The organism is Bacteroides sp. MSK.20.82, assembly GCF_019052485.1.
GTDB lineage: Bacteria > Bacteroidota > Bacteroidia > Bacteroidales > Bacteroidaceae > Bacteroides > Bacteroides thetaiotaomicron.
In genome coordinates this window covers 1-57,671 of sequence record NZ_JAHQUN010000021.1, presented here as the reverse complement: position 1 = coordinate 57,671, position 57,671 = coordinate 1, and the positions used below count along the sequence as shown (strand labels likewise).

The 57,671-nt window shown below is 41.6% G+C and carries 45 protein-coding genes, 3 tRNA genes and 1 riboswitch (1 of these 49 running past the window's edge); of the genes, 29 read left to right on the top strand and 19 right to left on the bottom strand.

Annotation, left to right across the window (positions count from 1 at the left end; all coding sequences use genetic code 11):
• The 5 genes from lepA to KTR07_RS16835 form a co-directional block, all read left to right on the top strand.
• Window positions 1-264, top strand: the final stretch of a protein-coding gene (lepA, locus tag KTR07_RS16855; protein WP_008765513.1) for a translation elongation factor 4. Its footprint begins 1,518 nt before the window's first position; the window shows 264 of its 1,782 coding nt (coding positions 1,519-1,782); its start codon lies beyond the left edge, outside the window; its stop codon occupies window positions 262-264.
• A gap of 141 nt (window positions 265-405) precedes the next feature.
• Window positions 406-1,584, top strand: a complete 1,179-nt coding sequence (locus tag KTR07_RS16850) for a sodium:proton antiporter (protein ID WP_113748454.1) — start codon at window positions 406-408, stop codon at window positions 1,582-1,584.
• Window positions 1,585-1,629: 45 nt separating this feature from the next.
• On the top strand, window positions 1,630-2,949 hold the full coding sequence (nhaA, locus tag KTR07_RS16845; protein WP_008765514.1) for a Na+/H+ antiporter NhaA: 1,320 nt from the start codon (window positions 1,630-1,632) through the stop codon (window positions 2,947-2,949).
• A 218-nt stretch (window positions 2,950-3,167) separates the two neighbouring features.
• On the top strand, window positions 3,168-3,536 hold the full coding sequence (locus tag KTR07_RS16840; protein WP_032813773.1) for a BlaI/MecI/CopY family transcriptional regulator: 369 nt from the start codon (window positions 3,168-3,170) through the stop codon (window positions 3,534-3,536).
• Window positions 3,537-3,606: 70 nt separating this feature from the next.
• Window positions 3,607-5,250 (top strand): M56 family metallopeptidase, encoded by a 1,644-nt coding sequence (locus tag KTR07_RS16835; RefSeq protein WP_008765516.1) that lies wholly within the window; start codon window positions 3,607-3,609, stop codon window positions 5,248-5,250.
• Between the two features lie 114 nt (window positions 5,251-5,364).
• On the opposite strand, the gene KTR07_RS16830 is transcribed toward KTR07_RS16835, so the two are convergent.
• From KTR07_RS16830 to KTR07_RS16815, 4 genes are all read right to left on the bottom strand, one after another.
• On the bottom strand, window positions 5,365-6,594 hold the full coding sequence (locus KTR07_RS16830; protein WP_008765517.1) for a DNA recombination protein RmuC: 1,230 nt from the start codon (window positions 6,592-6,594) through the stop codon (window positions 5,365-5,367).
• Complete coding sequence (gene map / locus KTR07_RS16825) at window positions 6,594-7,448, bottom strand: type I methionyl aminopeptidase (protein ID WP_008761263.1); 855 nt, start codon at window positions 7,446-7,448, stop codon at window positions 6,594-6,596. Before map ends, KTR07_RS16830 begins: the two co-directional genes overlap by 1 nt.
• A gap of 81 nt (window positions 7,449-7,529) precedes the next feature.
• Window positions 7,530-8,156 carry a DUF4858 domain-containing protein gene (locus tag KTR07_RS16820; RefSeq protein WP_008765519.1) on the bottom strand — a complete coding sequence of 209 codons (627 nt, stop codon included), beginning with the start codon at window positions 8,154-8,156 and terminating at the stop codon, window positions 7,530-7,532.
• A 356-nt stretch (window positions 8,157-8,512) separates the two neighbouring features.
• On the bottom strand, window positions 8,513-10,156 hold the full coding sequence (locus KTR07_RS16815) for a B12-binding domain-containing radical SAM protein (protein WP_008765520.1): 1,644 nt from the start codon (window positions 10,154-10,156) through the stop codon (window positions 8,513-8,515).
• Between the two features lie 111 nt (window positions 10,157-10,267).
• Between KTR07_RS16815 and KTR07_RS16810 the strand changes: the two genes are divergently transcribed.
• A complete protein-coding gene (locus KTR07_RS16810) occupies window positions 10,268-10,669 on the top strand; it encodes a hypothetical protein (RefSeq protein ID WP_008761266.1) in 402 nt (133 codons plus the stop codon).
• A 119-nt stretch (window positions 10,670-10,788) separates the two neighbouring features.
• Here KTR07_RS16810 and KTR07_RS16805 read toward each other — a convergent pair whose 3' ends face one another.
• Together KTR07_RS16805 and rlmD are read right to left on the bottom strand one after the other, a co-directional pair.
• On the bottom strand, window positions 10,789-11,709 hold the full coding sequence (locus KTR07_RS16805) for an RluA family pseudouridine synthase (protein WP_008765521.1): 921 nt from the start codon (window positions 11,707-11,709) through the stop codon (window positions 10,789-10,791).
• A gap of 35 nt (window positions 11,710-11,744) precedes the next feature.
• Complete coding sequence (rlmD, locus tag KTR07_RS16800) at window positions 11,745-13,163, bottom strand: 23S rRNA (uracil(1939)-C(5))-methyltransferase RlmD (protein WP_008765522.1); 1,419 nt, start codon at window positions 13,161-13,163, stop codon at window positions 11,745-11,747.
• A gap of 199 nt (window positions 13,164-13,362) precedes the next feature.
• Here rlmD and ppdK point away from each other — a divergent pair, with 199 nt between their 5' ends.
• The 3 genes from ppdK to KTR07_RS16785 all read left to right on the top strand — a co-directional run bounded on the left by ppdK (window position 13,363) and on the right by KTR07_RS16785 (window position 17,619).
• Window positions 13,363-16,083, top strand: coding sequence for a pyruvate, phosphate dikinase (gene ppdK / locus KTR07_RS16795; RefSeq protein WP_113748455.1), 2,721 nt, complete (start codon window positions 13,363-13,365; stop codon window positions 16,081-16,083).
• 258 nt (window positions 16,084-16,341) lie between these two features.
• A complete protein-coding gene (locus tag KTR07_RS16790) occupies window positions 16,342-16,857 on the top strand; it encodes an outer membrane beta-barrel protein (protein ID WP_008761320.1) in 516 nt (171 codons plus the stop codon).
• 189 nt (window positions 16,858-17,046) lie between these two features.
• Window positions 17,047-17,619 carry a porin family protein gene (locus tag KTR07_RS16785; RefSeq protein ID WP_008765529.1) on the top strand — a complete coding sequence of 191 codons (573 nt, stop codon included), beginning with the start codon at window positions 17,047-17,049 and terminating at the stop codon, window positions 17,617-17,619.
• 92 nt (window positions 17,620-17,711) lie between these two features.
• On the opposite strand, the gene KTR07_RS16780 is transcribed toward KTR07_RS16785, so the two are convergent.
• The 10 genes from KTR07_RS16780 to KTR07_RS16735 form a co-directional block, all read right to left on the bottom strand.
• Entirely contained in the window at window positions 17,712-18,320 is a 609-nt protein-coding gene (locus tag KTR07_RS16780) for a thiamine phosphate synthase (RefSeq protein ID WP_008765530.1), read from the bottom strand.
• A 61-nt stretch (window positions 18,321-18,381) separates the two neighbouring features.
• On the bottom strand, window positions 18,382-19,074 hold the full coding sequence (locus tag KTR07_RS16775) for a HesA/MoeB/ThiF family protein (protein ID WP_022470238.1): 693 nt from the start codon (window positions 19,072-19,074) through the stop codon (window positions 18,382-18,384).
• A 4-nt stretch (window positions 19,075-19,078) separates the two neighbouring features.
• On the bottom strand, window positions 19,079-20,203 hold the full coding sequence (thiH, locus tag KTR07_RS16770) for a 2-iminoacetate synthase ThiH (protein WP_008761323.1): 1,125 nt from the start codon (window positions 20,201-20,203) through the stop codon (window positions 19,079-19,081).
• Between the two features lie 71 nt (window positions 20,204-20,274).
• Window positions 20,275-21,972, bottom strand: coding sequence for a phosphomethylpyrimidine synthase ThiC (gene thiC, locus KTR07_RS16765; RefSeq protein ID WP_055229807.1), 1,698 nt, complete (start codon window positions 21,970-21,972; stop codon window positions 20,275-20,277).
• A gap of 80 nt (window positions 21,973-22,052) precedes the next feature.
• Entirely contained in the window at window positions 22,053-22,826 is a 774-nt protein-coding gene (locus tag KTR07_RS16760) for a thiazole synthase (protein ID WP_008765535.1), read from the bottom strand.
• Window positions 22,827-22,838: 12 nt separating this feature from the next.
• On the bottom strand, window positions 22,839-23,468 hold the full coding sequence (locus KTR07_RS16755; RefSeq protein ID WP_022470236.1) for a thiamine phosphate synthase: 630 nt from the start codon (window positions 23,466-23,468) through the stop codon (window positions 22,839-22,841).
• A gap of 4 nt (window positions 23,469-23,472) precedes the next feature.
• Entirely contained in the window at window positions 23,473-23,673 is a 201-nt protein-coding gene (gene thiS, locus KTR07_RS16750; RefSeq protein WP_016267381.1) for a sulfur carrier protein ThiS, read from the bottom strand.
• A gap of 61 nt (window positions 23,674-23,734) precedes the next feature.
• Window positions 23,735-23,829, bottom strand: a riboswitch (TPP riboswitch).
• Between the two features lie 55 nt (window positions 23,830-23,884).
• Window positions 23,885-25,867, bottom strand: coding sequence for a HAMP domain-containing sensor histidine kinase (locus tag KTR07_RS16745; protein WP_149192785.1), 1,983 nt, complete (start codon window positions 25,865-25,867; stop codon window positions 23,885-23,887).
• 156 nt (window positions 25,868-26,023) lie between these two features.
• Window positions 26,024-26,641, bottom strand: coding sequence for a superoxide dismutase (locus KTR07_RS16740; RefSeq protein WP_055218172.1), 618 nt, complete (start codon window positions 26,639-26,641; stop codon window positions 26,024-26,026).
• 76 nt (window positions 26,642-26,717) lie between these two features.
• The gene (locus KTR07_RS16735; RefSeq protein WP_217315463.1) at window positions 26,718-28,460 is read right to left on the bottom strand and encodes an RHS repeat protein; all 1,743 of its coding nucleotides are present in this window, start codon (window positions 28,458-28,460) and stop codon (window positions 26,718-26,720) included.
• Window positions 28,461-28,607: 147 nt separating this feature from the next.
• On the opposite strand from KTR07_RS16735, the gene KTR07_RS16730 reads away from it, so the two are divergent.
• Both KTR07_RS16730 and KTR07_RS16725 read left to right on the top strand, forming a co-directional pair.
• A complete protein-coding gene (locus KTR07_RS16730) occupies window positions 28,608-30,974 on the top strand; it encodes an ATP-dependent helicase (RefSeq protein ID WP_074855483.1) in 2,367 nt (788 codons plus the stop codon).
• Window positions 30,975-30,997: 23 nt separating this feature from the next.
• Entirely contained in the window at window positions 30,998-31,693 is a 696-nt protein-coding gene (locus KTR07_RS16725; protein WP_008765541.1) for a hypothetical protein, read from the top strand.
• A gap of 89 nt (window positions 31,694-31,782) precedes the next feature.
• Here KTR07_RS16725 and KTR07_RS16720 read toward each other — a convergent pair whose 3' ends face one another.
• Both KTR07_RS16720 and KTR07_RS16715 read right to left on the bottom strand, forming a co-directional pair.
• Window positions 31,783-32,820: a TolB-like 6-bladed beta-propeller domain-containing protein gene (locus KTR07_RS16720; RefSeq protein ID WP_008765542.1), complete on the bottom strand. Its 1,038-nt coding sequence runs from the start codon at window positions 32,818-32,820 to the stop codon at window positions 31,783-31,785.
• Between the two features lie 188 nt (window positions 32,821-33,008).
• A complete protein-coding gene (locus KTR07_RS16715) occupies window positions 33,009-34,160 on the bottom strand; it encodes an ATP-binding protein (protein WP_008765544.1) in 1,152 nt (383 codons plus the stop codon).
• A gap of 482 nt (window positions 34,161-34,642) precedes the next feature.
• Here KTR07_RS16715 and KTR07_RS16710 point away from each other — a divergent pair, with 482 nt between their 5' ends.
• The 14 genes from KTR07_RS16710 (at window position 34,643) to KTR07_RS16645 (ending at window position 55,225) form a co-directional block, all read left to right on the top strand.
• Window positions 34,643-35,794, top strand: coding sequence for a helix-turn-helix domain-containing protein (locus KTR07_RS16710; protein WP_008765545.1), 1,152 nt, complete (start codon window positions 34,643-34,645; stop codon window positions 35,792-35,794).
• A gap of 152 nt (window positions 35,795-35,946) precedes the next feature.
• Window positions 35,947-36,183: an NVEALA domain-containing protein gene (locus tag KTR07_RS16705; RefSeq protein ID WP_008765546.1), complete on the top strand. Its 237-nt coding sequence runs from the start codon at window positions 35,947-35,949 to the stop codon at window positions 36,181-36,183.
• 43 nt (window positions 36,184-36,226) lie between these two features.
• Window positions 36,227-37,222 carry a BF3164 family lipoprotein gene (locus KTR07_RS16700; RefSeq protein ID WP_008765547.1) on the top strand — a complete coding sequence of 332 codons (996 nt, stop codon included), beginning with the start codon at window positions 36,227-36,229 and terminating at the stop codon, window positions 37,220-37,222.
• A 213-nt stretch (window positions 37,223-37,435) separates the two neighbouring features.
• Window positions 37,436-37,696, top strand: a complete 261-nt coding sequence (locus KTR07_RS16695) for an NVEALA domain-containing protein (protein ID WP_022470228.1) — start codon at window positions 37,436-37,438, stop codon at window positions 37,694-37,696.
• Between the two features lie 63 nt (window positions 37,697-37,759).
• Window positions 37,760-38,827: a BF3164 family lipoprotein gene (locus KTR07_RS16690; protein WP_008765549.1), complete on the top strand. Its 1,068-nt coding sequence runs from the start codon at window positions 37,760-37,762 to the stop codon at window positions 38,825-38,827.
• Between the two features lie 10 nt (window positions 38,828-38,837).
• The gene (locus KTR07_RS16685) at window positions 38,838-39,701 is read left to right on the top strand and encodes a DUF1573 domain-containing protein (RefSeq protein ID WP_032840891.1); all 864 of its coding nucleotides are present in this window, start codon (window positions 38,838-38,840) and stop codon (window positions 39,699-39,701) included.
• A gap of 9 nt (window positions 39,702-39,710) precedes the next feature.
• Window positions 39,711-41,723 (top strand): hypothetical protein, encoded by a 2,013-nt coding sequence (locus KTR07_RS16680; RefSeq protein WP_008765551.1) that lies wholly within the window; start codon window positions 39,711-39,713, stop codon window positions 41,721-41,723.
• A complete protein-coding gene (locus KTR07_RS16675) occupies window positions 41,714-43,594 on the top strand; it encodes a DUF5127 domain-containing protein (RefSeq protein WP_008765552.1) in 1,881 nt (626 codons plus the stop codon). The genes KTR07_RS16680 and KTR07_RS16675 overlap by 10 nt, the downstream gene beginning before the upstream one ends.
• Complete coding sequence (gene lepB, locus KTR07_RS16670; protein ID WP_008765553.1) at window positions 43,587-44,462, top strand: signal peptidase I; 876 nt, start codon at window positions 43,587-43,589, stop codon at window positions 44,460-44,462. Before KTR07_RS16675 ends, lepB begins: the two co-directional genes overlap by 8 nt.
• A 9-nt stretch (window positions 44,463-44,471) precedes the next feature.
• A complete protein-coding gene (locus KTR07_RS16665) occupies window positions 44,472-46,088 on the top strand; it encodes an O-antigen ligase family protein (RefSeq protein WP_008765554.1) in 1,617 nt (538 codons plus the stop codon).
• Between the two features lie 141 nt (window positions 46,089-46,229).
• A complete protein-coding gene (locus KTR07_RS16660; RefSeq protein WP_048693286.1) occupies window positions 46,230-47,318 on the top strand; it encodes an efflux RND transporter periplasmic adaptor subunit in 1,089 nt (362 codons plus the stop codon).
• A gap of 26 nt (window positions 47,319-47,344) precedes the next feature.
• The gene (locus KTR07_RS16655; RefSeq protein ID WP_217315462.1) at window positions 47,345-50,452 is read left to right on the top strand and encodes an efflux RND transporter permease subunit; all 3,108 of its coding nucleotides are present in this window, start codon (window positions 47,345-47,347) and stop codon (window positions 50,450-50,452) included.
• Window positions 50,449-51,948: a TolC family protein gene (locus tag KTR07_RS16650; RefSeq protein ID WP_008761349.1), complete on the top strand. Its 1,500-nt coding sequence runs from the start codon at window positions 50,449-50,451 to the stop codon at window positions 51,946-51,948. The genes KTR07_RS16655 and KTR07_RS16650 overlap by 4 nt, the downstream gene beginning before the upstream one ends.
• A 31-nt stretch (window positions 51,949-51,979) precedes the next feature.
• Window positions 51,980-55,225, top strand: a complete 3,246-nt coding sequence (locus KTR07_RS16645) for an efflux RND transporter permease subunit (protein WP_048693278.1) — start codon at window positions 51,980-51,982, stop codon at window positions 55,223-55,225.
• A gap of 90 nt (window positions 55,226-55,315) precedes the next feature.
• On the opposite strand, the gene KTR07_RS16640 is transcribed toward KTR07_RS16645, so the two are convergent.
• Window positions 55,316-55,870 (bottom strand): NAD(P)H-dependent oxidoreductase, encoded by a 555-nt coding sequence (locus KTR07_RS16640; protein WP_008761351.1) that lies wholly within the window; start codon window positions 55,868-55,870, stop codon window positions 55,316-55,318.
• A 176-nt stretch (window positions 55,871-56,046) separates the two neighbouring features.
• Between KTR07_RS16640 and nspC the strand changes: the two genes are divergently transcribed.
• The 4 genes from nspC to KTR07_RS16620 all read left to right on the top strand — a co-directional run bounded on the left by nspC (window position 56,047) and on the right by KTR07_RS16620 (window position 57,599).
• On the top strand, window positions 56,047-57,186 hold the full coding sequence (gene nspC, locus KTR07_RS16635; protein WP_008761352.1) for a carboxynorspermidine decarboxylase: 1,140 nt from the start codon (window positions 56,047-56,049) through the stop codon (window positions 57,184-57,186).
• A gap of 118 nt (window positions 57,187-57,304) precedes the next feature.
• Window positions 57,305-57,377: transfer RNA gene (locus tag KTR07_RS16630), tRNA-Gly, on the top strand.
• Window positions 57,378-57,409: 32 nt separating this feature from the next.
• A tRNA-Leu gene (locus tag KTR07_RS16625) sits at window positions 57,410-57,491 on the top strand.
• Window positions 57,492-57,515: 24 nt separating this feature from the next.
• A tRNA-Leu gene (locus tag KTR07_RS16620) sits at window positions 57,516-57,599 on the top strand.
• The last annotated feature ends 72 nt before the right edge of the window (window positions 57,600-57,671 follow it).

The following is a 57,671-nucleotide window of genomic DNA, read 5'->3' as shown; positions in this document are numbered from 1 at the left end:
CGCCGGATGTGTGAGAAACTGAAAGAATTAATCCCTCGCCAGCAGTTTGAAATCGCTATTCAGGCAGCTATCGGGGCTAAGATTATAGCTCGTGAAACTATTAAGGCAGTTCGCAAGGATGTAACTGCGAAGTGTTATGGTGGTGACGTAAGCCGTAAACGTAAACTGCTTGAAAAGCAGAAAAAGGGTAAAAAACGAATGAAACAAATCGGTAATGTGGAAGTGCCGCAGAAAGCCTTCCTCGCCGTACTGAAGCTGGATTAAAAAATGAACCGCAAGCGATTTTTCAGAGAGTTATTCTGAACAAATCGGCTTGCGGTTAGTTTTTTAATACACCAGGTGATTGTCTTCTGTCTGCAGAGCTTTCCTTGGCAATCACCTTTTTTGAAACAAACAACTATAAATATGAGAAAAGTTCTGTCTTTTTCGGGCTTCCTGATGTTGGGGCTCGTCATTTCACAATTCCTCCCGATGATAGCGGGAGAAGGATATGGAACTGTTAAGGTCCTGTCGAATATACTACTTTATGTATGTCTTAGTTTTATAATGATTAATGTGGGTCGGGAGTTTGTGCTCGACAAAGTCCGCTGGAAAAGTTATGCCGAGGATTATCTTATAGCGATGGCTACAGCTGCCCTGCCTTGGTTCATAATTGCTATCTATTATGTATTCGTGCTTCTTCCGCCTGATTACTGGAATAGTTGGGAGGCTTGGAAAGAGAATCTGTTACTAAGTCGTTTTGCCGCACCTACGTCGGCCGGCATCTTGTTTACGATGCTGGCGGCTATCGGGTTAAAGTCCAGCTGGATATATAAGAAGATTCAGGTCCTGGCTATTTTTGATGATCTGGATACCATTCTTTTGATGATCCCTCTTCAGATCATGATGATTGGTTTGCGTTGGCAGCTGATTATTGTGGTGGTTATTGTATTTATGCTGTTGTCCATTGGATGGAAACAACTGAATAAGTATAACTGGCGGCAGGATTGGAAAGCTATTCTCTTCTATTCCGTTATCATATTTCTGGCTACGCAGATACTTTATCTCGGCAGTAAAGAGCTGTATGGAGAAGAAGGAAGTATCCATATCGAAGTTCTGTTGCCGGCATTTGTATTGGGTATGATCATGAAGCATAAAGAGCACGATACTCCTGTAGAACGAAAAGTCTCTACTGGAATCTCCTTCCTGTTTATGTTCCTGGTAGGTATGAGTATGCCTCATTTTATCGGAGTTAACTTTGCGGAAACTCATACAGGAACGCATTCGGTGACAGGTTCGCAGGAGATGATGTCCTGGGGAATGATTTTGTTCCATGTTGTCATAGTCTCTTTCTTATCGAATATAGGCAAACTTTGTCCGATGTTCTTCTATCGTGACCGGAAGTTGAGTGAGCGACTGGCCCTTTCCATTGGTATGTTTACCCGCGGTGAGGTAGGTGCCGGAATTATATTTATTGCATTGGGTTATAATCTCGGCGGTCCGGCACTGGTCATTTCCGTACTTACATTGGTGTTGAATCTTATTCTGACAGGAATATTTGTCCTTTGGGTGAAAAACTTGGCTTTAAGGAGCTATAATGATTAAAAAAATCCATATATTGCGGATCAAATACTATAAACACCTTTCATTATGACAATTTTGCGTACAATGCGAAATTTCTCGTCAATGAATATTGCGGCGAGTATCCTTTTGTTTGTAGCGGCAATAGCGGCTGCTATCATAGCCAATTCTCCGGTTGCTCCGGTTTATCAGGAGTTCCTTTTGCATGAACTTCATTTGCAGATCGGTAATTTTAATCTGCTTTCGCATGGCGGAGAGAATCTGCGGATGATCGAGTTCATCAATGACGGGTTGATGACCATCTTTTTCTTGCTGGTAGGATTGGAAATCAAACGGGAGTTGTTGGTTGGTGAGCTTTCTTCCTTCCGCAAGGCGGCGCTTCCCTTTATTGCTGCCTGTGGCGGTATGCTGTTTCCGGTGATTGTTTACATGTCAATCTGTCCTCCGGGCAGTGCGGGAAGTCAGGGATTGGCCATTCCAATGGCAACGGATATTGCTTTTTCGTTAGGGGTATTAAGTCTGTTGGGAAGCCGTGTGCCGTTGAGCCTGAAGATATTTCTGACGGCTTTTGCGGTAGTTGATGATATCGGAGGTATCCTTGTAATTGCTCTTTTTTATAGTTCGCATGTGTCGTATGGGTATATTCTGATAGCCGCATTGCTTTACGTTTTACTTTATTTTATAGGGAAGCGTGGGACTACCAATAAGATTTTCTTTTTAGTGATCGGTGTCGTTATATGGTATTTATTTTTGCAATCCGGTATTCATAGTACCATTTCGGGAGTTATTCTGGCGTTTGTTATTCCGGCGAAACCCCGTCTATATGTTGGAAAATATATCGAGCATATTCGTCATACAATTGCAGGTTTCCCGGTGGTGGAATCGGGAAGTATCGTATTGACTAATGAGCAGATTGCCAAACTGAAAGAGGTCGAATCTGCTTCCGACCGTGTTATCAGTCCTCTGCAGTCTTTGGAGGATAATTTGCATGGAGCTGTCAATTATCTGATTCTTCCGTTGTTTGCCTTTGTCAATGCAGGCGTTGTCTTTAGTGGCGGCGGTGAGTTGGTGGGAAGTGTAGGGATGGCAGTGGCAGCAGGGTTGCTGTTTGGTAAATTTGCGGGAATTTATTTCTTTACCTGGTTGGCTATAAAGATAAAACTTACTCCAATGCCGCCGGGCATGACTTGGAAGAATCTTTCCGGTATAGCTCTGTTGGGAGGGATCGGTTTTACGGTGTCGCTTTTCATTGCCAATCTTTCTTTTGGTGCAAACTACCCTGTTCTGTTGAATCAGGCTAAGTTCGGAGTGCTATCGGGGACTATTCTTTCCGGATTATTAGGATACATTGTACTCAGGATAGTATTACCTGTCCGAAAGCGGAAATAATAACTAGAGATCAGTCGTTCAGGCATATCGGATATTCATCAGGCGATATGCCTTTTTTATTGTATATATAATATAAGGTGAAAATGATATCTACTAATAATATTAGTTAAACAACTGCTTTATTTAGTAGATTAACTAATAGTGTTAGTTGTTTGTTTGAAAAATAGTATTATATTTGTGCCATTGGAAGAACAATAAATATGTAGACTATGAAACAGATGAAACGATTGACCGTCAAAGAGGAAGAAATTATGCGTATATTTTGGGAACATGGACCTATGTTTGTTCGTGAACTTCTATCATTCTATGATGAACCAAAACCGCATTATAACACAGTTTCTACCCTTGTTCGAGGGCTGGAGGAGAAAGGTTTTGTGGGGTATAAAGCCTACGGAAATACTTATCAATATTATGCTCTTGTTTCGGAAAAGGAGTATAAGAGTTCGGCACTCAAAGAAGTGGTTTCCCAGTATTATAATAATTCCTATATCAATGTAGTGTCTTCTTTTATTGAAGAAGAAGGGATGTCTGTTGATGAACTAAAATCGCTGATAGAGTATATAGAGCAAAGTAAAAAGAAGAAGTAATCTCTCTCTGGTCTATCGGACAGATACGATTTTTATTCTATGGACAAACAACTTTTAATCTGAAAACACAATGGGAGCTTTTTTATTCTATCTGCTGAAATCCGGATGTTGCTTAGTGGTCTTTTATATTTTCTTTAAGCTGCTGATGAGCCGGAGTACTTTTTTCCGTTTTAACCGCATCACTTTGTTGGTTGGGTTGTTAGGATGTACTTTGCTTCCACTTATTGAGCTGACAACTACCGAGGAGACTTTTTTGCATACTCCGTTGTATGCCATTCACGAGATATTGCAAAGTACGGAGTCTGTCATTCTAAATCCGGAACAGATGGAAGATCCTATTCTTATATCTGAAAAGAATCCGGAAATAAACTCTTTGAATTGGATTCCTGTGACTTTAGCTTTTATATATGGAGTGGGGGCTTTGGTGACACTGATCTGGTTGTCTTTGTCCACTTGTCGTTTGATTCAGTTGATTCGTACGTCAGAGAAAAAACAGTTTGGAAACTATGTATTAGTGATTCCTCAGCAGCCAACTGCTTCATTTAGCTGGGGTAAATATATTGTTATTTCAGCAGCTGACTACTCTCAACAGTCCGAAGAAATACTCCTCCACGAAACGATGCATTTACGAAATCATCATACTTTGGACTTATTGTTTATGCAGATATTCCTGCTTGTTTATTGGTTTAATCCTGTCGTTTGGCTACTAAAACGGGAGTTGCAGGAAGTACATGAATTTGAAGCCGATAATGGCGTAATTAATACAGGCATCGATGCAACTAAATATCAATTATTACTGGTGAAAAAAGCTGTTGGTACAAGGCTCTACTCTATGGCTAATGGCTTTAATCACTCTAAACTTAAAAAACGTATCACTATGATGTTAAAAGAAAGAACCAATCGTTGGGCACGATTAAAGCTGTTGCTTGCCGTGCCTGTGATGGCTGGAGCGCTTTATGTGTTTGCACAGCCGGAAGTGAAAGAAGTTCCGCGACAGATTCAGTCTGAACTTCAGCAGAAAGAAGCGGATGATTATTCATCTTTGATGTTTTTTTTCAAAGAAGGGGGAGAGAGATACAGCAAGCTGGTTAATGGAGCGTATCCACCCTCTAAGATTAAAGCAAGACAGGTTCACTCCCTTTTTGTTAATAAACAAAATAGGGTGATGTTCGATAATGATGTATGTTCAGTGGATGAGTTGAAGTCTACTATTGTGAAGAATTTGATGAAATCCTGGGAAGAAAGTAAGAGGAAAGAATACCAAGTTATTTCTTTTCAGGTTGATCGCGGAAGTGAAATTGCTGCACTCACTACTATACTCAAAGAAGTAAAAGGAGCATTTGAGCAAATTCGTGCTGATTTGTCTATTACATTGACAGATAAAAGTGAAGAAGCGTTGGACCGATTGTTTCCCGTTCTACTGTCGGAAGGTGCTGCGAGAAATTATGGATTGAAAGAGCTGTCAATGGAGGAGAAAATCAGTGGGATTGTGGTAACAATTCACACTTCGGAAGGGAAGGAAGTAATGAAAGATTTTACTTTAACGGAATTGAAACAGAAAGTCACTGCTGCACGTGCAAAGCAAGCTGATCCGGAAAGTTTGGTTATTGGCCTCAAGATAGAGAAAGGGTGTAAGATGGGATACGTGACGGATACCAAGCAGGTGCTGAGGGAATGTAGTGCATTGAAGATTAATTATTCAACTGATAACTAATTAGTTTATAAATAGTGTCACTATATAGCCAGCATAGTGACACTATCCAATCAGCATAGTGACACTATCCCAACCGGATAGCGACACCATCTTAAAAGGTCTATAATTTTTGTTTTATTCATCATCCCCGTCATCCGCTATCGGCAGAATTCTCTGACTTTCCTCATGGGGCAATTGTTCTACTTGGCGTAGTTTCCGTTCAATAGCGCGGGTTCTTTTTCCCATCACTTCTTCCAGTTGGTCACCGGCACTTTGCAGGTTCTTCTGTACCTTTTCGAGTAGGCCTCCGAATTTGCTGAATTCAGTTTTAACTGCTCCCAAAACTGTCCACACTTCTCCGGTACGCTTTTGAATAGCCAGCGTGCGGAACCCCATCTGAAGACTGTTCAATATAGCACCAAGGGTAGTTGGTCCCGTCACTACAATTTTATATTCTTTTTGTAGCGTCTCTACCAAGCTTGTTCTTCGGATCACCTCTGCATAGATGCTTTCAAAAGGCAGGAACATGATGGCAAAGTCTGTGGTGAAAGGCGGGTCTACATATTTATCGTGAATATCTTTCGCCATTTTCTTGATGGTTGTTTCCAGCTGCTTGCCGGATGATTCCATCAATGCAGTATCTCCTGCCTCGAAAGCGTCGTAGTATTGCTCATATACATCTTTCGGGAATTTTGCATCGATAGGCAGGTATACAGTGCTGTTCGCATCATCCTTACCCGGTAACTTAATGGCAAATTCCACAAATTCAGTTCCGCTTTTCTTGGTTTTCACATTGGCGTCATATTGTTCCGGACTCATCATCTGTTCCAGCAATGCTCCTAACTGAACTTCACCGAATGTACCGCGCATTTTTACGTTACTCAATACTTTTTTCAGTCCACCGACGTCTTGTGCGAGAGATTTCATTTCTCCCAGTCCCTTCTGTACATTTTCCAGTTGTGAGCGGACGATTTCAAAGGACTGTCCAATGCGTTCATTCAATGTCTTCTGCAATTTTTCTTCCACCATCAGTCGCATATCATCCAGCCGCTTTTCAGTCGATTTTATCAAGACCTCTTGCTGGCGTGCCATTGTGTCGAACTTTTGGCGTTGCAGTTCCCCGTTTGTCATCATGTTCTTATGCAGTACGTCTTGCAATTGTTGCATATTCTGATTCAGCGTTTGGGTCATTTCCATGCGAAGTTCCCGGATACTGCGGTTTAGTTCTTCGCGGTTCTCTTGCATTTGCTGGCGCAAGGCTGCCTGTAATTGTTCCGCTTGCGCATGATTATTTCCTTTTGCCAGTGATAGTACAATCGAGATTACTGCTAATGCGGCAATAACAATAAGTAGAATCAGTTCCATCAATAAGTCAGAATTTCGTTTCCGGTTTCAGTAATCAGAATCATATTCTCCCATTGGGCAGAAGGCAGTCCGTCATCCGTGCATACCGTCCATCCGTCAGCTTCGTCAACAAATACTTCATAAGTACCCATATTTATCATCGGTTCAATGGTGAAGGTCATGCCCGGAACGATCATCATTCCTGTTCCCCGGCGTCCGAAATGTTCCACATCCGGTGCTTCATGAAACTGCATTCCTACACCATGCCCGCAAAGATCGCGTACCACGTTGAATCCGTTCTTTTCTGCGTGTTCCTGAATAGCGGCGCCTACATCTCCTAATTGTTTCCAAGGCTGTGCGGCGGCTATACCTATTTCCATACACTCTTTAGTCACTTGAACCAGTTTGCGCATTTCGGGACTTACGTCACCGATCATAAACATACGGGATGCGTCGGAGAAATATCCTTTGTAAATGGTAGAAACATCTACATTGATGATATCTCCGCTTTGCAGTATTTCTGTTTTGCTGGGAATACCGTGGCATACCACATCATTGATACTGGTGCAGACGCTTTTAGGAAATCCTTCGTAGTTGAGAGGAGCAGGGATGGCACCGTGCTTTGTGGTGAAGTCATATACCATGACATCGATTTCTTCAGTCGACATTCCTTCACGGATATTCTCCGAAATATAATCCAACAGGGCAGTATTGATTTTGGCACTCTCACGGATTCCTTCCAGTTGTTCGGGAGTACGCAGTACTTTGCGCGGTGGGAGTTTGTAACCTTGTTTTCTGTATTTCTGTATTTTCGCTTCTACTTCAGCCGGATAATTGGAGGGAGTAAACCGGAATCCCTTGATAAAGTTCTTCATTATTATAGGATGTTTTTTAATCGTACTACAAAGGTACGAGAATAAATGGAAAATGAAATCGTTTATCATGTGATTCCTTTTTTACCATTCATAAGAAATACAGATCTGAGGCACCCATTCCCATCTTTTTTGTATGGTGTTGTATTGATATTGTACGCCGGTTTTCAATTTCCAGCCTTTACCTACTTTTAAAACAATGTCGCTGCCTAGTGTGGTTGGTATTGCTTCAGAGGAAAGTCCACGATATCTTCGGGTGTCCAGATTTTGTTTACCATATATGCTAAGAAACCATTTTTTAGAGAGCTTATAATCCATTTGAGTTTGGATATGAAAGTGGTTTGAACTTTCACTAAAGTTACTTTTACTATGCAGAGTGATATTTTTGTTTATTTTGAGCCGTGAATAAGTGGGTAAGAAAGTAGAATTGGTCTGTCGAAAGATGTTATGAGTATGAAAAGGTAATTTCGGAGATATGATTGTTGATTTAAGAATCGGTAATGTTGGATCAAAGTCAACAAAGGGTTTTGTATGATATAACATGTTTTGTTCTGTCTTCTTTACGAATACCTTATTGATTCTGATTTCTTGCTCAGAATTTAATGTTTGCTGTAGCCTCAATGAATCTTGTTTGCTCCACTCTTGTCCTGCTACGGATAAGGGGAGTAATAATAGACAAAGAGTACCTAACTGATATTTATAAGCGTCCATATAGTGTGCTAGTATAGTTTATTCTATGGACGGTGAAAAAGTGAAAATGCTGCTTTATGTAATGAATAAATAATAGCTATTTTACATAATATGAGAATACTTTTCTTTTTTTGTATAGGTGTATTAAGCACATTTATCGTGTCCAGTCGCACCTATGGAAACAAAACCTATATAGCTGTTTTTTTATGTATTGAGTGATAAGTTCTAGTTTCTTGATTGGTTCATCTTTCATAAATCTTGAATGATATTGAGAGAAAAAATGAGGTGGAAAAATATAGATGTTATAATTACAACCACTTTTTTTCTGAGCATTGCAGGACTCATAGTTCTTATTATCATTCTTTAATGTTTTGTATTTAAGATAATCTTTTTGCTTTAAATACCGGTTCTATCTTCTGAATCTCCGATTCAAATCCGAACCAATAGCCATGTCCTGCTTCGTCAATAGGAAGAAAACATAACCGGAGGTTCTCACGATATGAACCATATATAATTTCCCAATTATCGGGAGGAACTTGGCGTTTTGTCTTTACTTTTTCAGCGGGGATTTTTTTTAACGACATACCGGCTTCTATCCATGCAATACTGACTTGTGTCACGTAATCGGGATAATGATTCTTGCAGAAATTATAGAGGATAAGTCCCCTTTTTTCTAGACTCAAAGGAGTGTCGATGACATCTGTCTGTATTAGATGGTCAAGTAACTCATGCAGGAAATGCGGATTATCCAAAATGAGGGTACGAGTCAGACTTCGCCATGTAGGTGTATTATAGAATCCGTCTAAAAGACGGGACAGATAGTGGGCGGTTTGCAATTCTTCTACGGAAATTTCTTTAGTCTGCAAAACTTCGTAGGGAGGGAGAGGAGAGTATTGGATGCCTAACTCTTCCGCCCTTCTTCGCATTTCCGTGCCGGGAAGTAATTTTAATGATTCCAGTTGTATTTCCCCTGCACCATATTCGGCAAGTGTACGAACGTCTTCAAATATTTCGGATAGGTGATAGAGAGGAAGACCGGCTATTAAGTCAGCATGTGTCTCCATGTTCTTAAGGGAACAAAGATATTTCAGACCTTGAAGGGCATCAGATAATTTTCCGATACGTCGGCTTTTCTCTAATACGGGTTCACGAAGGCTTTGAATACCTGCTTCGAGGTGTAGCAAACCATTAGGTAAAATAGCGAGTTCTTCTTTCAATTCTTCGGAGAGAAGTGCCGGGTGAATTTCCAAATGGAAACAGATGTCCGGGGCATATTCACGGAAGAGGTGAAGAAGTTCTTTGGCTCGCTTATTATTATAGTTGAAAGTGCGGTCGAGTACACGCACATTTTTGATGCCATGCTGATGGATAACATTCAGTCGTTCGCGGATTGCCTCCAATGAAATGGTGCGAACCGGTTTCTCACCTCCGCTGACGCAGAAAGCGCATGTGTTGAAGCATCCTCGGGTAGTTTCCAGTTGTACGAAAGGCTTGCTCCAATTAAAAAAACGACTTTTCTCCGGTGAGACGAGCTGAGAGAAGTTCATGACACGGGCAATACCGTTGTCTTGATATTGGTCTGATTCGTCCAGATAACATAATCCGGATATCTGATTCCACTCATTTACAGGGTGATTCCATACTTTTAACCAAATTGGGAATACTTCTTCTCCTTCTCCCCGAAACACTCCGTTGACAAATTTGTTCTTTCTTAAGAAGGCTTCGTTATTTCCTAAAAACTCCGGACCGCCGAGTACGATGCAGCAATGAGGTAGCAAAGCTTTAGCACGTGAAACGATATGCAACAGTTGCTCGTGATTAAATAGCCAGTTGGTAGCAGCAATAATATCTGGTTGATGGTGATAGATTTGGTTGACTACCATTCCGGTATTTTCGTTGATGGTTGCCGATACTGTACACCACTCAATGGTAGTGTCATCTGCTATTTGAGCATGTAATGCAGGCAATGCCAGCGATGAGTGCGCATAGGAGCTATTTAAATCAAGCCAAAGAAGTTTCATGTGTAAATTTTACTATTAGTGGGACAAAGGTACAAAAAACTTGCATCTTAAGGCATATAGTAAAATAAAAACGCTAATTTTGCAATAATAAACGCAATAAACTAGAAAATTATGAAGAATTTGAAAAAATACGTAGGTGTTCTCATGTTGCTGACTTTATTGGTCGGCTTTACTTCGTGCGAAGATGATGAAACTATATTTGATCACATAGTAGGGCGTACATGGGTTGGTGATTTAGGATTTTGGGTAGATAATAGTCCGGTGGAAAGTGGAATAACCTTTAAGAGTAATGGTTTTGGTGTAGATGAACAATGGTATTATGATTGGGATAGAGTAGCTGCTGTTTTAGATGTCCGCTGGTGGATTGAAGATGGAGATTTATTCTTGGATTATGGTAATGGCTATCCTTTATTAATATTAGCAGATGTTTATGTTGAAGGCCGATATCTTACAGGGCGTTTGTATTCAAATAATATAGATCAAGGAACCGTTACTTTAGAAATGAGTAATTAGTGAAGATCTAAAAAAGAATTGTGGAATTGGAAAAAATATCGATTTTTTATAAAAGTTCCCCTTATTGAAGGCTAATCTATGTACAGAGTTGTCAGCAAATAAGGGGAATTTTTATTATTTTATTTCTTCAGGAACAACTTCTTAAACTCTCCTGGATAAGGTGTCTCAAACTCCATTAAATCTCCCGTCACCGGATGATAGAAACAAAGTTTGAAGGCATGGAGTGCCAGTCTTCCGATCGGGTTAAGCGATTCTTCGCCTCCATATCTTCCGTCCCCTATAATGGGATGTCCTAAATCCTGCATATGTACACGAATCTGATTCTTACGTCCTGTTTCCAGATCAAGTTCTAACAGTGAATAACCGTTAGCACGTTTGATTGTCTTGTAGTGTGTGATGGATTTTGAACCACCATCATCGTAATCGCTGGAGCTTACATAAAGAGTTTTATCCGTCAGCCAGGAAACCACAGTGTCATAATCCTTCTCCATTGTTCCCTCAACAACAGCTACATAACGGCGGTCAGTCACTATTTCATGCCAGTTGTCACGTAATGTCCGTTGTGTTTTCTCGTCTTTTGCGAACATCATTAATCCTGATGTATCCCTGTCCAGGCGATGTACGATAAACACACGGTGCTGTCTGCCCGAGCGCTGTACATATTCATTCAGAATCGTATAAGCGGTGCGCTCTTTTTGTCGCTCGGTATTGACAGATAAGAGTCCTTGCATTTTTTCCACTACAATGATATAAGCGTCCTCATATACAATTTTCAGCAGTCTGTTATGAAATTCCTTCTTTCCTTTTTCCTTGCTGATTTGTACTTTCATTCCGGGTTGCAGCGGGAAGTTGAACTGAGTGGTGATTACGTTATCTACCAATACCACCCGTTTGCTCAGTAATGACTTCAGTTTCGTACGGCTTGCGTCCGGCATTTTAGCAGCCAGAAACTCCATTAGTTCCATGGGCTCTTTGACTGCATAGTTCGTATATTGGGCACGTGCTTTTTCTGCAGGAGTTCTTCTCGGTCTTTTTTCCATTTCTTTTTTCTTTTGCGAACAATTCAACTAACGTATTATCGAAGCTCCAGCAACACTACATTTTCCACATGATGCGTATGCGGGAACATATCTACAGGTTGCACAGCTTTCACTTTATATTTGCCGTCAAGCAGTTGTAAGTCGCGTGCCTGCGTAGCCGGGTTGCAGCTTACATACACAATCCGCTTCGGTTCGGCAAACAGAATAACATCAACCACATCCTGATGCATACCTGCACGTGGAGGGTCGGTGATAATCACATCCGGACGTCCATGCTGATTGATAAATTCCTGAGTCAGCATATCTTTCATATCTCCGGCATAGAACAAGGCATTCTTAATCTCATTAATCTCGGCATTTACCTTTGCGTCTTCGATAGCTTCCGGTACATACTCGATACCAATCACCTGACGAGCCTGGCGGGATACAAAATTGGCAATGGTTCCCGTTCCGGTATATAGGTCGTATACCAGTTCCTTTCCGGTCAGCCCGGCAAATTCGCGGGCTATCTTATATAAATTGTATGCCTGTTCGGAATTGGTCTGATAGAATGATTTCGGACCGACTTTGAAACGCAGTCCTTCCATTTCTTCAAACATATGGTCTTTTCCCTTGAATACATGTACATCCAGATCATTGATCGTATCGTTGCACTTATTATTAATAATGTATAGGAGAGAAGTGATTTCGGGGAATGAATCGGCAATGAACTGCAGCAGTTGCTTGAATAGTTCCATTTCATGGTCTTCTGTAATCTTGCAGATGACAATGACCATCAGCTCTCCTGTTGATGAAGTGCGGATAATCATATTCCGTAACATACCTTCCTGAGTACGCAGATTGATGAAGGAGTAATCATGCTCGTAAGCATAATCGCGTACAGCATTACGAATACGATTGGAGATGTCGTCCTGTAACCAGCATTTTTCAATAGCCAGCACTTTGTCGAAAGCTCCGGGAATATGAAAACCTACAGCATTCATCTGATCATACTTCACATCCTGCCGAACTTCATCGTTCGTGAGCCAGCGTTTGTTCGAAAAAGTGAACTCCAGTTTATTCCGGTAGAACTCTGTTTTGGCAGAACCCAGAATCGGTGAAATTTCCGGAAGTTCGATCTTTCCGATGCGTCTCAGATTGTCTTCTACTTGTTTCTGCTTATACCTGATTTGTTCCGAATAGGGGAGTACCTGCCATTTACAACCGCCGCATACGCCGTAGTGTTGGCAGAAAGGAACGGCACGTACGGGCGACAGCTCGTGGAATTTCACAGCTTCGGCTTCGGCGTATTTGTTCTTTTTGCGCTTGATCTGCAGGTCTACAACATCACCTGGCACTACATAAGGAACAAAAATCACCAGGTCGTTTACTTTTGCGATGGCTTTTCCTTCGGCAGCCACATCCGTTATTGTTACCTTCTCCAGCAGGGGAAGTTCTTTTCTCTTTCTTGCCACTTTTACACCAATCTAATAATTATGATGCAAAAGTAGGTATTTTTTTTGGAAAACTTTCGTGTCTATGAAAATATTCCAGATTGTAATGTCGAAATTGCATTTTAATAGAAAGTTTTTTCTCAAAAAGTTTTCTGGTTTGCGAAATATACTTAGATTTGCGAACAGAAAAAAATCATAATGTAACTTTAAACACAATATTATGGATAAAAAAAGAGTTTATACCTTTGGAAATGGTCAGGCAGAAGGAAAGGCCGACATGAAGAATTTGTTAGGTGGTAAAGGTGCCAATCTTGCCGAGATGAATTTAATTGGAATTCCCGTTCCTCCCGGATTCACAATAACTACAGAAGTTTGTACGGAGTATAATACGTTGGGACGTGATAAAGTGGTTGAGTTGCTGAAAGATGAAGTAGTAAAGGCCATTGCCCGTGTAGAAGAATTGATGAAATCTAAATTCGGTGACATCGAAAATCCATTGTTGGTTTCTGTACGTTCAGGTGCCCGTGCGTCTATGCCGGGTATGATGGATACTATTCTGAACCTGGGTCTGAATGACGAGGTGGTGGAAGGTATTATCCGCAAGACTGGTAATGCCCGTTTTGCTTGGGACTCTTATCGTCGTTTTGTACAGATGTACGGTGACGTTGTTCTGGGCATGAAGCCGACGAACAAGGAAGATATCGATCCGTTCGAAGCAATCATTGAAGAAGTAAAAGAATCAAAAGGAGTGAAGCTTGATAACGAGCTGGAAGTAGCAGACCTGCAAGAACTTGTGAAGAAATTCAAGGCCGCTGTGAAAGAACAGACTGGAAAAGATTTCCCGACTTGTGCTTACGAACAACTTTGGGGAGCTATCTGTGCCGTATTTGATTCATGGATGAACGAACGTGCTATCCTTTATCGTAAGATGGAAAGTATCCCTGATGAATGGGGAACAGCTGTAAACGTACAGGCTATGGTATTCGGTAATATGGGTGACACTTCTGCAACGGGTGTTTGCTTCTCTCGTGATGCCGGTACAGGTGAAGACCTTTTCAACGGTGAATACCTGATCAACGCACAAGGTGAAGATGTGGTAGCCGGTATCCGTACTCCGCAACAGATTACGAAGGTTGGTTCTCAGCGCTGGGCTGTACTGGCAGGTGTGACTGAAGATATTCGTGCTGCGAAATTCCCTTCAATGGAAGAAGCTATGCCGGAAATCTATAAGGAACTGGATGCATTGCAGACTAAATTGGAGAACCACTATAAAGATATGCAAGACATGGAGTTCACCGTACAGGAAGGTAAGTTATGGTTCCTGCAGACTCGTAACGGTAAACGTACCGGTGCGGCTATGGTGAAAATCGCAATGGACTTGCTCCGTCAGGGCATGATTGATGAAAAGACTGCTTTGATGCGTGTAGAACCTAACAAACTGGATGAACTTCTTCACCCGGTATTCGATAAATCTGCTTTGAAACAGGCGAAAGTACTGACTCGCGGTCTTCCGGCTTCTCCGGGCGCTGCAACCGGTCAGATTGTCTTCTTCGCTGATGATGCCGCCGAATGGCATGCTGCCGGAAAGAAAGTGGTAATGGTACGTATCGAGACTTCTCCGGAAGACTTGGCCGGTATGGCAGTTGCAGAGGGTATCCTGACAGCTCGTGGTGGTATGACTTCTCATGCTGCTGTGGTAGCTCGTGGTATGGGTAAATGTTGTGTATCCGGTGCAGGAGCATTGAATATCGACTATAAGACTCGTACAGTAGAAATTGACGGCATTGTTTTGAAAGAAGGCGATTATATTTCTTTGAACGGTAGTACAGGCGAAGTATATAATGGTAAGGTAGAAACTCAGGCTGCCGAACTTTCCGGAGACTTTGCCGATTTGATGAAACTCTCGGATAAATATACCCGTCTGCAAGTACGTACCAATGCGGATACTCCTCACGATGCGGAAGTAGCACGCAACTTTGGTGCAGTAGGTATCGGTCTTTGCCGTACGGAACATATGTTCTTCGAAGGTGAAAAGATCAAGGCAATGCGTGAAATGATTCTGGCAGAAAATGCAGAAGGACGTCGTAAAGCACTCGCTAAGATTCTTCCGTATCAGCAAGCCGACTTTAAGGGTATTTTTAAAGCAATGGCCGGTTGTCCGGTGACAGTTCGTCTGCTCGATCCTCCTTTGCATGAGTTTGTTCCTCATGATACGAAGGGACAGCAGGAAATGGCTGATACGATGGGTGTAAGCCTGCAATATATCCAGCAACGTGTAGAATCGCTGTGTGAACACAATCCGATGTTGGGTCACCGCGGTTGCCGTTTGGGAAATACATATCCTGAAATAACTCAGATGCAGACACGTGCTATCTTGGGTGCTGCTCTTGAACTGAAGAAAGAAGGAGTAGAGACACATCCTGAAATCATGGTTCCGTTGACCGGTATTTTATATGAATTCAAGGAACAAGAGAAGGTGATTCGTGAAGAGGCTGCCAAGTTGTTTGAAGAAGTGGGCGACAGCATTGATTTCAAAGTAGGTACTATGATTGAAATTCCTCGTGCAGCTCTGACTGCTGACCGTATTGCTTCATCTGCTGAATTCTTCTCATTCGGAACGAATGACTTGACTCAGATGACCTTCGGATATTCTCGTGACGATATCGCTTCCTTCCTTCCGGTTTATCTGGAAAAGAAGATTCTGAAAGTAGACCCGTTCCAGGTGCTCGATCAGAATGGTGTAGGTCAGTTGGTACGTATGGCTACAGAAAAGGGCCGTGCTATCCGTCCGGATTTGAAATGCGGTATCTGTGGCGAACATGGTGGTGAACCGTCTTCAGTGAAGTTCTGCCATAGAGTAGGTTTGAATTACGTTAGTTGCTCTCCGTTCCGGGTACCTATCGCAAGATTAGCAGCGGCGCAGGCAGCAATTGAAGGATAGAAAGATAAACTGGTTAGAAAGTTAACTTTCTGATAATTGGGCTGTAATCGTCTCGTGAGAGAATGATTACAGCCTTTTTTGTTGGATGATGTTATTTTTAATTGTATTTGTTCAGCCCTGATAATCAGCCATTAATAATGATTTGTTTGGTGATTATTATAAAAAACTAACTAAATATTTGTTTAAGATGAAGAAGTAGCTTAATTTTGCCCCCGAAAACAAAACATGTTTTTATTTTATAACTTAAAAAGAAAGAAGATGAAAAAGGGTTTATTATTGGTAGTTGTAATGTTAGCAACTATCGCTGTAAAAGCACAGGACATTTACGTAGGCGGATCATTGAACGTATGGCGTAACAGCACAGGCAACACTACTTCTTTTAAAGTTGCTCCGGAAATCGGCTACAATTTTAATGAAACATGGGCATTGGGTGCTGAACTGAACTATTCACACGAATATGTGAAACAAGTGACTGCAAATTCAGTTACTGTTGCTCCGTACATCCGTTGGTCTTACTATCAGAATGATGCTGTACGTCTGTTCCTGGACGGAACTGCTGCTATTGGTTTCGTGAAAATCAAAGATGGTGATACCACTAAAGCAGGTCAGATCGGTTTGAGACCGGGTATCGCTGTTAAACTGAACGATCATTTCTCTTTTATCGCCAAGTATGGTTTCTTGGGATATCGTAAGAATGTGAACACTTCCGGAGATTCTTTCGGTCTGATGTTGACTAGCGAAGATTTGTCTATTGGTTTCCACTACAATTTCTAATCGGGTAGTAGATAATAAAAAATAGGAAAGGGGATTCTCTGAAATAGGGAATTCCCTTTCTTTGTGTGTAATCTCTATATTTTACACGTTTGTTAACGAAAAAGTTGTTTGATATATATATCAATCATATATTTGCATTGTTAATTAAACAGATGATTTAACTATAGTATTAATTAAAACTTTAGAATTATGAAAAAGAGTGCTTTATTTATTTTATTTGCGCTGATTTCAGTTGCTGGCTTTTCACAGATTACAGGTTGGAATGCTAAGGTAGGAATGAACATTAGTAATTATACAGGTGATGCTGATTTGAATGCAAAGATTGGCTTTAAACTTGGAGGTGGTTTTGAATATGCTTTTGATAATACTTGGTCATTACAGCCATCATTGTTTTTGTCGACTAAAGGAGCAAAAAAGGATGGTAATAGCATAAATGCAATGTATTTGGAATTACCAGTTATGGCTGCTGCTCGTTTTAATGTTGCGGATAATACAAATATTGTGGTTAATGCTGGTCCTTATTTGGCATGTGGTATTGCTGGTAAAACCAAAATTGATTTGGGGAATGATACGGAACGTAAGTATGATACATTTGGTGATGATGCTTTAAAACGTTTTGATGCCGGTCTTGGTGTTGGAGTAGCTTTGGAATTAGGTAAGGTTATTGTAGGATTGGATGGTCAATTTGGTTTAGTAGATGTAGAAAAAATAGGTAATCCTAAAAATACAAACTTTTCTATTGTATTAGGATATAAATTCTGATAAGAAAATTACTAAAAAGTAAACCGCTGTAAAAGATTACTTACAGCGGTTTCTTTATTTATGATTGTATATAATATTCGAATCGATATTTCTTAGTCCGCCAATTTCTTTAACTTTTTGAAATGCTCGATCACAGCCAGATAATTCTGATCCAGACAGGCATCAAATTTATTCCAGAGATCCCCCAGTACAACAGCCCCTCCAAATCCGAAATCTTTTATTTCTAGTAGATTATCTTCATTAATACCTCCAAGTGCCATTACTTTTGAGTCAATGATCTTAGCTTTCTGTGCCTCACGAAGTTCTTCTGCCGTATAAGTAGAATAGTAATTAACCTTCGAAATACTATCGTAAATGGGACTCATGAAAATGTAATCATAGAAATGCTTTCTGTTCTTCACCTCTTCTACGGAATGGCAGGAACAACTGACGTGTCCGGCATAGTCATGCGGTTCGCTCGGATTGCGTGCATTCAGGTGGATACCCATCAGATTGAACTCTTCTTTCAGATAAAAATGTTCGTGTGTCACAATGCGGCGATGATATTTTTCCGGAATCAGCGTCAGTAATCGTTCGGAATACATGGCCGGTGTCTCAGGTTTTCTGAGATGTAGAATATCCAGTCCCTCCTCGAAAAGAGCGGTAATGATCTTATCTTCTTCAACGAAGAACGTGGGCGTGGTAACTACAATTAGTTTCATTTCCTGTGTAAAGTTGTAAAGTTTAGCAAAGTTACTAATTAACTATTTCAGAAACCAACGTTTATAGTGAAAATTTGTTAGATTGCAATGTGCGCAAGTCAATAGTCCATAGTTTACCTGATAATACTTCGCCAAATCCACAGATAATCTTCAGCACTTCCGTTGCTTCGATGCTTCCTGTTACCGCAGGAGTAATGCCCATTACACCTTTGGGAGGCGGAGGCATTCGCCTCATTTCTTCTTCGTCCGGATATAAGTCCCGATAACTTTTTTTCTCTTCTCCGTAATGAAAAACGGATACCTGACCTTCAAAGCCGCAGATTGCTCCATAGACATACACTTTCCCCATTTCGGCACAGATGTCATTGATAAGATAGCGGGTAGAAAAGTTGTCGCAGCCGTCTACTACTATATCATACTGACTGATAATTTCCTGTGCGTTTTCCTCCGTTAAACGGATTGGATAAGTCCGGATAGTTATCTCGCTGTTTAGTGCGGAAAGTCGTTCGGCGGCACATATTGCCTTGGGTTTACCTAATTCTTTCTCCGAATAGAGCACTTGCCGTTGCAGATTACTGATGCTGACTACATCGTCATCTACCAGTCCAATGCAGCCTACTCCTGCTCCGGTCAGATAGAGGGCTATGGGAGAGCCTAGCCCTCCCACGCCTACAATAAGAACCTTTGCTTGCTTCAGTTTCTGCTGACCGTCTTCTCCGATTTCGGGAAGGATCATTTGCCTGTCGTATCGCATCGTTTTATCTTTTAAAGTCAAAAGACTGGTCCCAATCCTTCCAGACCGGTTCACGTCCTAATTTCCTCAGGTCACGTTCCACTTCTACCGCTTTCCGTTCGTCACTCACATGGAACTGCTCCAGTGTTTGCGGGTAGCTGTAATATCCGCCCGGTTCTGTCTTGCTTTCGGCACTCATGGTTGTCACGCCCAGTGTTGCCATGTGATTTCGTATCTCGGCGCTTTCACGGGTAGAATAGGAGATATCTACATCATGATCGAAGATTCGCATGGCGAAAGTAAGCTGTGCAAGTTCCCGGTCGTTCATGATAACATTGGGTTGGAAGCCATCGTTTTCGGATGGACGCATACGGGGGAAGTTGACGCTGTATTTGGTCTTCCAGTAGTGTTTCTGCAGGTAGCGGAGGTGGTAAGCCATCATTGTCACATCTGTCCGCCATTCCTCCAGACCGATCAGGACACCCATGCCGATCTTATGGACACCCGCCTGTCCCATACGATCGAATCCATCGACACGCCATTCGAATTTGGACTTCATGCCTCGCGGGTGATACTTTTTATAGTTCGCCTTATTATAAGTTTCCTGAAAGCAGATGACTCCGTTCAGCCCGTGATGGGTGAGTTCTTTGTATTCTTCCGCTTTGAGGGGCATCACTTCAATCTGAAGGTTACTGAAATAAGGTTTTGCCAGATCGAGAGCACGGGCGATGTAAGGTACACCTGCTGCTGCCGGATTTTCACCTGTCACGAGTAAAAGATTCTCAAAAGGAGCCAGCCGTTTGATTGCTTTGTATTCGTTGATGATTTCCTCCTCCGTCAGAATCGTTCTTTTCATCGGATTACTGATATGGAAACCGCAATAGACGCAGGAGTTGGTGCATGAATTGGTGATATAGAGCGGCACAAACATAGAGATTGTTTTGCCGAACCGCTCCATCGTATATTTCTGGCTGAGACGGGCCATCACTTCCAGATAGGGAGTGGCGGCAGGTGAGATCAATGCCATAAAATCATTGACATCCAGATGCTCTTTTTTGCCTAATGCACGGCGCACATCGGCATCTGTCTTGGAATAGATGGCTTTTGTCGTCTCTTCCCAGGATATTTTTTCTAATTCGTCTGAGAACATTTTAATTAATTGAAAGTTGAAAATTAAAAAGAAATGAGGTTGTGATTTGGTTTTGGTATAATCACAATTCATTATTTATCACTCTTGGCATTTTTCTTCAGATCACGGGATAATCTCATGGCGCAGAAATTAGGTCCGCACATCGTGCAGTATTCTCCGTCAATGTGATGTCCCGCGCGGAAATATCCCTGTGCCCGTTCCGGATCGAGAGACAAGTCGAACTGATCTTTCCAGCGGAATTCGTAACGGGCCTTGCTCAAGGCATTGTCGCGTACCTGTGCTCCCGGATGCCCTTTGGCAAGGTCGGCAGCATGAGCGGCAATCTTATAAGTGATAACCCCCACACGTACGTCTTCTTTGTCCGGCAGGGCAAGATGCTCTTTCGGAGTGACATAACAAAGCATCGCCGTACCTAACCAGCCGATTTGAGCAGCTCCGATAGCAGAGGTAATGTGATCGTAGCCAGGAGCGATATCCGTCACTAAAGGGCCGAGTGTATAAAATGGCGCATCATGGCATTTCTCAATCTGACGTTCCATGTTCTCCTTGATTTTATGCATCGGTACGTGTCCCGGACCTTCGATGAATGCCTGCACGTTCTTTTCCCATGCACGAAGTACCAGTTCTCCCATCGTGTCCAGTTCTGCAAACTGTGCTTCGTCGTTGGCATCATGGATAGAGCCCGGACGCAGTCCGTCTCCCAATGATACGGCAACGTCGTATTGAGCCAGAATATCACAGATATCGTCAAAGTGTTCATACAGGAAACTTTCCTGATCGTGCACCAGACACCATTTGCTCATGATGCTTCCTCCACGGCTGACAATGCCGCACAGACGTTTATCGGCAAGATGAACATTATGACGGCGGATACCTGCATGAATCGTAAAATAATCTACTCCCTGTTCGCATTGTTCGATCAGTGTGTCCCGATAGATTTCCCAGTTAAGGTCTTCCACTACACCATTCACTTTCTCAAGTGCCTGATAGATAGGTACAGTGCCTACCGGTACAGGGCAGTTGCGGATGATCCATTCACGTGTCTCATGAATATTTTCTCCTGTTGAAAGGTCCATCAGCGTATCACCTCCCCATTTGCAGCTCCATAAAGCCTTTTCCACTTCCTCGTCAATGCTGGAAGTGGTGGCGGAGTTTCCGATATTCGTATTGATTTTCACTAGGAAGTTACGGCCGATAATCATCGGTTCGGCTTCCGGATGATTGATGTTGGCAGGCAGCACTGCACGTCCTTCTGCTATTTCTTTACGGACAAATTCGGGAGTAATGTGAGTCTCGATTCCCAGTTCCTCACAGTTCATATTTTCGCGGATCGCCACATATTCCATTTCCGGAGTGATGATTCCTCGTTTGGCGTATGCTATCTGAGTGATGGCTTCTCCCTTTTTGGCACGATAGGGAAGGGCAATGTGTTCAAAGCGGAGATGATCCAGACTTTTGTCATCACGTCTCATTTGTCCGTATTCCGAAGTGATTTCGGGGAGTTGCTCTACGTCACCGCGTCCCACAATCCATTCTTCACGTAAGCGGGGAAGTCCTTTCTTGAGATCAATGCTCATTGACGGGTCACTGAACGGACCGCTGGTGTCATATACGTATACTTCCGGATTCGGAGTAGCTATCTTTTCTTCTCCTTCGAAGCTGACACTGGGCACTTGTTCAACTTTCCGCATGGCTACACGGATGTTCGGATAGAGTTTACCCGGCAGATACACTTTCTGAGAACGGGAAAATTTTATTTTTTGTTCCATAGAATTTTATTATCGTATTATTAAGAATAGTGAAACAAACACTACTCCCTACTTATTACCTATTACTTATCACCTATTACTTATTCCAAAAATGCAGTTAAAGGTGAACTTGCTTCTGCTATAAAGTTATCAGCCTGCAGACCCAGTCCTGCTTCGTATGCCCGTCTTCCGGCTTCGGTGGCGGCTTTGAAGGCCAACGCCATTTCTACCGGATTGCCTGCTACGGCGATGGCGGTATTTACCAGTACGGCAGAAGCTCCCAGTTCCATTGCTTCGGCAGCGTGGCTCGGTGCACCGATTCCGGCATCTACGACAACGGGGATACCGGCCTGTTCGATAATAATCTGCAGGAATTCTTTGGTTTGCAGTCCTTTGTTAGTTCCGATGGGAGCACCCAGCGGCATTACGGTAGCGGCACCGGCTTCTTCCAGTCGTTTGCAGAGCACAGGGTCGGCCTGGCAATAGGGTAATACGATGAAGCCCAGTTTGACAAGCTGTTCTGTAGCCTTCAGGGTTTCGATAGAGTCGGGGAGCAGATAGCGCGGATCCGGATGGATTTCCAGTTTCAGCCAGTTGGTACCAAAAGCTTCACGTGCCATCTGTGCGGCGAAAACAGCTTCTTCCGCATCGCGTACTCCCGATGTGTTGGGTAGCAACTGGATATTCGGATGAATAATATGTTTCAGCATGTCGTCTTCTTTGTCATCCATGTCGATGCGCTTCATTGCTACGGTTACCATTTCAGTGCCCGATGTCAGAATGGCTTGTTCCATTACTTCATTGGAATTGAATTTTCCTGTACCCAGAAAAAGGCGGGAGTCGAACTCACGGCCTGCAATTACTAACTTTTCCACTTTTCAATTATTTTATTTGATTATACATTTCATGTTCAAAATCTTTCGTGTTTCCGCTGCCGGATCCTCCGCCCGAAGAATCGTTCCGGAAAGTGCTATTCCGTTCACTCCGGTTTCGAGTATGGCGGGTATATCCTCACAGGTGATTCCTCCGATGGCTACTACCGGCAGTTCGATATTCGCTTCTTTCATCTGAGATAAAATAGCGGCATAACCTTCCAGTCCCAGAACAGGACTCAGGTTTTTCTTTGTAGTGGTAAACCGGAAAGGACCGATGCCGAGGTAATCCGCTCCGGCACGGTAGTGCTGTACGACATCTTCGAATGTATTTGCCGTACCTCCGATAATAAATGCTTCTCCAAGTAATTGTCGTGCCTGATCTATCGGCATGTCTTTTTTGCCCAGATGCACTCCGTCCACTTCCAGCTTTTTGGCAAGTTCGACGTGATCATCCAGAAGTAAGATCGCTTCTTTTTCTTTGCAGAGAGGCTTTAGTTGGAGGGCAACAGCTTCCACCTCTTCATACGGAGCTTCCTTCATGCGTAGCTGAATCCATTTACATCCTCCTTCAAGTGCCATGAGTGCCGATTCGAAATAAGTATACCGATCGGTCTGGTGGGTGATAAATTGTAGACTGACCATACTTTTACCCTCCACAAGCCGCTTTGATGACCACGAGGTTATCATTCTCCTGTAACGCGAATTTCTCCCATTCGGAACGTGGAATCATTTTGTTGTTTACGGCAATAGCGATGCCTTGTGCCGGAAGTTCCAGTTGGGCAGCCAGTTGTGTAAGGGTAGAAGCAGGAGTCATTTCCACCTCTTTGTTGTTAACTTGTACTTTCATTGTCCTATCAGTATTAATAAGTTGAAAGTAAATACAAAGAGCGTGCTTATATAGAAAGGCGATAAGAAAGAAACACAATCCCTACGTCAGTGCTAACTGCCTCAGGTTCCTAGGGTATAATCTCAGCCCCTCTTTGGGGCACCCCTTTGTCTTTACGGGAGCAAAGTAAGCGAAAAAGAAACAAAGATTCATCAAATTATCCGGTTTTTTTTCATTTTTCTTCCGATTCCCGTTTTTTGATAGGATGAGAAAAGACAAACCGTGCTCCGTTCTTATAATTCTTGTCAATCCAGATATCGCCTCCCATGCGTTGTATGGTCAGTTTGCAGATTGCCAGTCCCAAGCCTGTTCCCTGCACAAATTCGTTGAGCTTCTCAAAACGCTGGAATACCAGTTCCTGCTTGTCTTCGGGGATGCCCGCGCCTGTATCGGTCACAGAGAACAGCATACACTGGTCTTCTTCGTCTATTTCATAATCCAGCGTGATACTTCCGCCGTCGGGAGTAAACTTCAGGGCATTGTTCAGTAAGTTGATGATCACCTGCTGCAAACGTAGCGGATCGGTATAGAGCATATAAGGCTCTTTCGGCATCTGAAGCCTGACATCTATATCTCTTGTCCGGTTCTTTCTGGTCAGTGTGATCATGTTCTGGCAATGATTTACCAGTTCGCACCATTCATACTTGAACAGCAGTTTGCCTGATTCCAAGCGTGATACATCCAGTACATCACTGATCAGTTGCAATAACAATTCGGAATTAGTCTGGATGATATCCGCATATTCCTTCTGCTCGTCCGTTGTTTCCACGGTATCGATCAGCAGGCTGGAAAAGCCGACAATGGCGTTCAGCGGTGTCCGTATTTCGTGGCTCATATTTGATACGAAGGCACTTTTCAGTTGATTGGCTTCTTCGGCACGCTCTTTGGCATGACGTAGTGCAATTTCCGATAATTCCAGTTTCTTTTTATCTTCCCTTAGTTGGGCTGTAGTCTTCTCAAGGTGATTCTTTAAGATTTTTGTCCGGTAATAATAATACAGTGAGATAAACAGTCCGCCTATCAGTACAAGGAAGGTAAACAGGATGAATTGCACTTCCGTCCGATATGCCTGAAAGAAAGGCACCTGTTGGTTGATGATAAGTGAATTGAAAGGTAGTTTCTTGTCCTGAAATCCCCATTCATGCAGTTTGTTGGCATCAAATTTGTATCTGTTGGGCAACAAATGAATGTGGCTGACATTGTTTTTCCCCTTGTCCAGAAATTGATAAGCCTGTTCTCCCATGCTTCTCCCTATTCCGTCGTACTGGGGGATATACCCTCCGATTGCCCAATAACCGATGGCAGTAGCAGTCAGGCTGAAAACAGGCAACTCTGGATTCGCTTTGGAGAAAGCATATACAGAGTTGTTCATATACGTTATGCCCCGATTGTCAATTCTCCAGATACCCAGTAGTGCAACCGAATTTTGGGGGATATCGCGTAGTTGTTTGACGGCAGCATCAAGGGTGTGGATACGGCCGTCAATATAGGTCGTCGATATTTCCGGATAGCGTTTCATATTCTTTTTCACCCACGCTTGTTCGGCAAGTCCGTTGTAGGTGTTGTCCGAGATGAACACTAAATGTTTCATATCCGGATAAAAGCTTCGCATCATTTCTATGTCCTTGTCGATATCATATTCATATGTGTTACAGTATATTATATTGTATTTATTCATTCTTTCCGTTAAGTCGATGCTCTGAGGTTCGTAGGTCTGTATATCAATAGAGTCTTCCGGAATACGGATGCCGTTGCGCGATGCCATAGCGCAAAATACGGGCAGTTGTCTGTACTTCTCGTCTTCAAGGTGCAGGAAACTGCTCCACGCTTCGCCACCCAGCAGGATGACCAGCTTGGCGTTCGGATGTTTGTCCAGAATGTTGGTAAGTCTTTTTTTCCATTTTCTGGATTGATTGAGGTCGGTAACATTCATGTTTTCTACGATGGTGGAATACTTGCCACCCAGTTGGCGGTACGTTTCTACGAACGTGTTGATATTATCGTAGGTATATTTAGTATCGGAATTATAGGACGTCACGAAAAGTATCTCCTCTTCCAATTCTTCCGGGGTAGCCGCGTTACTGATGAAAGAGAGCAAAAGGAAGAAGGCAACAAAGAAAATGCGCCATTCTTTATTTTTTTGTTGAAGTGTCATAATTGTCTGTTTTGATTTTCGGCTATTGCAAAAATACAATTTATGCCTTTGAAATACAATAGAAAGCTTAGTTTTTTTGTTGTAGAAAAAAGGCCGCTGTGAAATCCACAACGACCTTTTCAATAGTATAGTTTAGCTTAATTTTAATGAGTCCGGTTACATTCGTTTTTCTACCACATCCCAGTCGATGATGTTCCACAGGGCGTTTACGTGGTCGGCACGGCGGTTCTGGTAGTCCAGATAGTAGGAGTGTTCCCACACGTCAAAACCCAGAAGTGGTTTCAGTCCGGCGCGTACGGGGTTACTGCCGTTTCCTTCTTTGGTGATATGCAGTTTACCGTCCTTGTCTACTGACAGCCAAGCCCATCCTGAACCGAACAATCCGACTGCTGCTGCATTGAACTCCTTCTTGAAGTTTTCAAAGCTGCCGAAATCACGTTTGATGGCTTCTCCCAGTTTGCCTGCCGGTTCCTTTTTCGAAGGTTTCGGAGCGAATTGGAGGAAATATAAATTGTGATTCAACACTTGGCCGGCGTTGTTGAAGATAGCTCCATCGGGAGCGGTGGCAACGATTTCTTCTACCGTTTTGCCTTCATATTCTGTTCCGGGCACAAGGCTATTCAGATTATTTACATATGTTTGCAGATGTTTTCCGTAATGGAAATCTATCGTTTGCTGACTGATTACAGGTTCCAGCGCATTGTTTGCGTAAGGAAGTTTAGGCATTTCGTAAGTCATGGTCATAATTATTAAAGACATTAATATAGTATTCATATTGTCAAAACTTTAAATGGTTTTGTTATACTATAATAACAGCCATAGTTCGCAAAAGGTTCACGGTATTTTATTTTTATTTATAAATGTACTGTATACGTTCCACTTGCTGCGGGTTGTCATAGCTGGTGCGGCATATCCATTGCCCCGTATTGTCATATTCGTAATAGGAGTCACCATCGATCCGGTTCCCGTACTCGTCGTACAGGCAGGTCAGGCAGCCGGACGTCTTCTGGCTGTTGCCGAAGATACGTTGGTAGACGATGCGGGTGAGGTATCCGTATTTATCATATTCATACAATTCTTTTTGCGAGAGAATCTGGTTGGGCGAATTGACAAAGAGCATATTCTGATGCTGAGATTCGGTCATTCTGCCTTTGTCGTCGTATTTGTTGACTGTATATCCCTCCATTTCCCCGTTCTTGTTGTACTCTTTGGTTTCCGTCAGTAATCCCTGCTTGTTGTAGCTGCTGACGGTATATCTGCCGTCCATGTATTTTAGAGAATCGCTTTCGATGCTACCGTCGATACCGATGCGGCGTGCACGGCGGTAAAAGTCCGTTTTGGTTTTCGGATTAGTTTTCACTTCGAAGATGCAGTGGCCTTGCGGGTCGTACAGCCTGCTGGTTTGCACCTCGTTGATGGGTTGCCCGTTCTTTTCAGTCACGGATAATGTGGTGGTAAGCTGCCCCTTGTCATTGTAGGTGTAGCTGGTCGTAATATTGCCGGTGCTGTCGGTTTCGCAGCACTTTATCAATCGTCCTTGAGTGTAATATTTCACGGTAGTCGGGGTGGAAACAATGGCTTGCAGGATAAATGGAGCACGCAAATTTTTTGCCTGGTCACGAAATTCCTTATACTTGTGTGTTTTGAGGAATTCCTGCAATAAACCGAGCGATTCGGAGTTGACTATTGCCGGTTTCAGAAGCTCGAAGTCTGCCTTTTCACTGAGATATTCAAGATCGTTCAGGTGAGTCCGTGCACCGGTGGCCAGATAAGGTGTATTCTTATAATCATCGATGATCTGCCGGATGGCGGTGGCATTTCCTTCTTTTTTCAGGCTGTCGATACGTTGGAAAAGGAAATCATCATATAAGGTACGGACCTCGGCAAGATAGGGGCGCGGACCTCTGTCTTGATAATACTTCTGCATTTCGGGGTCTTCAAAGAAGGCTTTGAAGTTTGCAGGAGTCGGGGTGGTCTTCACTAGTTGGTAGAGCCGTACGTTTTCGGAGGCGTTGACTTGTGCGATAAATTTTCCGTTGGGATACTCCTTGACGTAAGTCTGGTAGATGATGGGAGTGGGGGCTTTGAGCATTCCTTCCAGCAGCGCCACCTCGCGGATGTTCTGCAGCCGTTGCAGCATGGCGGAGTCAACCGGATATTCGGTGGCGTGAATGCTGTCCAGCAGTGCCCGGCTGAAAGGAATTTTATCTTTCGAGGCCTCCAGCAGGTTGATAATGGACTGGTCCGCCTTGTCCCGTATCTGAGAAAGCGGAATCTTTTCCCCTTCACAGATACTGGGGAAGTTACTTTGGGCGGCTTTCTCGTAGCAGCCGAAATAGAGGGTGGCTGCCTGTTCGCTCTGTCCGTTCCACAGGTCGTTGAGGACGTCCATCAATGATAAATCTTCGGCATAGTACGCCTTTGTTTCGTCATCCAGTTTTTCCCTGTTCTTCTGCCATTTGTCGGCGTCATTGTCGTTCAGATACCTTAGCAGCTTTTCCATGCGGCTTTGCTTTTGTGCCATTGCTTGCTGTGGTATGCAGGCGATGAGGCACAAACATAAAATAAATGATAAAAATATACTCTTTTTCATTGCTTTGAGTGGTTAGGTTAAATAGTTAGTGATGAAAAATCATAAAAATATCTTCATTGTCAAATGAATGTTATACTTTTGTCGTATTGAAACAAATTTGAACGCCAAGGGTTTGTTAAAAATCCTCATTGTTTTTATAATGCTGTTATGAATACCAACTATATAGAGGAATTAAATGAGAGTCAGTGTGCAGCAGTGACTTATAACGACGGGCCTTCGCTGGTGATAGCCGGTGCAGGTTCGGGAAAGACACGTGTGTTGACTTATAAAATTGCCTATCTGCTGGAAAACGGCTATCAACCGTGGAACATCCTCGCACTGACCTTTACCAATAAGGCGGCGCGTGAGATGAAAGAACGTATAGCCCGTCAGGTGGGCATGGAGCGGGCACGTTATTTGTGGATGGGTACCTTCCATTCCGTCTTTTCCCGCATTCTCCGTGCCGAAGCAAAGTATATCGGATTCACTTCCCAATTTACCATTTATGATTCGGCGGATAGTAAAAGTCTGATCCGTTCCATCATCAAGGAGATGGGACTGGACGAAAAGACATATAAGCCGGGGATGGTGCAGGCCCGCATTTCGAGTGCCAAAAACCATTTGGTTTCTCCTACGGGATATGCCGCCAACAAAGAAGCGTATGAAGGAGATATGGCAGCCAAAGTGCCCGCTGTCCGTGAAATATATACCCGTTACTGGGAAAGATGCCGTCAGGCGGGAGCTATGGATTTCGATGATCTGCTGGTGTATACGTATATTCTGTTCCGCGACTTTCCGGAAGTGCTGGCCCGTTATAGGGAGCAGTTCCGTTATGTGCTGGTGGACGAGTATCAGGATACGAATTATGCCCAGCATAGCATCGTACTCCAGTTGACGAAAGAAAATCAGCGTGTTTGTGTGGTAGGCGATGATGCGCAGAGTATTTACTCTTTCCGTGGAGCGGATATTGATAATATCCTTTATTTCACGAAGGTTTATCCTAACACGAAAGTCTTTAAACTGGAGCAGAATTATCGTTCTACGCAAACCATTGTCTGTGCTGCCAACAGTCTGATCGAAAAGAATGAACGTCAGATTCGGAAAGAAGTATTCTCTGAAAAAGAACGGGGCGAACCGATTGGCGTGTTTCAGGCTTACAGTGATGTGGAAGAAGGGGATATCGTAGCCAATAAGATAGCTGAACTGCGTCGGGAACATAGTTACGGCTATGCTGATTTTGCCATATTATACCGTACGAATGCGCAGAGCCGTGTTTTCGAGGAGGCTCTTCGGAAACGGAGTATGCCCTATAAAATCTATGGCGGACTTTCATTCTACCAGCGTAAGGAGATTAAGGACGTCATTGCTTACTTCCGCTTGGTAGTGAACCCGAATGATGAAGAAGCATTCAAGCGAATCATTAATTATCCTGCCCGTGGCATCGGTGATACGACAGTTGGAAAAATCATCTCCGCTGCCACTGAAAATGGTGTCAGTCTTTGGGCGGCGCTTTGCGAACCATTGAGCTACGGGCTGAACATTAATAAAGGTACGCACACCAAACTGCAAGGTTTCCGTGAACTGATAGAAGGCTTTATGACCGATCAGGTGGACAAGAGTGCGTATGAGATAGGAACGGATATTATCCGCCGGTCCGGCATCATCAATGATGTCTGTCAGGATACTTCGCCGGAGAATCTGAGTCGTAAGGAAAACATTGAGGAATTGGTGAATGGTATGAATGATTTCTGCGCGTTGCGGCAGGAAGAAGGCAACCCGAATATTTCTCTGACAGATTTCCTTTCGGAGATTGCCTTGCTTACTGATCAGGACTCGGACAAAGCGGATGATGGAGAAAAGATAACGTTGATGACCGTTCATTCGGCCAAGGGGCTGGAGTTCAAAAACGTATTCGTAGTGGGGCTGGAAGAAAACCTTTTCCCTAGTGGTATGGTGGGCGATTCTCCCCGTGCTCTGGAAGAGGAGCGCCGTTTGTTCTACGTGGCCATTACCCGTGCCGAAGAACATTGTTATATTTCTTTTGCCAAGACCCGTTTCCGTTATGGAAAGATGGAGTTTGGAAGTCCCAGCCGTTTCTTGCGGGATATCGATGTGAATTATTTGCGGTTGCCGCATGAGGCGGGAGTCAGTCGGTCGGTAGACGAAGGTGCGGGGCGTTTCCGCAGGGAGATCGAAGGTGGATTTACACGTGCGGCATCTCCTACACGAACGCCTTATGGTACTAAATTTTCCGATCGTGAACGTCCGAAGACTCAGGTGATTGCACCCAGTGTGCCGAAGAATTTGAAGAAGGTCAGTGCGGTGAGTGGAAGCAGTACACGGTCGGCTTCAGCCGGTTCGGCATCTGTAACAGGAGTACAGGCGGGGCAGATGATAGAACACGAACGTTTCGGTTTGGGCGAAGTGATCAGGGTAGAAGGAACGGGTGATAATGCAAAAGCAACGATTCATTTTAAAAATGCAGGGGACAAGCAACTATTGTTGCGTTTTGCACGTTTTAAGGTGATAGAGTAATCATAGTAAAATTAGAGATGATCATGAGGAAACAACTAACTGTAATTCTGCTTTCTGCTCTGATGTTGAGCGGATGTGCATCGGGACGTATGGGAAATCCCGGAGCAATTGTAGGTGGTGCTGCAATTGGGGGAAGTCTGGGAAGTTCGATAGGCGGACTTATCGGAGATAATAATCGTGGCTGGAGGGGCGGATATCGCGGCTCTGCCATTGGAAATATTGTTGGCACCATTGCCGGTGCAGCGATAGGGAATGCGCTGACTGCTCCGAAACCGGACCCGATAGAGGAATATGCTTACGTTCCGGAAGTCAGACAAGGGCAGTCTCACTCTAAGTTTAAACCTCGGACGCAGACTCAGCAGCAACTGACTCAGTTGAAACTGCGCAAGATTCGCTTTATTGACGATAACCGTAATCATGCGATAGACGGGGGAGAAAGCAGCAAGATCATCTTTGAAATCATGAATGAAGGACGAAATCCGGTTTATGACGTGGTTCCTATTGTAGAGACGGTCGGGAAAGTGAAACATATCGGCATTTCTCCTACTGTAATGATAGAAGAAATTCTTCCGGGTGAGGGTATCCGCTATACGGCTACGGTCTATGCCGGAAGTAAGCTGAAAGATGGTGAAGTGACTTTCCGCGTAGCGGTGTCCGATGAGAATGGAGTAATCTGTGATTCTCAGGAGTTTACGCTGCCTACGCAGCGGGCGGAATAGGACAAGAATAGCTCAAAATATTCGATTTGTTATAGTGACAGTATGTGCTCGGGATAGTGACACTATCCTTGGCACATACTGTCACTATGTTAATGGGATGGTGACACTATCCCAATACAATAGTCCGGTGCAGTCATTACACAATAAAATGAAGTATCGGTTTCATCTACACAGAAGCATTCTATATGAGTATCTGTCAAAATTTTACGTATCGGTTTTCCTTCCCAGTCGAAAACCCAAATCTCGCTGTTTAGAGTTTCTTTTTGTTCTTCGTGCATCCGATTGGTGTTTGGGTTATACAGTACATAAACATAGTTATTGGAAACGGCAATGCCTCGTGCTCCCAGTTCGGCATCAGGATTATCACTTTCCGCATACACACCGTCTGGGCTTGAATTGAACTGATAATGATAGGGTGCTAACAATAGTCTTTTATGGAGCGTTAATGTTTCCGGCTTATAGTCCCATAGCTCAAGTACATTACTGGTAGCACATGCCAGACGTTTCCGGTCGGTGTTGTAACCGAATTGTGATTGATGAAACATACCTTTAGCCGTATTGGGTATGGTTTCTTCTCCACTTTGATAGTTCGGGAAGTCGCCAGATTTGGATATAACATTGCCGTCATTATCTAAAATAAGGAATCTGCAATCTTCAAAAACGCCGGACGCTATAAAGCGTGATTCGCTCATCGGATAGACTCTGTCAATGCTCATGGGCAGGTGTATCAATTCTCCTTGTCGCCGGATGGAAAAGTCTTTCGCGTTGAATGTATAGTTTTGCGCTGTGAAGTGCCATCGATTGTGTATGAAAGCAGACGAATCAGACAGAAAGAATTCGACAGGGCTTAAAAATTCATCAGGTCCTTGTCCTTGTGGTAGCATTTGATTTACAAAGCGTTGTTCACTAAGACTATAGCAGTATAAAAGGCTGTCTCCTTTAAAATCACCGGCATATAAGATATCTCCTTTCTTTTTTATATCCATTGGAATGGAGATAAAGGCTTCCTTCAAAGCGGTAGATTTAGCAGTTGTGCTTTCGCTAAAGGATACTCTTTTCTGTGATTCACTACAACTGAACAATGGCAATGCCAAAGTAAATAATAGAATGATGTTTTTAGATTTCATTTTGTTTTGCTTTATTTTGTACTATAACTACAAAGATAACGTATGTGTTTTGAAAAACAAGGATATTGAAGAGAAATAGGGCTAAAATATTTATAGTGAGAACATAATAATATAATTGGTATTCGGTAATTACCATATATTGTGTTAACTTTGTGATTTATTTGATGGTAATTGTAGTTGCGTTTTTGCTAAAGGGTATATTTATTGCCATAAATAGTATTGATCCACATACCAAAGAACTTGTCGGTAACCGAATATACTTTATTGATTTCTGTAATAATGTCTTTTTCAAGCAGTTTTTTAGTTGCGGACTGTACAGAACTTGCGGATGTCAGACTGTATCGTTTGATAAATTTCGCTGATGTGACGTTTTCTGCTTCACCTACTTTGGCAATGGCATAAAGCAATTCCTTTTGCTTTTCGGGAATATTAGATAAGATTTCCCGAAAGATTGTATCATTATATGCAATAAGGTTATCTATAGCTGTTTTGATAATTTCCAGTGTACATTCTTTCCCTTTCGGTGTATCTGCAAAAGCTTCATTGAATGTTTTTTGAATATAAAAGGTATGTCCTTTGAATAGCCGATATACTTTTTCTATATTTTCGATTTCAATATGCCGTTTTCTTTTTTGGAAATGGTCTGCGATAAATGGTATATAGATTTCCGGTGCAATGGCTTTCAGTTCCAAAATATCGGCACTGTGGTAGAATGGACGGGATGAAGATAGAAACATTTCCTGCATCATGTGCCGTTCACTTCCGGCAAAGATGAAGTTGCTGTTTTCTATTTTCTGTATGTGTGTGCGTAGTAATGCTTCTATATTCTTCTCGGGATATTTAGCAATTTGTTGAAACTCGTCGATGGCAACAATACAAGGTTTGTCTGCTGCTATCAGGCATTGAAATATTTCTTCCAGTGTATATTCGGGTCGATCAATATCCCCCAGTTCCAGATTGAAAGTAGGTAGATTGGTCAGCGGGTCAAATCCGAATTTACCATTGATTGATTTAAGTGTCTGGATAAACAGGCTCGCCATTTTCTTACTGCGGGGCAATAGTGTTTCATAAATTTCTTTGCCAAGCAGATAAGTGAATTCTCTTAAGCTTGATGTATGGAGTATGTCAATGAAGAAAGTATAATATTCTTCTTTTATTTCAGGTTTCTCATAACAGAAACGGATTAGTCCCGTTTTACCCATTCTTCTGGGTGAGATAATGACAAGGTTATTGCCATTGGTTAATGATTTAACCAGCCTCTCTGATTCTTTCACGCGATCGCAGAAGTACTCGGGTTCTATTTTTCCAGTTACTATAAATGGGTTAATTTCTTTTGCCATACCTGTTTCAATTTTCCGTAAAGGTAGTTATTTGAATAGAATTATGCAAATCGAATAATGTTAATAAAGTATCTAGTCTTGTTTTATGCTTATTGGATATTGAATATTGTTAACAAACTTATTTTTTTTGCTTTAATATGGTCCGTTTCTTTAAAACCAAAGGCCCGTTGGTTTTAAAGAAACGGGTCGTTGGTTTTAAAGGAACGCCCTTTTGGTTTTAAAGGAAAAATGGCGATTTGTATATTATTGATAATCAGTAGCTTGATAAATCCTGTTTTCAGTCTTATTAAATAGTAAAATATTTATATAAGTATAGCTTAATAAATAAGAGTTTTGATGCTACAAACATTTATATTATGAATATTTGTCTGACTACAAAGTGGCTTTTCTTCTATTAAGTTATATCTTTTTTTAAAGAGAAAGTTTAGATTGTTGTGAAAAATGTTATCTTTGTAGTACAAAACAACATAAAGTAAAGCAAAATGAGACCTAAAATCATAATTCTGTTATCTGCTATAGCTTGTATTGGAGGAATTGTATTCTTCCTTGCATGCAAATATACTTATGAATTCAAAGTAACGGAGCTTAAGGAGAAAGCGAAAGAGACTTTTACTGAAGCACTGGATAAAGAGTTGAAAAATAGAAATATAAACGGAGGACTGTCATTTTACTTTAATTCTGAATCGGCTATCTCTACTGAAATGCCTGATTCAGTTTATTGGGAAGATGCGTCAGGAAGACATTTATATCGGATGGATTCCAAGAAAAACTCTATGAATATTACTCATAATAGTAATTTACGTGCTTTGCATACTTTTATTTTTTATGAAAAGCCACTTCAGCCTGACTCTTTAAATCTTATATGGGATGAACAATTAAATAAAGCAGATATTTATTTAGAATCAGCTTTACGTATTTCTTTGACGCATGAAGACGGTAGTGTAGAATCTCAAAAGACCTATCAGAGTGAATGGGGCAATTCTTCAAATTTAGTTTTTACTTTTTATATAGGTTATGCCTGTGAGATAGAAGTAATGGGTTATTTGCATTACACTCTATGGGGGATGATATATAAAGAGGTGCTGCTATATTTATTGCTATATATAATTGTTGGATATGGATTTTATACGTTTTTCATAATTCTCAGTCGCAGGATCAATTCATTACGTAGTAAAGAAATAGTCGAGATTATCAAGGAGACTCCCGTGGAAATCTTAAAAGAGGTTCCTGTGGAAATTATCAAAGAAGTTCAGGTTGAAAAACAAATAATTAAAGAAGTACAGAGAGTGGATATTATTCCCTTACATTCTTACATATTGGGTGAGAGTCTAATATTCTATGCAGATCAGAATATCATAGAGGTAAATGATGTTAAGTATAATATTCAGGGGCAGTCCAGTTTACTTTTAGAACTATTTTTTCAAGAAAAAGATAATGGCTATACATTAAAGGAAGATTTTATTATAGAAAAATTGTGGCCTGATAATTCAGGTAATGATGAGCGAATGCATAAAGCGATTGGACGTCTGCGCTCGTTTCTTAGAAAAATAGATCCTTCATTGAGTATAATAAATAAAAATGGTACTTATCGACTAATTATATCAGAGAAATCTCTTGTTAAGAGAAATAGCTAAAAATGTCGATGAAATGGAGCTATTTTGAATTTCAACTTGATTTCTTCGGATAAAAATGATGCGAGGTCAGGATTGGTCAGCGGTATTCTTTGCTAATTAAGTGCTTCATTACTACTTTTGCTCTCAGAATTAATCTTTAACGCAAAAGTAGTATGAAAAAAAATCTTCTTCTTTTATTATGTATAGTAGCTATTTTATCTACTAAATATTTGGCTTCTCATGAAAAGAGACAAAGTGCTTTATTGTTATATAACATAGAAGCTTTAGCTGCTAACAGTGAGCATGCAGATATTGGACATTGTTATGGAACAGGTACTTTAGATTGTCCTGTATCTCACGATAAAGTTAAATATATCGCTGGAGGATATAGTCTTGAAGGTCTTTATTAGCTTTCTTCTTCTCTTTATCTGCATCTCTTGTGGTACAAAAAATATGGAATATGCAGAGAATGTATTTCCTTATTCTGAATTTCCACAAGAGAAGGAGCTAAAAGGAGAGGTGATAGAGCTTGATACTGCCTTATTTCGCTGTCCATTTCGGATACGAGTAGAAGGAGATAAAGCTATTGTAATGGATTTGCATGGTATCGATTATTATGCTCATTTGTTCAAATATCCTGGCTTTCAATATTTATCTTCTTTTGGGAGGCGCGGTGATTCACCAACTGAAATGCTATCAATGGATAATGTTCGTTTTTACAATCATAAAGTATGGACATTAGATGCTAATAAAAGAGAATTAACACGGTTGGGTTTTTCTTCATCCGGTGATTCACTGCTCCGTGACGAAGCGGTGATATTGGATGAAGATATTTTAAGACCACTTGACTTTGCCATATATAATGATACTACCTTTATAATTCCTGATTATTCCGGTGAAAACCGATTATGTTGGCTTAATGATGATGGGGAACTTGTAAAAAAGATAGGCGCTATCCCATCAATTAATAATCAAACGTTACGAAAAGCTCGTCCAGCATTGGCACAGGCATGGCGTAGTTTCATTGATTATAATTCTCATAACGGTGTATTAGCAATGGTGACTCAACTAGGTGAAGTACTTGAAGTCTATAATTTGAAGGATAGCACGGAGGTTATTCGTATTGGTGAAAACGGGGAACCTAAGTTTAAAATATTTGAAGGATATGGAATACCTTCAGGAATTATGGGCTTTAGCGATGTGCAAGTAACAGATAATGCCATTTATGCAGTGTTCCATGGGACTACATTTAAAGAGATTGTAAAACATAATGGTCATCTTCCAGATGGAGGAAAGTATATTTATGTATTCAGTTTGAAAGGAGAACCACTATATAAGTATGTGCTTGATCACTATGTATATGGTTTTTGGGTGGATGAAGCTACAAAAACAATTATAGCGACAGATATAAATAATGATCAGCCTATTGTGAGATTTCAATGTGGTTGAAAAAATAGATAGTTAACGTGATTAAAAGAGGAGCAGGAAGATGGGTTAGTCAATTTTGCCGGATTGGTTCCCATCATCTGCTACTTTATTCCTACTAAAAAGAAAGGAGGTGCGACAAAGATAGTGATAATAATGGTTATGGCAAATACGTTTTTACCAGATATAGAGAAAAGTATGAAATGAAAAGGTATAAATATTAAAAAATCTACTTAAATGAAAAAGAAATTAATGGGCATAGTTACTATTATTGCAATTGCTGCTGTTGCAGGATATAATGTATATGCTTCGCGGAGTAACGTGAAGTTGTCGGACTTAGCTTTAGCTAATGTAGAAGCATTGGCTGATTCTTCTGAAGGTTCTCAAAGTGATTGTAACACATACTGTATGGTGAGTTATTTTGATACATGTATCATTAGATATACAAATAACACTTTTACTACTTGTTATGATAGTAGAATAAGAAGATCTAACTAACCGATTGTAAGGCTATATAGGTGCCTACTATTTCTATATAGCCTTGCTTTAAAAAATGTAATCATGAATACCCATAATTCTTGTTTAATACTGCTTTTGACAGTATTATTAGTAACAGTATCTTGTGCAGAAAAAAGTGGAAGTAAATATCAAGATGCAACTTTAATTGAATATCAAGATTTTGTATCCAGTCAAAAATTGACAGGGATAAATTTTTTATCAGATAAAGAAGTATTAAAGCCGATGCGTATATATGTTTGTGACACTATTCTGATAACAATGAACCCTATGGAGAAGAAGCTGTTTCATCTTTTTAGTTTAAAATCTAAAAAAGAAATAGGAAAACGAATTTCGCTTGGACAAGGGCCTGACGAAATGATTCGTCCTTCTATTATAAAATTTAATGAGAATCAGATTCTAATATTTGATGTTGCCACTTTTACGTTATTTACGTATGATACCGAGGATTTTATTTCAAATGAAAATACGATTCCTTTAGAAAGGAAGACTATAGAGCTACAAGCATATGGTGAAATAGGTTTACTCTCTGATAATCTAATAGGATCGACATATAATCCTAAAAATCAATTTATAAAATTTGATAATAATGGAAAGAAGGTTGGTGAATTTGGCTATTATCCAGTGGTGGCAGACTTATCATATACAGACGATGAGAAATTGGAGGCTTTTAAATCTTCTTTTGTGACTAATATGAAAGATAGGATAGCCGTTTGTTATAAATGGACAGATTTGATTGATATCTATGATCAGAACGGTCAATTGAAGAAACGGATTCATGGACCTGAACATTCGTATGCACATTTTAAGGAATTTCGTAATGGTAATGCTATTGCAGCTACCTCTGATAAAGATAATATAGATGCATATTTCTTTCCATATAATGTAGGAGATGAGTTTTTTGTGTTATTCAATGGAAAGCCTTGGGATCCGGATGATAAAGAAGTAGAATTGCCAGATCGTATATTCGTTTTTGATTGGAATGGCATTCCTCAGAAAATATATACTTTAGATCAAGGAATAATTAATTTTGCTGTTGATAAAGTTCAGAAAAAGATATATGGAATTAGCAGTTCACCAGAATTTCATGTGGTGGAATTTTCATATAAATAATAGATAAACGATGAAAAATATATGTCTTATGTTATTGCCATTATTCTTGATGTCATGTTTAAATAAGGATAATAACATCGTTTCTCTTTTGAAAGAATGGGAACAGAAAGAAATTCTGTTCCCTAAAGAAATGTATTTTACAACAATGTTGAGGGATACTACATATTATAATCTTCAGAGTGAGTATAAAATTTTAGCATATGTTGATTCGATAGGATGTACTAGTTGTAAACTTCAATTGTCGGCGTGGAGTATGTTAATTAATGAAATTGATTCCTTATATGCAGGTCGGGTCAAGTTTATATTTGCATTCTCTCCTAATAGAATTAAAGATATTTATCATGCTATATTGACTGCTAATTTTACATATCCAGTATATGTGGATAAACAGGATAGCATTGCTAAACTTAATAGATTTCCATTAGAATCAAACCTCCACACATTTTTATTGGATAAAAATAATAGAGTTATTGCTGTTGGTAATCCAGTTTATAATCCTAAAATAAAAAAACTTTATTTCAATATTATTTCTGGTAAGAAACCTTTTTTACCGTGTAATGCAGAACAAAGAACAAATGCTAGTTTGGATAAACGATTTTTAGACATGGGCAGTTTTAATTGGAAACAGGAGCAAATATCTGACATTATATTAAGTAATTCAGGAGAAGAATTATTAGCGATAGAGGATGTTTCTGTTTCTTGTGGTTGTATTACTGTGGAATATCTAAAAGAACCGATTCGACCAGGTCAGAAATTAAATCTGAGAATAAAGTATAAAGCAGAGCATCCTGAGCATTTTGATAAAACGGTAATTATATATTGTAATGCAGAAGGTTCCCCATTTAGACTAAAGATAAGTGGAAATGCAAAATAAAGAGGGAATATGGCAAAGTGCTTTAGGGATTTATCATATATATGTATAATATTATTTATTGTTTTGGGATGGCATATTATGGATAACATTGTATCTGAAAAAGAGGTAGATATTACTTCTTTAGAAGTTGCTTTGCGGTCTGCTGGTGATAATAGAGGGGAGCTGGAAAAAGTCCTTTGTTACTATAAAAGAAAAAATACAGATAGCCTGAAATATAAAGCAGCCTGTTATTTAATTGAAAATATGCCCTTTCATAGATATTCAGTTGGAGAACAATTAGAAAACTATAAGTCATACTATGCATGGCTGAAAAAAAGCAAGGGAAAAGAACCGCAACAAGTTGCAGATTCAGTTAAGAAAGTATATGGTCCAATGAAAGAACCCAATAAGATACGCGATATTATGGAAATTGATTCTGCTTATTTGTGTCATAATATTGATTGGGCATTTAAAGTTTGGCAGGAACAGCCTTGGGGAAAGAGTATATCATTCGATGTGTTTTGTGAGTATTTGTTGCCTTATCGTATTGGCGATGAACCCTTGGTATATTGGCGTGAAATGTACTATGCAAAATATAATTCATTGTTAGATACATTGAGAATGTCGGATTCTTTGGATATAGAAGATCCAGTAGTAGCTGCTAATTACTTAATAAATAAATTGCCTGATAAGTGGCATTATTATACTTCAACAACTCCTTATTCCTTTGGGCATATCGGACCTGAATATGTACAATACTTGTCAGGAACGTGTCGTGAAGTGACTGATTTTGCTGTATATCTATTTCGGGCATTGGGAATTCCTTGTGCTATTGATTTTGTTCCTGTACGTAGCTATGTTAATGCTGGGCATTTTTGGTTGGTAGCCTGGGATAAAACAGGTGAAGCGTATATGGCTAATTTTCCCGAGAATCTGGGAATGGTCCGCAAAAATTGGTGGTATCGTTGGGATGATAGTCCAAAGGTGTATAGATATACTTTTGATATAAACAAAGAATTATATGAGCAAATGGCGAAATATAATGAAAAGGTATATTCATTTTGGAGTCTGCCGAAATTTATGGATGTTACTTATGAATATGCTTATTCTTTTGAAAAGGAATTAGTCATTCCATTGGAAAAACTTTATAGGAATCAATGTAGTGGGAGAATAGCTTATTTATGTGTTACTAATAGAGATAACTGGATACCGGTTGATTGGACTGAATTTGACGCACAGCATCTGGCTTTTCGAAATGTACGAAGAGGTACGCTTATGAGGGTGGCTACTTACGAGAATGGTACTTTGAACTTTTTGACTGATCCTTTTTATGTGGATAAACAGAAAAAGGAGCAGCATTATTTCTCTATTGAAGGAAATACACAAGATGTGGTATTGTATGCTAAATGTAATATAGAGGGAGAAAATATGTTCCGTGACCGAATGATAGGGGGCGTTTTTGAAGGCAGTAACCAACTGGATTTTGCAGTAAGCGATACCTTGTTTATCATACAGTGTAAACCTGATCGTTTGAATACGACAGTAAGAAGTTCTTCAAATAAAGAATATCGTTATATCAGATATGTAGGTCCTCCCGGAGGATTATGTAATGTGGCTGAAGTCGCATTTTATGAAAAAAATGATACTCTTCCATTGTCTGGGAAAATTATAGGGACTCCCGGATGCTATCAACATGACGGGACGCATGAATATACAAATGTGTTTGATGGAAAAACGTGGACTTCTTTTGATTATTTTAAATTTTCCGGAGGATGGGCAGGACTTGATTTGGGTAGAAAGGTGCAGATAGACCGTATTGTATATACTCCGCGCAACAGGGATAATTATATTCGTCCTGGTGATATCTACGAGTTGTATTATTGTGATCGATATTGGAAATCCGCCGGAAGAATTAAATCTACAGTTGATTCATTAGTATACAGAGGGATTCCCCAGAATGTACTTTTGTTCTTACGTAACCATACGCGCGGCGTAGATGAGAGAGTCTTTGTTTATGAAAAAGGAGAGCAACTATGGAAATAAGACTTAAAATTAAACTAGTTGTGTTGTGGAAGACAATCATCTTATTAGGAATAATTGTCTTGCTATCTGCTTGTTTCCATTCGAAGAAGGAGGCTGTATCTTCTATTGCTATTATTCCTGATGAGCATACGTTACTGGCGATTACGCCGGAATTCTCTATAAAAATGGCAGGAAATACATTGAATAAACATTATCTACGATTGAAGTCTGGAAAGATATTTCCAATGACAGGGATTTTGCAGGTAGATGGTAGGACCTATCGTTTTATGGGGGAAGATTCTTTACGTATATCCCCTATAGCTTCTCTTGCAAATGACAGCGTCAGTTGGTCAGGGAAATATTCTTATTTGTTTCCAGGAAAAGGGTGGGAGCAAAAGGAATATGATGATTCTTTTTGGAAAGAAGGAAATGCAGCTTTTGGACCTGTAAAAGGAAATTCTAAGATTCGTACCGCTTGGGGGGCGGAAAATATATATGTCCGCAGGCATATTAAGATTGATAATAAAGATGCTTTGGAAGGGCATAAAATTTACGTCTGTTATATTTGCGATGATCAGATAAAACTTTTTTGGAATGGAGATTTTTTATTTGAAAAAGGAATAACATATCAAACGAAATGTGGACGTTTAACAGATGAAGCTATTGCTCATATTGGTAATGGAACAAATGTTTTGGCAGCTTATGGATGTAATACAGGAGGCCCTGCGTTGTTAGATTTTGGTCTGTATATTGAAAATAAAACTTATAGTGAAGCAGATACGGCCCTATTGAAGCAAATAGATGTACAAGCTACTCAAACTCATTATGTATTTCAATGTGGGGATGTAGAACTTCAGATTGATTTTGTTTCACCTTCTTTGTCAGAGAAGTGGAATATGACAGGATGGCCTGTCGGTTTCCTTTCCTATCAAGTTCGTTCAGAAGATAAAAAGGAGCATACGGTGGAAATTTTGTTCGATGTGGATATGGAATGGATGTTTGGTAGGAGGAAGATTGATAGTTGGGTTGAACAAGAGTGGCGGTTTGTCAAGTCTGATAGTTTATATTTAGGTCTGACGGCGGATGGAACATCGTTTTCATGCGATGATAGTCATGTTGTTCTGTCTCAAAAGTTGTGTGCAGAAAATGGAAATAAAGGCATATTGTTAATAGGATACGGAGAAGGGCAGAGGATACAATATATTGGTGAGCGTTTACAACCTCTTTGGAATGACAATGGAAAAGGAGAGGTTAAAGAATTAATGAAGGCTGTTGGAAACAGGTATCAGAAACTTAAGGAAGAATGTAATAAATTGGATAATCTGTGGAATAATAAAGCATTTCAAGTGGGTGATAAGACATTTGCAGAACAGATTCTTCCTTCATATCGTAATTTTATTTCTTCCCATAGGTTTGTGTTATCTTCGGATAATAAGTCATTCTGCTTCGGAGATACTTTGGGTAATGTTAGAGATGCTTATAGGAGTTTTCCTGCTTTGTTATTTTTTAATCGTGTTGATTGGATGAAAAGTTTATTAAATCCAATATTTGAATATTGTGAAGATGAACATTGGAAAAGAAAATATCCGCCTTACGATATTGGATTATATCCGGTTGCAAGCAAACAAATAAAAGTGGATAATTGTGCTGAAGAGGCTGCTGCAAATATGTTGGTGATGACGGTTGCTATTGTGGAGGCAGAACAAGATTTCAGTTATGCTGAATTGCATTGGAGTCATTTGTGTTTGTGGGCAAATTATCTGGAAGAAAAGATGAAAGGTGAAGTTCTTCCTTCTATTGAGTTATTAGATGCAAATGACAAACGTGTGAAATGTGTGCTGGGATTGATGGCTTATCATAAATTGATTCAACTAAAGGATGCATATGAATAAAGTGAAGAAATTTCTAGCAATAATAGAGAATTTAATATTCATGATATTCTGCATGATAGTAATTTTGTTCTTGGTACAGTTATTCTGTTTCACATCGTTTAAAATTCCATCAGATTCTATGGGACCTGCATTAAAAGATGGAGATAGAATATTGGTTAATAAAATGATAAAAGGAGCCAGATTGTTTAATGTGTTTGCTGCTTTGGATAACAAAGATGTTACTATTTACCGGATGCCGGGATTGGGGCATTTTAAAAGAAATGATGTACTGGTTTTTAATTTTCCTTATCAGATGAATCGGTGGGATAGCATCCGGATGAACGTAATGCAGTATTATGTGAAACGTTGTATAGCTTTGCCTGGGGATACATTGGAAATCAGAGGAGGATTTTATAAAGTGCGTGGATGTCGCGAACAGTTGGGAAATTATGAAGCTCAGCAATATCTTGCCGGGCTACAGCAACCGGAAAAACAAGGAATCGTAGTAGGAACATTTCCTTATGATCAAAGCCTAGGATGGAATATTCGAGAGTTCGGGCCATTGCCTATCCCACAAAAGGATCAGATTGTAATAATGAACCATACTACTTATCTTTTATACAGACAACTGATCGCATGGGAGCAAAAGAAAAAAATAGAACTAAAACAGGAACAGGTGTTTATTGGTGATAGTCTTATTCATCAGTATTGCTTTAAAAAGAACTATTATTTTGTATCGGGGGATAATATGGCGAATTCGCAGGATTCCAGATATTGGGGGATGCTGCCGGAAGAATATATTGTAGGTAAAGCTACCCGTATTTGGAACTCAAAAGAAAAATATACCGATCAGATACGTTGGGAACGGATTTTAATGCAGATCAAATAAAGATAGAAGATGTTATTACAGAATAAATATATCGTTCATTTATTAATGCTGTTTGGAGTCATTGCACTTTTAAGTGTTGTGACTGTTTCATCTTATACTATTGCGGTCGGAGATATGGCATATCAGAAGCTATATTTGGGGCATATGTCTATTGTCTTTGTGATATGTACTCTTATGTCTTTGTGCTTAGATTGTAAGAAAAATGCATTTTATTTATCAGTCGTTTGGTCTCTTATTATTTTAGGTGGGGTTGAGGCTGTTTGGGGATTAAGGCAGATATACGGTTTAGCTGTTTCTAATCATTCATTATATGCGCTTACAGGTTCTTTCTACAATCCGGGGCCTTATTCCGGATACTTAGCAATGGTATTTCCTATTTGTTTGAGTGAATGGTTGAATCTAAAAAAGGTGAAGAAACGTACTTGGATCGAGCAAAGTAAATATTGTGTGGCTTTAGGAGTCTTGCTGTTAATTCTTTGTGTTTTACCGGCAGGTATGAGCCGTTCGGCATGGATGGCTGTTGCAATTTCTGGGATATGGGTATATGCTACATACCGTTCATGGGGAACTAGTTTAAGGAAGATAGGCCGAAAATATAAGAAAAGAGTATTTCCGGCTATTATTGCCGGGGGAATGGTATTGATAATAGTTGGTTATGCTCTTTTTCAATTAAAAGTAGATTCGGCTAATGGACGTCTGTTAATTTGGAAAGTGAGTGTTATGGCTATTGTGGAAAAACCTTTCCTTGGACATGGTACTGGAAACTTTGCATCGGCTTATGGAATGGCTCAGGAAAAATATTTCTCCCAAAAAGAGTTTACATCTACAGAAGAATTAGTAGCTGGAAGTCCTGAATACGCTTTTAATGAATATCTGCAAATAGCTGTAGAATATGGAGTCTTATTTCTATTGGTTGTGTTATTGATTATTGTTTTTTGCCTTTGGATAGGAATAACAGAGAAAAGACTAAGTGCATGTGCTGGTTTGATTTCTGTTTTAGTATTTGCATTTTCATCTTATCCAATGCAAATACCCGGATTTGCTATAGCATTCTATTTTTTATTGGCTGCTTGTGTAGTGGGTTCTTCACGGTTACAAATATTGTTCTTTATTATAATGATTGCTTTATTGGGAAGTTACTATTGGAAATATAATCAGTATAATGCTTGTGAAGAATGGTTTAGGTATAAAATGCACTATAATATAGGCGCATTTCGTTTAGCCAAAGAAGGGTATGAGAAAATTTATCCGGAATTGAATGATAGGGGAGCATTTTTGTTTGAATATGGACATTCTTTACATAAGTTGAAAGAATATAATAGTTCTACAGCAATTTTGAAAGAGGCAATGGCACATAGTTGCGATCCTATGATTTTGAACATAATAGGAAAGAATTATCAGGCTATAGGAAAATATGAAAAGGCTGAAGAGTATTTCATACGATCTACTCATCGGCTTCCGGGAAGAATTTATCCATATTACTTGTTGGCAAAGCTTTATGCGGAACCGGAATATCGACATCCGGAGAAATTAAAACAGGCGATTCAGATTGTATTGACGAAGGAACCAAAGGTACAATCGACTGCAATAAGGGAGATGAGAGAAGAAGTGAAACTGCTAAAATAAATGGGTGAAGAAAAAAAATGACTGTACAAACTTGATTAATAGATATTTTTGTCTAAATTTGGCAAACATGATACAAACTTACATACAATATATAAGAAATTATATGTGAGATAATTTAGAATAAACAAACCAATAAATACGATGAAAAATAATTCTACATGGATTTTATTGTGCCTTGCATGTATGATGACGCTCTCTTGTTCCGACAAGAAGAATACTGCAGATGAATCGGAGAAAGGTGTCTCCATAGTCCTTCCGGATACGAAGAATGAAGTAGCTGTTCAGATATTAAAGAAGCGTGATTTTCATCACGAACTGGTGAGTAACGGTAAAATCAATGCCCGTGGCAAAGCCGATCTGCGTTTTGAAACCGGTGAAGTCATCGCTCATATCTATGTGAAGAATGGCGACCGTGTACAGAAAGGACAGAAGCTGGCTGATCTGGATAAATTCCGTCTGGAACAGAAATTATCCCAGTCGGAAGATGCTTTACTGAAAGCCGAACTGGAATTGAAAGACGTACTGATCGGGCAGGGATATTCTCCTGACGACTTTAGTAAAGTCCCTGCCGAAACAATGAAAATCGCCAAAGTAAAAAGCGGGTATGAACAGTCGAAATCCCAGTATGAACTGGCGAAAAGAGAGATGGAGCATGCTACGTTGATTGCTCCTTTTGACGGTGTGGTAGCCAATTTATTTTCAAAGCCTTATAATCCGGCAAATACTTCTGAAGCATTCTGTACTATTATCGATTCCAAAGGAATGGAAGCTGATTTCACAGTGCTGGAAAATGAACTTGCTTTTATCAGGATGGGAGATAAAGTGGTAATTACTCCTTATGCCGGAGGAGATGCGTTTGAAGGCAGTGTATCAGAGATAAATCCATTGGTGGATGCCAACGGCATGGTGAAAGTGAAAGCATTGGTAAATGCGGGAGGAAAACTGTTCAGCGGAATGAATGTAAGGGTAAGTGTCCGCCGTTCGCTGGGAGAACGGCTGGTTATTCCGAAGAGCGCCGTTGTATTGCGTTCCGGCAAACAAGTGGTATTTACCCTGAAAGACGGCAAGGCAATGTGGAATTATGTGAATACGGGACTGGAGAATGCGACAGAATGTGTCGTCTCCGACAAGTCGCAGAAAGGTATCGAGGATGGTCTGCTGGAAGGAGATACGGTCATCGTCACCGGAAATCTGAATCTGGCGCATGAGGCGGAAGTCTATGTTAAATGAAGAATTAAGAATTAAATAATGAATCTATGATAAAATTCTTAATTCAGCGCCCTATTGCCGTATTGATGGCCTTTACCGCCTGTTTCATCATCGGGCTGGTGACGTACTCTACGCTGCCTATATCGCTGCTTCCCAATATCGCTATTCCTGAGATTACGGTACAGGTGGCGTCTGCCAATACCTCTGCCCGGGAATTGGAAAACACGATTGTCAAACCTTTGCGGGGGCAGTTGATTCAGGTCTCTACCCTGAAGGATATTCATAGTGAATCGAGAGACGGGGCGGGCATTATCCGCTTGTCATTTGAATATGGAACGAATACGGACCTTGCCTTTATCGAGGTAAATGAGAAGATAGATGCCGCCATGAACTATCTTCCGAAAGAAGCGGAACGCCCGAAGGTAATCAAAGCGAGTGCAACGGATATTCCCGTATTCTATCTGAATCTGACACTGAAGAATGACAGTGCTTACGGAGCTACGGAACAGCACTCCTTCCTTGAATTGTGTGAGTTTGCCGAGTCTGTCATCAAGCGCAGGATAGAGCAGCTTGAAGAAGTTGCCATGGTGGACGTGACCGGAATTTTGGAACGGCAGGTACAAATAGTGCCCGACAAGGACAAGCTCGCCATGATGGGACTCTCCATTGGAGATATCGAATCGGCTTTATCCTCTAATAATGTGGAACCGGGCAGCATGACAGTGCGCGACGGGTATTATGAATACAATATTAAATTCTCGACATTGCTGCGTACAGCGGAGGATGTGGAAAATATCTATCTGCGTAAGGGCGACCGCATCGTACAGTTAAAAGACTTCTGCAAAGTAAGCGTCGTACCTGTAAAAGAAAAAGGAGTATCCTTGTCCAATGGAAAACGGGCGGTGAGCCTTGCCGTCATCAAACAGGCGGATGAGAACATGGATAAGATGAAGCAGGCGCTGGTAGGCACGATGACCTATTTTCAGTTAGTATACCCGGAGATCGATTTCAGCATCAGCCGTAATCAGACGGAACTGCTGGACTACACCATTTCTAATCTGCAACAGAATCTCTCCCTGGGCTTTCTCTTTATTTGTCTGGTAGCGGTTCTGTTTCTGGGAGATGTAAAGTCTCCGCTGGTCATCGGACTCAGTATGGTGGTGTCCATCGTGATCAGCTTTGTCTTTTTCTACCTTTGCAATATGTCTCTCAATATCATTTCACTTGCTGGATTAATCCTGGCATTGGGAATGATGATTGACAGTTCGATTATTGTGACCGAGAATATATCGCAATACCGTGAACGGGGATACTCCTTGCGCCGTGCCTGTGTGACGGGAACCAGTGAAGTGGTCACCCCCATGCTGAGTTCTTCTCTGACGACTATTGCTGTTTTTGCCCCACTGATTTTTATGAGCGGTATTGCAGGCGCTATTTTCTTTGATCAGGCTTTTTCTGTCACTGTAGGACTAATGGTGTCTTATCTCACCGGTATCATGCTGCTTCCTGTGCTTTATCTGCTGGTTTACCGGACAGGTGTCCGCACCCGGAAATGGAAGTGGCTTTCTTTCAAAATTAATAACCCGATCAAGGACCACACGCTAGACCGATTCTATGATGCGGGTGTCGACTGGGTATTCCGCCATAAAACGTTCAGTGTACTGTTCTGTGTGATTTCCATTCCGCTTTGCGTATTCTTCTTTTTCTTTATAGACAAAGAACGGATGCCCGATATCGAGGAAAATGAACTGATCGCCCGGATAGAATGGAATGAGAATATCCATGTGGATGAAAACAAACGACGGGTGGATGAACTTTTCAAGGAACTGAAAGATGAAGTACTGGAGCAAACAGCCTCTATCGGCAGACAAGATTTCATTCTCAATCGGGAACGGGAACTGTCTTCTTCCGAAGCGGAACTTTATTTCCGTACGGAGACTTCCAATGCTATTGCCTCTTTGGAACAGGCGGTATACCGGAAACTGAAGGAACGTTATCCGCTCTCTGTCATTTCTTTCTCTCCGCCGGAAACGGTATTTGAGAAACTCTTTGTGACGGGTGAACCGGATGTGGTGGCGGAATTTTACACCCGTAATAAAGCGGAAGCCCCCAAAGCGGAAGCAATCCGTAGCGTTGAACAGGAACTGGGACGAAAAACCGGAATCAATCCGACAGGTATCGCCTTCGAAAACCAGTTGAATCTGAGTATCAGCAAAGAGAAACTCTTGCTCTACCGTGTTTCCTACAACGAACTGTATCGGGTACTGAAAACGGCTTTCCGGGAAAACAGTGTGACGATGCTGCACTCTTATCAGCAGTATTTGCCGATCAACATTGCCGGGGATGAAAAGACTGTGAACGAGGTGTTGCAGGAAACACTGGTGCAGACGCAACCGGACAACCGTGGGAATGTCGATTTTATCCCGCTTCGGGAATTGATCAACGTAGCTCCCGCCGAAGACTTGAAAAGTATTACTTCCGGACGTAACGGCGAGTATGTCCCGTTCGACTTTTACGGCGTGCAGGATGCGAACCGGCTGATGCGTGAAGTGAAACAGGTGGCGGAGGAAACAGGGGACTGGGATACGGGCTTCTCCGGCAGTATCTTCTCCAACAAGGAGATGCTGGATGAACTGGTCGTGATTCTGTTGATCTCACTGCTGCTGATGTATTTCATTCTTGCCGCACAGTTCGAGAGTTTTCTGCAGCCGTTGCTGGTACTGGCGGAAATCCCGATTGATGTGGCATTTGCCTTACTCTTGCTTTGGATATGCGGGCATACGCTGAATCTGATGTCTGCCATCGGTCTGATTGTGACCTGTGGTATTGTAATCAATGACTCTATTCTGAAACTGGATGCGATCAATGAACTGCGCAAGGCAGGCGTTCCTTTGCTGGAAGCTATTCACGAAGCAGGCCGCAGGCGTCTGCGTCCGATTATCATGACTTCGCTGACGACCATCTTTGCCATGGTGCCGTTGCTGTTCTCCTCGGATATGGGATCGGAACTGCAAAAGCCGTTGTCTATCGCCATGATAGGCACGATGTCCATCGGTACGGCGGTCAGCCTCTTTATCATACCGCTGCTTTACTGGTTTATCTATCGGGGAAAAAGCGGGAATCACAAACCAAATGAAAAACATGTTGAATTATGAAGAAATCATCCGTTCTTTTTGTATTGATGGCAGCATCGGGGATATGTTTCTCTTCAGTATATGCCCAGAAACGTCTGGTGCTGGACTTGAACCAGACTATCGCTTTAGCTAACGACAGTTCGCTGGAGTCATTCCGCACACAAAATATGTATCTGTCCGGTTATTGGGAATACCGGACGTACCGGGCAAACCGTTTGCCGAGTCTGACAATGGACCTTACCCCGGCACAATATAACCGGGATATCACGAAACGTTATGATTCGGGACAGGACCTGGATGTCTACCGTACGCAACAGTCATATTATGCCTATGGAGGATTAAGTGTCCGTCAAAATCTGGACCTGACCGGAGGTACGTTCTATCTGGAGTCGAACCTTGCCTATATGCGTAATTTCGGGGATAATAGTGCGACGCAGTTTACCAGCGTCCCGATACGGCTCGGTTATTCGCAGAGCCTGGTCGGGTATAATCCTTTCAAATGGGACCGGAAGATCGAACCGCTGAAATACGAGCGTGTGAAAAAGGAATTTCTTTATAATGTGGAAAAGGTTTCGGAAACGGCGACGAATTATTTCTTTTCGCTGGCGATGGCGCAGGCGGAATACAAACTGGCAAAGGAAAACCTCGCATCTACGGATACTTTGTACCGCATCGGACAGCAACGGCACCGGATCGCCGCTATTTCACAGGCGGACCTGTTGACTTTAAAGCTGGATAAAGTGAATGCACAGAATACATTGCAGAATAGGGCAAGCGCCTTGAAACGGGCAATGTTCTCACTGGCATCTTTTCTGAATCTGGATAAGAATACCCAGATCGAACTGGAGCTTCCTTCACGCCCAAGTATGATGGAGATTCCGGTGGATGAGGCTTTGAGATGGGGAAGGAGCAATAATCCGCAGTTGCTGGAACTGAAGCAGAATGTACTGGAAGCGGAGCGGAATGTGGACAGAACAAAGAAGGAATCCCGTTTCAATGCCAGCGTGAATGCCAGTATCGGTTTCAACCAGGTGGCGGAAAACTTCGGAGATGTGTATCATAAACCGATGCAGCAGGACTTGGTAGCGGTCAGCGTATCGATTCCGCTGCTGGACTGGGGCGTTCGTAAGGGCAAATACAACATGGCACGGAATAATCTGAATGTAGTGAAGATTTCGGCACGTCAGGATGAGATCAGTATTGAGGAGGAAGTCATCATGACGGTGAGTGATTTTAATATCCAGCAGCAGTTGATTGCCAGTGCGGAAGAAGCGCTGGACCTGGCGATACTGGCTTATAATGAGACAAGGCAACGTTTTATTATCGGTAAAGCGGATATTAATAGTCTGACGCTTTCGCTCAACAGGCAGCAGGAGGCGCAGCGCAACTACATTTCTGCCTTGCAGAACTACTGGCTGAATTATTATAAAATACGTCGTCTGACTTTATTCGATTTTGCTACGAAGCTTTCTCTTTCGGATCGTTTCGACTTTAATGGAGGAAGACTGATTAGATAGTAATTTCTTTTGGGATATAGACAAATGAATCATGCAAGATATAGGTTCTGAAATTAAAAAGTCATCAAAGGCTTCCGCTTTTACGCTCATTGTCGCTTTTATCAGCGTGGCGTTGGTCGGGCTGGCACTTGTTCCGTTGCTGCCGGTGAAGCTGAATCCGTCACGGACCTTACCCGGATTTTCTGTGTGGTTCGGCATGGGAGGGACTTCGGCGCGTGTCGTGGAGATGACGGCTACCAGCAAACTGGAGGCGATGCTTGCCCGTGTCAAGGGAATACAAAGCATATCTTCGACTTCCGGCAATGGCTGGGGAAGTATAAATGTGAGTCTGGACAAGCATGCAGATGCGGCTGTCGCACGTTTTGAGGCTTCGACCATCATTCGTCAGACTTGGCCGGAATTGCCGGCGGGAGTTAGTTACCCGTACATTCAGATGGCAAGTCCGGAGCAGAAAAGTCAGGGACCTTTTATCGCATTCACGATTAATGCGCCTGCCACTCCCAGTCTGATTCAGAAGTATGCGGAGGAACATATAAAGACACGCCTTGCGCAGCTTCCGGGAATCTATAAGATAAACGTCAGCGGAGCCACACCGATGGAATGGCGTCTGGAGTATGATTATGAGCAGTTGCGTGCGTTGGGGGTGAGTACGGATGAAATTAGTCAGGCAGTCGGTCTGCATTATCAGAAAGAGTTTCTGGGGACTTATGATGTGGAACAGGCGGCTTCGGGCAAGGAGTGGATTCGGTTGGTGCTGATGCCCGAACATGATAACCGGGAGTTTGACGCCGGGCAGATACAGGTGAAAGTGAAGGATGGGAGAATCATCCGCTTGGACGAACTGGTGAAGGTCGTCCGTATGGAAGAGCAGCCTCAGAGTTATTACCGGATCAATGGGTTGAATTCGATTTATCTGTCTGTTGTCGCTGAAGAGGCAGCTAATCAGCTGGAACTGAGCAAAAAGGTACAGGCGTGCATGGATGACATCAGACTGTCGCTTCCGGCAGGATACGAGATTCATACCAGTTATGATACTACAGAGTTTATACATGACGAGCTGAACAAGATTTATTTGCGCACGGGAGTGACGGTGGCTATCCTGCTCTTGTTTGTACTGCTGATTACTTTCAGCCCCAAATATCTGTTTTTGATTGTCACCAGTCTGACCGTGAATATGGCAATAGCCGTTATCTTTTACTATGTCTTTGGGCTGGAAATGCAGTTATATTCTTTGGCGGGTATCACGGTTTCACTGAACCTGGTGATTGATAATACGATTGTGATGAGTGATCATTATCTTCGATGTAAAAACCGGAAGGCGTTCATGTCTGTATTGGCGGCTACACTGACAACAATGGGAGCGTTGGTCATCATCTTCTTTCTGGACGAGAGGATTCGTCTGAATCTGCAGGATTTTGCCGCAGTGGTGATGATTAATCTGGGAGTTTCATTATTGGTTGCTCTGTTCTTTGTACCTTCTTTGATTGATAAAATCGGGTTGAAACGACGCAGGAAGTCTTCTCTGACCGGAGTGAAGAGAAAATGGAAAATGGGGAATACCCGTTTCTTAGGATGGCTGCGTTCGAAGATGCGAAGGGGGCCGGTCTATTTCAGTCATTTCTACAGGTGGCTGATACAGAGGCTTTGCCGCTGGAGAGTAGCGGTTTGTCTGTTGCTGTTGCTGGCATTCGGATTACCGGTCTTTCTGTTGCCGGAAAAGATGGATGGGGATGGCAAATGGGCAGAGATTTATAATAAGACACTGGGGACTCCTACCTATAAGGAAAAGGTGAAACCGATAGTGGATAAAGCGTTGGGAGGAAGTCTGAGGCTGTTTGTGCAAAAGGTGTATGAAGGGAGCTACTTTACCCGGAATGAGGAGGTGGTGCTTTATGCCAACGCCAATTTACCGAACGGCAGTACGCTTGAACAGATGAATACACTGATCAAGCGGATGGAAACTTATCTGAGCGAGTTCAAGGAGATCAAGCAGTTTCAGACATCGGTAGAAAGCGCCCGCAGGGCATCTATCAGCATTCGTTTCACAAAGGAAAATCAGAAAAGCGGGTTCCCATATACGCTGAAAGCTAACATGATCAGTAAAGCTCTCCAGTTGGGGGGAGGAGATTGGAGTATTTATGGATTACAGGATCAGGGATTCAGTAATAGTGTACGCGAGAATGCGGGATCATTCCGGGTGAAAATGTACGGATATAATTATGATGAACTTTATAGCTGGGCTACAAAACTGAAAGAGGTCTTATTGTCTCATCGCCGTATCAGGGAAGTTACGGTCGGTTCCAATTTCTCGTGGTGGAAGGATGATTATCAGGAGTTTTATTTTGAGCTGGATAAACAACGGATGATCGGAGCGGGGATCGGAGCCGGAGAACTGTTTGCTGCTATTCGTCCCATATATGGGCGGAATCAGGAAATCGGTTCCGTTGTTACCGAAGATGGAACGGAAAAAATCAAACTCTCTTCCCGCCAGTCGGATCAGCGGGATATATGGGCCATGCAGTATTATCCTTTCCGTGTAGGCGATAAAGAGTATAAACTGGCGGAACTGGCTAAGGTAGAGAAGGGACAGATGCCGCAGGAAGTGGCGAAGGAGAATCAACAATACCGCTTATGCCTGCAATATGAGTATATCGGTGCGTCGGAACAGGGAAATAAGCTGCTGAAAAAAGACCTGGAAGAGTTTAATGAACTTCTCCCGATGGGATATAAGGCGGAAGCGGAAAGTAATAACTGGTCATGGGGTGGAGGTGCCAACAAACAGTATCGCTTGCTCCTGATTGTGATTGCTATCATTTTCTTTATTACAAGCATTCTGTTCAATTCGTTGAAACAGCCGTTAGCGATCATCTTTGTCATTCCGATCTCTTATATCGGTGTGTTTCTGACGTTCTACTGGTTCAAGTTGAACTTTGACCAAGGTGGTTTCGCTTCGTTCATTCTGCTCTGCGGTATCACAGTGAATGCCAGTATTTATATTTTAAATGAGTACAATGCGATTCGAAAACGCTTTCCCTGCCTTTCTTCTCTTCGTGCTTACGTGAAGGCATGGAATACGAAAGTGATCCCCATTTTTCTGACGGTTGTTTCTACCATCCTTGGCTTTATCCCCTTTATGGTGGGAGCAGAGAAAGAAGGTTTCTGGTTTCCTTTGGCTGCAGGTACTATCGGTGGATTGGTAATGTCCGTGATCGGCGTGTTTATTTTCTTGCCGGTACTGACTTTGAATAAAAAGAAGATGATGGTGAAGAAGCCTTGAAGAAATAAATTAGCTATTAGCAAAAACAAATTAGCTAATAGCTAATTTGTTTTTGCTAATAGCTAATCGAAATAAGGTATAGGAGATAATTCACCAGTTATTTCCTGCATTGCTGCTGCCGATCAGCATTTCTACCCGTTGCTTATACAAGTTGGCTCCCTCAGCGATGTTCTTTCCCGCATCTGCGGTTCCCATTCCGTAAACAACAACAGGCGTTTGCCACGACATCCCCGAATGAATGGCACTAACCTGATAAGGACGTAAAAGCTCATCCACTGTGAAGCGGTTTCTGCCTCCGCTACGGTATGCTTCATATTCGGAACCTGTGGTGGTTACTACTGTCAATGGTTTCCCGGCTACTGCCGGAGTCTTGGAAAGGAAGGTGAATACTTCGTCCTGCCATTTTTTGAGCAATGACGGCGCAGCCATCCAATGAAAGGGAAATTGATAAATGAGGGCGGAAGCATCGGAAATGATTTTGCTCCATTCGTCAACATCAAAAGAAGCGCCTTGCTGGTCGTAAAGATTGAATACTGCTACGCCTTCAATATCACTCACAGCATCAATCAGTGCTTTGTTTGCTTGTGATTCCTTCATATTGGGATGCGCCAGGAGAATCACCACTTTTCTTAAATCTTTATTCATAATCAATCGGGTATTTAGGATGAAACAACTACATCTATAATATAAAGGTCTAAAAATAAGAAAAAGTTTTCGAAACTCAATATCTTAATTAAAAATAAAAGAATCTCTCTTTGCTTTTGAATTTGTATTTTTGCAGGCACGTCCGTAAGGCGTTATTTTAGATAATAAATTTATATATGATAGATTTCACCCAATTTCCTTCTCCTTGCTATATTATGGAGGAAGAACTCTTGCGAAAGAACCTGTGTCTGATAAAAAGCGTAGCCGACAGGGCAGGAGTAGAGATTATTCTCGCCTTCAAGTCATTCGCCATGTGGCGTTCATTTCCGATATTCCGCGAATACGTGGAGCATTCCACAGCAAGTTCTGTGTATGAAGCGCGTCTGGCATTGGAAGAATTTGGAAGTAAAGCCCATACTTATTCTCCTGCGTATACGGAACAGGATTTTCCGGAAATCATGCGTTGCAGCAGCCACATCACTTTTAATTCAATGGCACAGTTCCGTCGTTTCTATCCGATGACAGTGGCCGAAGGAAGCGGAATCTCCTGCGGTATCCGTGTGAATCCCGAATATTCGGAAGTAGAAACAGAACTTTATAATCCGTGCGCACCCGGTACCCGTTTCGGAATGACCGCCGACTTATTACCGGATACCTTGCCCAAAGGAATCGAAGGTTTCCATTGTCATTGTCACTGCGAATCTTCTTCTTTCGAGCTGGAACGTACTTTACAGCATCTGGAAGAGAAATTCTCCCGCTGGTTCCCGCAAATTAAATGGCTGAATCTGGGAGGCGGGCATCTGATGACCCGAAAAGATTATGATACAGAACATCTGATTAAATTATTGCAAGACCTGAAAGCACGATATCCTCATTTGCAGATCATCCTTGAACCCGGTTCTGCTTTTACATGGCAGACAGGAGTCCTGACTTCGGAAGTGGTAGATATCGTTGAGAGTCGCGGTATCAAGACGGCTATTCTGAATGTGAGTTTCACCTGCCACATGCCCGATTGTCTGGAAATGCCTTATCAGCCTGCCGTTCGTGGTGCGGAGATGGGGAATGAAGGAGAATTTATTTATCGTTTGGGAGGTAATTCTTGTTTGAGTGGTGATTATATGGGATTATGGAGTTTCGATCATGAGTTGCAGATCGGAGAACGGATTGTGTTCGAAGATATGATTCACTATACTATGGTCAAGACAAATATGTTTAACGGAATCCATCATCCCGCCATCGCTTTGTGGACAAAAGAAGGGAAAGCGGAAATATACAAGCAATTTTCTTATGAAGACTATCGGGACCGAATGAGTTGATAATCAAAACAATTGTTTGTTTGCGGAAACAAAGTGTGCAGATTCTTGTGAAAAAAAGATGCAGAATGTTTGCAGAATTACGGAAAATCCCTACCTTTGCAACCGCAAACGAAAAAATGCGGAAATAGCTCAGTTGGTAGAGCATAACCTTGCCAAGGTTAGGGTCGCGAGTTCGAGTCTCGTTTTCCGCTCATGTTTCTTTGAAATGTTGGAAATAAATTTTGCCCAGGTGGCGGAATTGGTAGACGCGCACGTTTCAGGTGCGTGTGTCGAGAGGCATGCAGGTTCGAGTCCTGTTCTGGGCACAAAGATTTTAACTTTAAAATTCTGGAGAGGTGGCGGAATTGGTAGACGCGCTACTTTGAGGGGGTAGTGACAGTTATGTCGTGGGAGTTCGAGTCTCCTTCTCTTCACAGTCATTAAAGTTATTTGCGGAAATAGCTCAGTTGGTAGAGCATAACCTTGCCAAGGTTAGGGTCGCGAGT

Coding starts and splice junctions, on each gene's coding strand:
- KTR07_RS16850 (WP_113748454.1), top strand. CDS start 406: ATGAGAAAAGTTCTGTCTTTTTCGGGCTTCCTGATGTTGGGGCTCGTC.
- nhaA (WP_008765514.1), top strand. CDS start 1,630: ATGACAATTTTGCGTACAATGCGAAATTTCTCGTCAATGAATATTGCG.
- KTR07_RS16840 (WP_032813773.1), top strand. CDS start 3,168: ATGAAACGATTGACCGTCAAAGAGGAAGAAATTATGCGTATATTTTGG.
- KTR07_RS16835 (WP_008765516.1), top strand. CDS start 3,607: ATGGGAGCTTTTTTATTCTATCTGCTGAAATCCGGATGTTGCTTAGTG.
- KTR07_RS16830 (WP_008765517.1), bottom strand. CDS start 6,594: ATGGAACTGATTCTACTTATTGTTATTGCCGCATTAGCAGTAATCTCG.
- map (WP_008761263.1), bottom strand. CDS start 7,448: ATGAAGAACTTTATCAAGGGATTCCGGTTTACTCCCTCCAATTATCCG.
- KTR07_RS16820 (WP_008765519.1), bottom strand. CDS start 8,156: ATGGACGCTTATAAATATCAGTTAGGTACTCTTTGTCTATTATTACTC.
- KTR07_RS16815 (WP_008765520.1), bottom strand. CDS start 10,156: ATGAAACTTCTTTGGCTTGATTTAAATAGCTCCTATGCGCACTCATCG.
- KTR07_RS16810 (WP_008761266.1), top strand. CDS start 10,268: ATGAAGAATTTGAAAAAATACGTAGGTGTTCTCATGTTGCTGACTTTA.
- KTR07_RS16805 (WP_008765521.1), bottom strand. CDS start 11,709: ATGGAAAAAAGACCGAGAAGAACTCCTGCAGAAAAAGCACGTGCCCAA.
- ppdK (WP_113748455.1), top strand. CDS start 13,363: ATGGATAAAAAAAGAGTTTATACCTTTGGAAATGGTCAGGCAGAAGGA.
- KTR07_RS16790 (WP_008761320.1), top strand. CDS start 16,342: ATGAAAAAGGGTTTATTATTGGTAGTTGTAATGTTAGCAACTATCGCT.
- KTR07_RS16785 (WP_008765529.1), top strand. CDS start 17,047: ATGAAAAAGAGTGCTTTATTTATTTTATTTGCGCTGATTTCAGTTGCT.
- KTR07_RS16780 (WP_008765530.1), bottom strand. CDS start 18,320: ATGAAACTAATTGTAGTTACCACGCCCACGTTCTTCGTTGAAGAAGAT.
- KTR07_RS16775 (WP_022470238.1), bottom strand. CDS start 19,074: ATGCGATACGACAGGCAAATGATCCTTCCCGAAATCGGAGAAGACGGT.
- thiH (WP_008761323.1), bottom strand. CDS start 20,203: ATGTTCTCAGACGAATTAGAAAAAATATCCTGGGAAGAGACGACAAAA.
- thiC (WP_055229807.1), bottom strand. CDS start 21,972: ATGGAACAAAAAATAAAATTTTCCCGTTCTCAGAAAGTGTATCTGCCG.
- KTR07_RS16755 (WP_022470236.1), bottom strand. CDS start 23,468: ATGGTCAGTCTACAATTTATCACCCACCAGACCGATCGGTATACTTAT.
- thiS (WP_016267381.1), bottom strand. CDS start 23,673: ATGAAAGTACAAGTTAACAACAAAGAGGTGGAAATGACTCCTGCTTCT.
- KTR07_RS16745 (WP_149192785.1), bottom strand. CDS start 25,867: ATGACACTTCAACAAAAAAATAAAGAATGGCGCATTTTCTTTGTTGCC.
- KTR07_RS16740 (WP_055218172.1), bottom strand. CDS start 26,641: ATGAATACTATATTAATGTCTTTAATAATTATGACCATGACTTACGAA.
- KTR07_RS16735 (WP_217315463.1), bottom strand. CDS start 28,460: ATGAAAAAGAGTATATTTTTATCATTTATTTTATGTTTGTGCCTCATC.
- KTR07_RS16730 (WP_074855483.1), top strand. CDS start 28,608: ATGAATACCAACTATATAGAGGAATTAAATGAGAGTCAGTGTGCAGCA.
- KTR07_RS16725 (WP_008765541.1), top strand. CDS start 30,998: ATGAGGAAACAACTAACTGTAATTCTGCTTTCTGCTCTGATGTTGAGC.
- KTR07_RS16720 (WP_008765542.1), bottom strand. CDS start 32,820: ATGAAATCTAAAAACATCATTCTATTATTTACTTTGGCATTGCCATTG.
- KTR07_RS16715 (WP_008765544.1), bottom strand. CDS start 34,160: ATGGCAAAAGAAATTAACCCATTTATAGTAACTGGAAAAATAGAACCC.
- KTR07_RS16710 (WP_008765545.1), top strand. CDS start 34,643: ATGAGACCTAAAATCATAATTCTGTTATCTGCTATAGCTTGTATTGGA.
- KTR07_RS16705 (WP_008765546.1), top strand. CDS start 35,947: ATGAAAAAAAATCTTCTTCTTTTATTATGTATAGTAGCTATTTTATCT.
- KTR07_RS16700 (WP_008765547.1), top strand. CDS start 36,227: ATGGAATATGCAGAGAATGTATTTCCTTATTCTGAATTTCCACAAGAG.
- KTR07_RS16695 (WP_022470228.1), top strand. CDS start 37,436: ATGAAAAAGAAATTAATGGGCATAGTTACTATTATTGCAATTGCTGCT.
- KTR07_RS16690 (WP_008765549.1), top strand. CDS start 37,760: ATGAATACCCATAATTCTTGTTTAATACTGCTTTTGACAGTATTATTA.
- KTR07_RS16685 (WP_032840891.1), top strand. CDS start 38,838: ATGAAAAATATATGTCTTATGTTATTGCCATTATTCTTGATGTCATGT.
- KTR07_RS16680 (WP_008765551.1), top strand. CDS start 39,711: ATGGCAAAGTGCTTTAGGGATTTATCATATATATGTATAATATTATTT.
- KTR07_RS16675 (WP_008765552.1), top strand. CDS start 41,714: ATGGAAATAAGACTTAAAATTAAACTAGTTGTGTTGTGGAAGACAATC.
- lepB (WP_008765553.1), top strand. CDS start 43,587: ATGAATAAAGTGAAGAAATTTCTAGCAATAATAGAGAATTTAATATTC.
- KTR07_RS16665 (WP_008765554.1), top strand. CDS start 44,472: ATGTTATTACAGAATAAATATATCGTTCATTTATTAATGCTGTTTGGA.
- KTR07_RS16660 (WP_048693286.1), top strand. CDS start 46,230: ATGAAAAATAATTCTACATGGATTTTATTGTGCCTTGCATGTATGATG.
- KTR07_RS16655 (WP_217315462.1), top strand. CDS start 47,345: ATGATAAAATTCTTAATTCAGCGCCCTATTGCCGTATTGATGGCCTTT.
- KTR07_RS16650 (WP_008761349.1), top strand. CDS start 50,449: ATGAAGAAATCATCCGTTCTTTTTGTATTGATGGCAGCATCGGGGATA.
- KTR07_RS16645 (WP_048693278.1), top strand. CDS start 51,980: ATGCAAGATATAGGTTCTGAAATTAAAAAGTCATCAAAGGCTTCCGCT.
- KTR07_RS16640 (WP_008761351.1), bottom strand. CDS start 55,870: ATGAATAAAGATTTAAGAAAAGTGGTGATTCTCCTGGCGCATCCCAAT.
- nspC (WP_008761352.1), top strand. CDS start 56,047: ATGATAGATTTCACCCAATTTCCTTCTCCTTGCTATATTATGGAGGAA.